This is a genomic window from Robinsoniella peoriensis (genome assembly GCF_000797495.1).
In the GTDB taxonomy this organism is placed as follows: domain Bacteria; phylum Bacillota; class Clostridia; order Lachnospirales; family Lachnospiraceae; genus Robinsoniella; species Robinsoniella peoriensis.
Map to the genome: position 1 here is coordinate 230,686 of NZ_JTGN01000005.1, position 57,671 is coordinate 288,356.

The 57,671-nt window shown below is 43.0% G+C and carries 43 protein-coding genes and 1 riboswitch (2 of these 44 only partly in view); of the genes, 4 read left to right on the forward strand and 39 right to left on the reverse strand.

The genetic code is table 11. The annotated features are described in order from the left end of the window. Together QR40_RS11945 and QR40_RS11950 are read right to left on the reverse strand one after the other, a co-directional pair. Positions 1-680, reverse strand: partial view of a PfkB family carbohydrate kinase gene (locus QR40_RS11945; protein WP_044295157.1) — the 5' portion only. The gene continues 463 nt to the left of window position 1, outside the view; the window shows 680 of its 1,143 coding nt (coding positions 1-680); it begins with the start codon at positions 678-680; its stop codon lies off the left edge, out of view. Positions 681-825: 145 nt separating this feature from the next. Beyond that, a complete protein-coding gene (locus tag QR40_RS11950) occupies positions 826-1,983 on the reverse strand; it encodes an ROK family transcriptional regulator (protein ID WP_027292775.1) in 1,158 nt (385 codons plus the stop codon). A gap of 178 nt (positions 1,984-2,161) precedes the next feature. Between QR40_RS11950 and QR40_RS11955 the strand changes: the two genes are divergently transcribed. Together QR40_RS11955 and QR40_RS11960 are read left to right on the forward strand one after the other, a co-directional pair. Next, entirely contained in the window at positions 2,162-3,559 is a 1,398-nt protein-coding gene (locus QR40_RS11955) for a trimethylamine methyltransferase family protein (RefSeq protein ID WP_027292774.1), read from the forward strand. Beyond that, the gene (locus QR40_RS11960) at positions 3,556-4,299 is read left to right on the forward strand and encodes a 6-phosphogluconolactonase (protein WP_044295158.1); all 744 of its coding nucleotides are present in this window, start codon (positions 3,556-3,558) and stop codon (positions 4,297-4,299) included. The genes QR40_RS11955 and QR40_RS11960 overlap by 4 nt, the downstream gene beginning before the upstream one ends. Before the next feature lie 191 nt (positions 4,300-4,490). On the opposite strand, the gene QR40_RS32075 is transcribed toward QR40_RS11960, so the two are convergent. From QR40_RS32075 to QR40_RS12040, 15 genes are all read right to left on the reverse strand, one after another. Further along, positions 4,491-11,393 (reverse strand): nucleoside hydrolase-like domain-containing protein, encoded by a 6,903-nt coding sequence (locus tag QR40_RS32075; protein WP_052430812.1) that lies wholly within the window; start codon positions 11,391-11,393, stop codon positions 4,491-4,493. Positions 11,394-11,444: 51 nt separating this feature from the next. Beyond that, a complete protein-coding gene (locus QR40_RS11980; protein ID WP_044295160.1) occupies positions 11,445-12,563 on the reverse strand; it encodes a D-ribose ABC transporter substrate-binding protein in 1,119 nt (372 codons plus the stop codon). Between the two features lie 164 nt (positions 12,564-12,727). Continuing rightward, positions 12,728-14,212: an ABC transporter substrate-binding protein gene (locus QR40_RS11985; RefSeq protein ID WP_044295162.1), complete on the reverse strand. Its 1,485-nt coding sequence runs from the start codon at positions 14,210-14,212 to the stop codon at positions 12,728-12,730. A 64-nt stretch (positions 14,213-14,276) separates the two neighbouring features. Then, a complete protein-coding gene (locus QR40_RS29795; protein WP_052430813.1) occupies positions 14,277-15,971 on the reverse strand; it encodes a sensor histidine kinase in 1,695 nt (564 codons plus the stop codon). A gap of 7 nt (positions 15,972-15,978) precedes the next feature. Further along, the gene (locus tag QR40_RS11995) at positions 15,979-17,574 is read right to left on the reverse strand and encodes a response regulator transcription factor (RefSeq protein ID WP_027292770.1); all 1,596 of its coding nucleotides are present in this window, start codon (positions 17,572-17,574) and stop codon (positions 15,979-15,981) included. A 271-nt stretch (positions 17,575-17,845) separates the two neighbouring features. Further along, positions 17,846-18,895 (reverse strand): ABC transporter permease, encoded by a 1,050-nt coding sequence (locus QR40_RS12000; RefSeq protein WP_044295164.1) that lies wholly within the window; start codon positions 18,893-18,895, stop codon positions 17,846-17,848. Between the two features lie 17 nt (positions 18,896-18,912). After that, positions 18,913-20,445 (reverse strand): sugar ABC transporter ATP-binding protein, encoded by a 1,533-nt coding sequence (locus QR40_RS12005; RefSeq protein ID WP_044295165.1) that lies wholly within the window; start codon positions 20,443-20,445, stop codon positions 18,913-18,915. Positions 20,446-20,469: 24 nt separating this feature from the next. Next, positions 20,470-21,111: a DUF2291 domain-containing protein gene (locus QR40_RS12010; protein WP_027292767.1), complete on the reverse strand. Its 642-nt coding sequence runs from the start codon at positions 21,109-21,111 to the stop codon at positions 20,470-20,472. 374 nt (positions 21,112-21,485) lie between these two features. Continuing rightward, positions 21,486-22,331 (reverse strand): RpnC/YadD family protein, encoded by an 846-nt coding sequence (locus QR40_RS12015; RefSeq protein WP_052430814.1) that lies wholly within the window; start codon positions 22,329-22,331, stop codon positions 21,486-21,488. A gap of 1,149 nt (positions 22,332-23,480) precedes the next feature. Then, a complete protein-coding gene (locus QR40_RS32560) occupies positions 23,481-23,603 on the reverse strand; it encodes a hypothetical protein (RefSeq protein ID WP_276325433.1) in 123 nt (40 codons plus the stop codon). Between the two features lie 89 nt (positions 23,604-23,692). After that, the gene (locus tag QR40_RS12020) at positions 23,693-24,307 is read right to left on the reverse strand and encodes an ABC transporter ATP-binding protein (RefSeq protein ID WP_044295168.1); all 615 of its coding nucleotides are present in this window, start codon (positions 24,305-24,307) and stop codon (positions 23,693-23,695) included. Next, positions 24,297-25,244 carry an ABC transporter ATP-binding protein gene (locus QR40_RS12025; protein WP_027292764.1) on the reverse strand — a complete coding sequence of 316 codons (948 nt, stop codon included), beginning with the start codon at positions 25,242-25,244 and terminating at the stop codon, positions 24,297-24,299. The genes QR40_RS12020 and QR40_RS12025 overlap by 11 nt, the downstream gene beginning before the upstream one ends. 9 nt (positions 25,245-25,253) lie before the next feature. Then, a complete protein-coding gene (locus QR40_RS12030) occupies positions 25,254-26,114 on the reverse strand; it encodes an ABC transporter permease (protein WP_044295169.1) in 861 nt (286 codons plus the stop codon). Continuing rightward, positions 26,104-27,105: an ABC transporter permease gene (locus tag QR40_RS12035; protein ID WP_044295171.1), complete on the reverse strand. Its 1,002-nt coding sequence runs from the start codon at positions 27,103-27,105 to the stop codon at positions 26,104-26,106. Before QR40_RS12035 ends, QR40_RS12030 begins: the two co-directional genes overlap by 11 nt. A 126-nt stretch (positions 27,106-27,231) precedes the next feature. Continuing rightward, positions 27,232-29,016, reverse strand: coding sequence for an ABC transporter substrate-binding protein (locus QR40_RS12040; RefSeq protein ID WP_044295172.1), 1,785 nt, complete (start codon positions 29,014-29,016; stop codon positions 27,232-27,234). A gap of 469 nt (positions 29,017-29,485) precedes the next feature. Between QR40_RS12040 and QR40_RS12045 the strand changes: the two genes are divergently transcribed. Both QR40_RS12045 and QR40_RS29800 read left to right on the forward strand, forming a co-directional pair. Continuing rightward, positions 29,486-29,845, forward strand: coding sequence for a BlaI/MecI/CopY family transcriptional regulator (locus tag QR40_RS12045; protein WP_027292759.1), 360 nt, complete (start codon positions 29,486-29,488; stop codon positions 29,843-29,845). 11 nt (positions 29,846-29,856) lie between these two features. Further along, entirely contained in the window at positions 29,857-31,662 is a 1,806-nt protein-coding gene (locus QR40_RS29800) for a M56 family metallopeptidase (protein WP_052430815.1), read from the forward strand. Between the two features lie 140 nt (positions 31,663-31,802). Here QR40_RS29800 and QR40_RS12055 read toward each other — a convergent pair whose 3' ends face one another. The 22 genes from QR40_RS12055 to QR40_RS12155 form a co-directional block, all read right to left on the reverse strand. Beyond that, positions 31,803-32,141, reverse strand: coding sequence for a CGGC domain-containing protein (locus tag QR40_RS12055; protein WP_044295175.1), 339 nt, complete (start codon positions 32,139-32,141; stop codon positions 31,803-31,805). Between the two features lie 2 nt (positions 32,142-32,143). Beyond that, entirely contained in the window at positions 32,144-32,914 is a 771-nt protein-coding gene (locus tag QR40_RS12060; protein WP_044295176.1) for an ABC transporter ATP-binding protein, read from the reverse strand. Further along, a complete protein-coding gene (locus QR40_RS12065) occupies positions 32,914-33,963 on the reverse strand; it encodes a FecCD family ABC transporter permease (RefSeq protein ID WP_044295177.1) in 1,050 nt (349 codons plus the stop codon). The genes QR40_RS12060 and QR40_RS12065 overlap by 1 nt, the downstream gene beginning before the upstream one ends. A gap of 69 nt (positions 33,964-34,032) precedes the next feature. Further along, a complete protein-coding gene (locus QR40_RS12070) occupies positions 34,033-35,208 on the reverse strand; it encodes an ABC transporter substrate-binding protein (protein ID WP_160295801.1) in 1,176 nt (391 codons plus the stop codon). Between the two features lie 318 nt (positions 35,209-35,526). Beyond that, positions 35,527-35,711, reverse strand: a riboswitch (cobalamin riboswitch). Positions 35,712-35,738: 27 nt separating this feature from the next. Then, positions 35,739-36,803 (reverse strand): uroporphyrinogen decarboxylase family protein, encoded by a 1,065-nt coding sequence (locus tag QR40_RS12075; RefSeq protein ID WP_052430817.1) that lies wholly within the window; start codon positions 36,801-36,803, stop codon positions 35,739-35,741. Between the two features lie 39 nt (positions 36,804-36,842). After that, entirely contained in the window at positions 36,843-38,027 is a 1,185-nt protein-coding gene (locus QR40_RS12080) for an iron-containing alcohol dehydrogenase (RefSeq protein ID WP_242858505.1), read from the reverse strand. Next, positions 38,012-40,105, reverse strand: a complete 2,094-nt coding sequence (locus QR40_RS12085) for a glycoside hydrolase family 52 protein (RefSeq protein ID WP_044295180.1) — start codon at positions 40,103-40,105, stop codon at positions 38,012-38,014. The genes QR40_RS12080 and QR40_RS12085 overlap by 16 nt, the downstream gene beginning before the upstream one ends. Positions 40,106-40,231: 126 nt before the next feature. Next, positions 40,232-42,004, reverse strand: coding sequence for an extracellular solute-binding protein (locus tag QR40_RS12090; protein WP_044295181.1), 1,773 nt, complete (start codon positions 42,002-42,004; stop codon positions 40,232-40,234). 68 nt (positions 42,005-42,072) lie between these two features. Continuing rightward, positions 42,073-42,975, reverse strand: a complete 903-nt coding sequence (locus QR40_RS12095; RefSeq protein WP_081820126.1) for a carbohydrate ABC transporter permease — start codon at positions 42,973-42,975, stop codon at positions 42,073-42,075. Positions 42,976-42,987: 12 nt separating this feature from the next. After that, the gene (locus tag QR40_RS12100; RefSeq protein ID WP_027292751.1) at positions 42,988-43,914 is read right to left on the reverse strand and encodes an ABC transporter permease subunit; all 927 of its coding nucleotides are present in this window, start codon (positions 43,912-43,914) and stop codon (positions 42,988-42,990) included. 260 nt (positions 43,915-44,174) lie between these two features. Next, positions 44,175-45,977 (reverse strand): cache domain-containing sensor histidine kinase, encoded by a 1,803-nt coding sequence (locus QR40_RS12105; RefSeq protein ID WP_160295802.1) that lies wholly within the window; start codon positions 45,975-45,977, stop codon positions 44,175-44,177. A gap of 57 nt (positions 45,978-46,034) precedes the next feature. Then, a complete protein-coding gene (locus QR40_RS12110; RefSeq protein WP_044295184.1) occupies positions 46,035-47,624 on the reverse strand; it encodes a response regulator in 1,590 nt (529 codons plus the stop codon). 197 nt (positions 47,625-47,821) lie between these two features. Beyond that, entirely contained in the window at positions 47,822-49,267 is a 1,446-nt protein-coding gene (locus QR40_RS12115; RefSeq protein WP_052430818.1) for an alpha-L-fucosidase, read from the reverse strand. A 14-nt stretch (positions 49,268-49,281) separates the two neighbouring features. Then, positions 49,282-50,370, reverse strand: a complete 1,089-nt coding sequence (locus tag QR40_RS12120) for a hypothetical protein (RefSeq protein WP_044295187.1) — start codon at positions 50,368-50,370, stop codon at positions 49,282-49,284. A gap of 3 nt (positions 50,371-50,373) precedes the next feature. Beyond that, positions 50,374-52,725 (reverse strand): glycoside hydrolase family 3 N-terminal domain-containing protein, encoded by a 2,352-nt coding sequence (locus QR40_RS12125; protein WP_044295189.1) that lies wholly within the window; start codon positions 52,723-52,725, stop codon positions 50,374-50,376. An 87-nt stretch (positions 52,726-52,812) separates the two neighbouring features. Then, positions 52,813-53,436, reverse strand: a complete 624-nt coding sequence (locus tag QR40_RS12130) for a class I SAM-dependent methyltransferase (protein WP_044295190.1) — start codon at positions 53,434-53,436, stop codon at positions 52,813-52,815. Between the two features lie 245 nt (positions 53,437-53,681). Further along, positions 53,682-54,245 carry a TetR/AcrR family transcriptional regulator gene (locus QR40_RS12135; RefSeq protein ID WP_027292745.1) on the reverse strand — a complete coding sequence of 188 codons (564 nt, stop codon included), beginning with the start codon at positions 54,243-54,245 and terminating at the stop codon, positions 53,682-53,684. Between the two features lie 47 nt (positions 54,246-54,292). Then, entirely contained in the window at positions 54,293-54,442 is a 150-nt protein-coding gene (locus QR40_RS31765) for a hypothetical protein (protein ID WP_160295803.1), read from the reverse strand. Further along, complete coding sequence (locus tag QR40_RS12140) at positions 54,411-55,082, reverse strand: MgtC/SapB family protein (protein WP_044295192.1); 672 nt, start codon at positions 55,080-55,082, stop codon at positions 54,411-54,413. Before QR40_RS12140 ends, QR40_RS31765 begins: the two co-directional genes overlap by 32 nt. An 8-nt stretch (positions 55,083-55,090) precedes the next feature. Next, positions 55,091-55,810 carry a phosphatase gene (locus tag QR40_RS12145; protein ID WP_044295194.1) on the reverse strand — a complete coding sequence of 240 codons (720 nt, stop codon included), beginning with the start codon at positions 55,808-55,810 and terminating at the stop codon, positions 55,091-55,093. A 4-nt stretch (positions 55,811-55,814) separates the two neighbouring features. Further along, the gene (locus tag QR40_RS12150; RefSeq protein WP_044295195.1) at positions 55,815-56,675 is read right to left on the reverse strand and encodes a sugar phosphate isomerase/epimerase family protein; all 861 of its coding nucleotides are present in this window, start codon (positions 56,673-56,675) and stop codon (positions 55,815-55,817) included. Positions 56,676-56,690: 15 nt separating this feature from the next. Beyond that, positions 56,691-57,671 carry the 3' portion of an ABC transporter permease gene (locus tag QR40_RS12155; protein ID WP_044295197.1) on the reverse strand. Its footprint extends 702 nt past the window's final position, so 981 of the gene's 1,683 nt are visible here — the last part of the coding sequence; its start codon lies beyond the right edge, outside the window — the gene reads right to left on this strand; it ends in the stop codon at positions 56,691-56,693.

Here is a 57,671-nt window from a genome sequence, read left to right on the forward strand (position 1 = left end):
ATTTCGCCGATATCTTCTTTACTTCTTCTGGAGCAGTCCGAGATATCAATAAAAACCGACTTTTTTTTCTTTTCAGCCACTTTCGGAAGTATATTTTTCAATATCCCTTTCCAGATTAACGTTCCTCCCGCCATCTCGCTCCAGTTCATAAAAGCCAAAACATCTGCTTCTTCTAAATACATTGAGAATTTTTTCTCACCTATACGGCTTATTAGAACCTCATAATCCAATTCGTTGATATCTGAATTTTCAGCCAGCATAACTTTACCGTCCTGAAATTCTAATGCCGTACAGTGTCCCGGGTTTGTAATACTCACTATTTCTACATTGCTGTTTCCATTAGAAAATACCTCCTGCACTTTAGGATATCCGAAAGCGCCTACACATTTGCTGCTTATGCCAAAAGCCGCCAGGGCTTCGGCAAAAATTATGGTGTTTCCTCCAACCTTTTCTGTAATTTTCTGCAATTCAATCGAACAGCTTTTACTCGCCTTGGTCTTTAAATAGCTTCCAAACTCCGAGATGGTTTCAAAATACTTCTTTTGATCATTGATTCCGGAGCGTACAGGTTTTACAAGTAAATCTACATATCCGTCAAAGCCGGCAAAGACTTTCCACTGAAAATGTCCGTTCGTTTGATTTTCCAGATAGGATTCTACACTGTTTAATACTTTTTCCATTTAAGGATTCCTCCTTTCTTTTTCATTAATTAACTAACTTTGTTAATTAATTCCATTTATAGAAAGTTATACTCCTTTTGGAATACAACTTTTTATTATAATACTTCAACCTGTTTTGGTATGTGTTTCCCAATACCAAAATAGATTAATCAGACTCCAATGTTAATAAGTCAATTATTTTTTTCTTTGTGACCATGGATGCAATGCCAATCAGTCCGCTGTCAGATGAAGTTTGAAGGCGGATAGAATTCCCGATTACTGACATCTGATCTACGTGCCTCTTCACTTCAGTTAATAATTCTTCTCCCAGAACTTCTATTACAATACCCCCCAAGACGATATTTCCACAGTCCAAAAGCATGGTTGTATTGTTTATGCATAGCGCAATGGGAAGTGCCACATATTCTATAAGTTTCTTTTTTGTATCGGAATCCAGCCCGCTGCCATTACTAAAATCCACTCCGAACTTTTCTTCCAGTACCCGATAGCTGATTTGGGATTCCAGCCAGCCGGCATTTTTCTTTCTTTCAATATTATCACCAAGGAAACAGATATAGCCAATCTCTCCGCACATATGATGTTTTCCTCTGCGAAGCTGTCCATTTAGAACAATGCCCGCGCCCAGTCCGGTTCCAATAGAAATAAATATCAAGTCTTCCTTTTCACTGTATCCAGCCCTTTGAAACTCTCCCAGTACCTGAGCATTTGCGTCATTTTCTATCATTACAATCGCATCGTATCTATCTTCTAATTTCTTTATTTCATCTCTGATCACAAGGGGTTCATTTACCTGAATCAGCGGCGCCGTTATAATCGTGCATTTATTTTCATCATATGCTACCGGAAGGGCAATTCCTATTCCAAATAGCTGGGATTCCGAAATTCCGGCTTCTTCTAAAAGCTGCATGACAAGTCTATTCAGAATTTCCGGCATGATAAAGGAGAAGTCCGGAGTTATTTCCATACTTTTTTTATATATGATACGCTCTGCTAAATCTACCACGCCCATACTTAAAAAATCACCTTCCAGGAAAAATGCTGCAACATACATTAATCCGGTATTCAACTTCAGCATACGTGGCTTTCTTCCGACAGAAACTTCACTCTGGCTGAAATCTCCCTGTCCCACTTCTATGACAAGCTTTTTTTCTATTAAGAAATTAACAATTTTAATTACTGTAGGGGAGCTGATTCCCGTCAGCTTTGCTAACTCCGCTTTCGAAGTGGTTTCTTTTTCTTTAATAATCTGATATACAATCTGCCGATTCATATCTTTTAAATGAGACGGTACATAATTTTTCATTTCACATCACCTTCATTAACTAACTTTCTTAATTAATTGTATATTATGACTACTATTTTGTCAATACCAAATTTAAATTATAATATTTTCACAAAAACTGTTGACTTTTAATCAAAGAAATCATATAATCCAATTAATTAAGAAAGTTAGTTAATTATTATTAAGGAGGTATTTATTCATGAGAAAAATCATTTCCAGCATCGAGGTTCTGTCTCCCACTGAGATCCAGATGATCCATGACTCTTCAATTCAAATTTTAGAGACCATTGGAATCCATGTTCCCTGTAAAGAAGTACTGGACCTCTGTTCTGAATTGGGCGGGAACGTGGATTATGAAAAAGAGATATTGCGTATTCCAGAAAATGCGATGGTGACAGTATTGGACACGATCAAAAAACGCAACCAACAGTCTTTTGAAACGGAATCATTAAAAAATGATATCCAGGCACATATTTCCACACAGGTATTTTATACAGATTACAATACAAAAACCAGCCGTTATGGAATCAGAAAAGATAATTTAAAGGGGTTTGCCCTGCTTGAGCACCTGGAAAACTTTCCATACTCCAGTCCTGTAGTTGTTCCTTCCGATGTTCCTGATCAGATATCGGATCTGATTAATTATCAGGATATCTATAAATATTCCAGCAAACCAGGCGGAACTTATGTTTTGACTCCTTTGTCTGCCAAATACATACTGGAGTTGAATAAGCTTATGGGTAAAGAAAGCAATTATCTTCTGGAAACGATTACTCCGCTTTCCTTCAAAAAAGACACCCTGGAAATGGCTCTTTTATTTGCCAAAAATGGCGGATCACTTTCCCTGGGTCCAATGGGCATGAGCGCTGCCACTTCCCCTGCATCGATCGCAGGAACTTTGACTCTGGAAAATGCTGAGATAATTGCAAGTATGTTTATTGCTTTCGCGTTAAACGGGCAGATATCTAACTATAGCGCTCCTGTACATTCGATGGACCTCAAAACCACACTTTGCTCTTTCGGCAGTCCAAACCAGGCATTGTTCGGCATTGCGGTTGGACAGATGTCGCGATTCTATGGGGTCACCGGCATGTCTAATGCAGGCCTTACCGATGCTCTCATGCCTGATTTTCAGGCTGGTATTGAAAAGGGCCTTACTGCAGCATTTAATTTTCTTTCCGGAACCCGTTCCATGGGCGCACAGGGCATTGTGGGAGCCGACCAGGGTATCAGTCTCGAACAGCTGGCATTGGATAACGAATGGATTAATTACTACAATTATATCACGAAAGGATTTGAGGTATCGGAAGATAGCATCGGTCTGGATGTAATCCGTGAAGTAGGTATCCGCGGTAATTTCCTGTCCGAAGAACATACTTTAGACTGGATGCATGAAAGTTACCTCCAGCCTGGGATCTTTTTAAGGGATAACTGGACGAACTGGACTGGCGGATCTCAGAAAGAACTGTTGGAACGCGCCCATGATCTGGTTGAAACAGCTACAGATGGATATCTGAACCGGGAGCCTGTAATATCAGAATCTCTCTGTGAAGAAATAGACCGTATTATCGCTGATGCCAGGGAGGAAATTCTATGAATATAGAAATTTTTGACTCCTACGCGGATATGTGCCGCAGAACTGCGAAGGAGATACTGGCAGATCTAAAAGATAATCCCCGGCAATTACTTTGCATCGCTGCCGGGCATACTTCCCTTGGATTATTCCGGGAATTGGTTCAGGCATATAAAGAAGGCAGGGCTGACTTTTCAAAAGCATCCTTTGTAGCAATGGATGAATGGCTGTATATGTCGCCGGACACCAAAGACAGCTGCGGCTGCTTTCTTATGGAGCATTTTTTAAATCATGTAAATTACCATCCACAAAATGTACGCTTATGGGATGCATCAAAAAAGGATATGGCTACTGAATGCAACGAAATCGAAACTTTTATCAAAGATCATTCCTGTAACCGCTGCATTGACTTTTTGATCCTGGGTGCCGGCATGAATGGACATCTGGCGCTCAATGAACCGGGATCAGATTTATACGGAAGGGCACATGTCTCATCTCTGGATCCCATTACCCAGAAAGTTGGACAGAAATATTTTGAAGGTGATGCAGTTTTGCAAGGAGGTGCCACTTTGGGCATACAAAATTTCCGGGAAGCGAAACGCTGTATCCTTATGATTAATGATTCTCACAAAGCCGGCATCCTGTATCAGATAATGCAGGCAAACCAAAGTGATCCCGCTATTCCCGCTACTGCCATTCTGGAATTTGATAATGCTTCCCTGTACTGCGACCGGACTGCTGCTTCTAAATGGACAGCGCATTAATTATATGATCATGAACGAAAAACAGGGAAGCCAGACTGATTTCTCAGCGTCTTCCCTGTTTTCATTATTTTAGGAGTTATCTTTGTCTGACATGTGCTTCTTCAGCCATACGATTTTATCTTTGTCTGGCATGTACTTCTTCAGCCATACGATTTTATCTTTGTCTGGCATATGCTTCTTCAGCCATACGATTACAACTGTGTCTCTCCGTTTGATGATACTTCGGTTTGTGTTTCTTCGTTTTGTGTCTCTTCATTTTGGTTTTCTACATTCGGAACCTCTTCCCGGATTACATCTTCCTGTACTTCTTCTGCTTCTGTAGAAACCTCAGAAGCGTCTTCTGTTACTGGTGCTGACCTCCGGTTTACATTTTCTTCTTCTACCACAAGGGTAATTTCACCGAATACACTCTGATCTGCATTTGATACCGCTGATATGACTACGGTTCCTGCACCGATTCCTGTTACGACGCCGTCCTGGGATACAACTGCTACATTTTCATTATCTGATGTCCAGGTAACGGATTTGTCTACTGCATCTGTTGGATTTACAGATGCATTCAGAGACAGAGTGGCATTTACGTAAAGCTTCGTAGAGCCGCCGGATGTAACTTCAACTGCACTTGGTTTTAACTCAACAATTGTCAGATCAATGGATGCCTCTTTACCGGAACCATCATTTGCCGCTGCCGTGATTCTGACACTTCCTGCTGTCAGAGGTGTAACCTTTCCTGTACTGTCAACTGTTGCAACACTTACATCACTTGAGGACCATGTAAATGTCTTTCCTGTTGTAAGCGCTGGTGTTACTTCTGCGGTTAACTGTACTGCGTATGGGCTTCCACCCTTTCCTGCCGTCTTGGTTCCTAATGCAATTGCATTTGCATCAACGCCTTGTGGTGTCTTTATTTCTACATTCTGAATCTCTTCTCTGCCGGTAACAGTTATAATAACTCGCTGATAGTAATTTAAATTATGTGCACCATTGTCAGTTACCTGTATTACCATATGGATGGTATCGCCGTTCTGAGCATCTTCCGGAATCACAAAGCTTGCCGTATCGGTATTTTTACCTGTAACAGACATATTGCCGTCTGCAGTACCATCATAAGTATCCGCTTCATAATACTGCCACCATTTGTAAGTCAGTTTGTCACCATCAGGATCAGAACCTTCTGCGTGGAGTTTGAGACGTTCTCCAGGTGCTGCACTCAGATCAATTCCTTCTTTTACGCTTACGGAAGGCATATGGTTAGCATCAGCATAATCAGATGCTATACACCAGTCTGCACGTGCTGCGAAATCGCTCTGAATATCATTGAACCATCTGGTTAAGGTATATGCGGTGTCTTGGCTGTTGGTATAGATGTTGTAATCTTTTACTGTGTTTTTGTATGTTCCGTCTTCCATGACTCCAAATCTTCCGCCCCAGCCTCCATAGGTTGGATCTTCTAAGCTTCGAAGTCCTGTGTCAAGCAGGTAGAAGAAGGATGGTGAATCACCTTCTGATATGAAATCATAGCGGTTATACTGAGGATTCTTTAATAAATAATCTTCTGATCCTCTCTGTTCGTTTGCATCTTCACCTTCTAAGATCGTGCCATCGCCCATTAGTTTATAATTTGCAAGCAATGCTCCATGTCCGGTCTTAATGTTATTGTAATACCAGTCACCCTGGAGTTTTGCTGTCAGCGGTTCTGCTACACGTTTCCACATATAAGCAAACTGCCAGAAGTTTCCGCCGTCATTGATGACTCTGATTCCAGGCCATTGTTTTGCAATGTAATCTGAATAAGTAGCATCCTGATTCAGAATGATATAAATTACGGCTTTGTCATATATTTTCTGCTGGATTTCATCCCACTGGTCGGTTCCTTTATACTCTTCTTCGATTGATTTTAAAGCTCTTGCCGTGGTATTTGTTCCGCCCCAGGTTTGGATATACAGGGTACGATCGTCATCATCCAGAAGAATATCTTTCATAAATTCTGAACCTTCTGTAATTTCTTCCATTTCTCCCACGTTCTTGATATTACCAATCTTCAGAATACTCTTTAAATATTCCGGAGCCGGGAAATCGGGTGAATGTACTTTCAGATTCTCATATACTTCTTCGTAATCATCTAATACTTCGCCTGCCCATGCTGTTCCGGTCCATCTCTTTGGTGCAATTCCCTTGTCAGGATCTCCTGCGTAGTGGTATGTTGAGCTGCTCAAAATCAAGCCTGCTATATCCATTTCGTTGGAGTAAAGCATCAGACGCATGAAGGAATCCATGTCATCTACTTCTCCATCTGTTGTTACAATCGTTCTTACTTTACTGCTGTTTGCATCATCTTTTGCTCTGGTCACTTTTATTTCAAATGTTCCCGCTACAGTTTTATCAATCTGAGAAACAGCTGTTATGTTTGCTGTACCAAATGATACGCCGGTTACCTGTCCTTTATCTGATACAGTTGCTACTGCTTCATTATCAGACTTCCAGGTTACATTTTTATTGGTTAATGTTTCCGGCAATACTACTGCATTCAATGTTACCTTATTTCCAACTTCAACTTCTGAAGCGCCTTCTACAGTAACGCTTTCTACTGCTTGTGCACCCTCTACAGTGATCAGTATTTCCTGATAGTGGGACAGGGAATGTGTTCCATTGTCCGATGCCTGTACTAAGATGATCAGTGTATCGCCTTCTTTTGCGTCTTCCGGTACGGTGATGGTTGCCATATCTGAGTTGGCTCCCTTGATGTAAATGCCTTTATTCGCTTCCGGTTCCACATAAGTATCTGCTTCAAAATACTGTTTCCATTTTACGGATACATAATCGCCATCCGGGTCACTTGCTTCTGCGTGGAGTTTCAGAGTTTCCCCTGGTTTTGCGGTGAAGTCCAGTCCTTCTTTGATGGAAAGGGTCGGTGCGTGGTTTGCATCTTCATAGTTCGGTGTGATACACCAGTCTGCACGGGTTGCAAATTCATGCTGCAGGTCTGCCATCCAGCGCCAGTCAGAATTTACCTTTTTATCCTGTAACGGATCATAATCCTGTACTGTCTTGTACCAGTTGAGCTGCTGTCCCTTGGAGTTCTTCATGCTGGTATCCAGGTAATAGCGTCCGCCGTAGCTTCCGAATGCCGGATCTTCTAAGGATCTTAATCCTGTATCCATCAGATAGAAGAAGCTTGGTGAATCCCCTTCAGAAAGGAAATCATACCGCTGGTATTTCATTCTTCCCCACCAGTTTGTGCTGTCCAGCAGGTTTTCATTGGTACCGAACTGGCTGCCGTCTTCTTCGCCGTCTAAGTATGTGCCGTCGCCCCAGGTTACATAATTGTCTAACAATGCGCCGTGTCCGTAATCCAGATTTTCTCTCATCCATGCTCCGGACAATGTTCTCTTCGCTTCACTGTCTACACTGCCTGCTGTTCTTGACCATGCATAGCCGTATGTGGTTCCGCCTCCTACGTTCAGGAATGCGATTTCCGGCCATTCTTCCCCTATATATTCATCGTAGGTCTGGTCCTGTTTGCCGAATGCACAGATCATTGACTTGTTTACAATCTTTTCACGGATTGCTGCCCATTCATCTGTATCTTTATATTTTTCTTCAATACTCATAAGCGCTCTGGTGATGGTGTTGGTTCCGCCCCATGCCATGAGGTACAGCTTTCTTGGGTCGTTATCCAAAAGGGCTTTTTCTACTAATTTTGAACCTTCTGTTTCATTTTTCACATCGCCTTTATATCCGATATTTCCGATTTTGATAATGCTGCGGATATATGCTGGTGTAGGATAATTCGGGTCATGGGTACGCAGATTTTCATATACTGCTTCATAGTCGTCTGCATATTCATTCATCCAGTCTGTTCCCGGCCAGCGGTACTTGGTCTGGGAAGCTGCATCTGCGGCATCCGGGTCTCCGATCCAGTGGAACTGTGAACTTGTCTGGATGATTCCCTGGAAATCAATTTCATTTGCGTATAGCAGAGCATGTACTAAGGAGTTCTGGTCATCTACTTCCGCATCCTGTGTGATAATGGCTCTTGGATTCTGGTTTGCAGGATCATTAGCCGCCCTTGTCACCGTGATTTCAAATGTTCCTGTAATTGTATTATCTACCTTTGAAACTGCGGTAATCGTAGCGGTTCCAACGGATACGCCGGTTACCTGTCCTTTATCTGTAACGGTTGCTACTGCTTCATTATCAGACTTCCAGGTTACATTTTTATTGGTTAATGTTTCCGGTAATACTACTGCGCTCAATGTTGTTTTACTTCCAGCCTGAATTTCGGAAGCTCCGTTTACCGTAACGCTTTCTACCTGCTGTGCGCCTGCTACTGTCAGGATTACACGCTGGTAGTGGTTCATATTATGAGCGCCGTCGTCAGTAACCTGAACTACCATATGGATTGTATCGCCGTCTTTTGCATCTGCGGGTACCACAAAGCTTGCAACATTTGAATCTCCGCCGATAATTTTGAACTTGCCGTCTTCTGTTCCTTTATAAGTATCTGCTTCATAATACTGCCACCACTTATAAGTTAACAGATCACCATCCGGGTCTGCACCGTCAGCATGTAATTTTACTCTTTCTCCCGGCTGCGCCGTCAGATCAAGCCCTTCTTCAACGGTTACGGTTGGCCTGTGATTAGCATCGCTGAATTCATCTGCCACACACCAGTCGGCACGTGCCGCAAAATCACCCTGGATATCATTGAACCAGCGGGTAAGTGTGTATGTTTTGTCTTCTTTCTGGGTGTAAATATTGTAATCTGATACCGTATTCTTATAGGTGCCATCCGCTTCTACGCCGAATCTTCCGCCCCAGCCGCCATATGTCGGATCTTCCATACTTCTAAGTCCGGTATCCAGCAGATAGAAGAAGGATGGTGAATCTCCTTCGGAAATAAAATCGTAACGATTATACTGCGTATTTTTGATTAAATAATCTTCACTTCCGCGCTGCTCATTGGCATCTTCGCCTTCAAGAATAGTTCCGTCACCCATTAATTTGTAATTTTCAAGTAATGGACCATGTCCTGTTTTGATATTGTTATAATTCCAGTCGCCCTGGAGTTTTAGTGTCAGCGGTTCGGGAACACTCTTCCACATATAAGCGAATCTCCAGAAGTTACCGCCGTCGTTGATTACTTTAATACCGGGCCAGTTTTTTGCAATATAGTTGGAATATGTAGCATCCTGGTTCAAAATAATGTAAATAACTGCTTTGTCATAAATCTTCTGCTGGATTGCTTCCCACTGGTCTGTGCCTTTATACTCTTCTTCAATTGATTTCAGAGCTCTTGCAGTGGTATTGGTTCCGCCCCAGGTCTGAATATAAAGTGTTCTGTCATCGTCGTCTAACAGAATCTCTTTCATGAACTCTGAGCCTTCCGTGATTTCATCCATCTCGCCTACATTCTTAATGTTACCGATTTTTAAAATGCTTTCCAGATATGCCGGGGTTGGATAATCTGCTGAATGAACAGTTAAGTTTGAATATACTTCACTGTAATCTTCCAGAACTTCGCCCGCCCATGCAGTGCCTGTCCATCTCTTAGGGGCAATTCCCTTATCGGGATCTCCGGCATAGTGATAGGTAGAGCTTGTAAGAATCAATCCGGCAAGGTCCATCTCGTTGGAATACAGCATCAGACGCATGAAGGAATCCATATCATCTACTTCACCATCTGTCGTTACGATGGTACGTACTTTGTCTTTGTTTGTTACCTCAACTTTAATTTCTGCCTTTTTATTACTTCCGTCTGTCGTTTCAACGGTTATAACAGCAAAGCCCTGAGCTTTGGCTGTAATCACGCCTGTTTCTGAAACTTCAGCCGCATTGCTGTCAGATGAGGTGTAACGCAATGTCTGATTAGTAGCATTGGCTGGTGTTATATTTGCAGTTATTTGCTTTGCTTCACCGGGTGCCAGAACCAGATCATTTTCCACTACTGCCAAATCTGCAATTTTAACTTCCACGTCAGAGACGCTGACACGTACAGATGCCTGTTTATTGCTTCCATCCTGGGTTGTTACCGTAATTACTGCAGAGCCTTTCCCCTTAGCTGTAACCGTTCCGTCAGAAGATACGGATGCTACATCCGGTGCGGAACTGGTATAGCTTACATTTTTATTTGTGGTATTAGCCGGTGATACGACTGTCTGTAATTTTTGGCTGGCGCCGGTTTTAAGGGCTAATGTATCAGGAGTAACTGCTACATTTGCAGCCATAACCGGATTAACTGTCACGGATACTGTAGAGGATTTTTTACTTCCATCCTGAGCCGTTGCTGTAATTGCTGCGGTACCTGTTGCTTTAGCCGTTACAACTCCGGCACTGGATACGGATGCTACATTCTCATTTGAAGAGGTATAGGTAACGTTCCGATTAGTTGCTTTGCCTGGCTTTACGGAAACTTTTAACTGCTTCGCCATACCGATAGACAAGGATACCTGTGCCGGTTTTAACGTTACTTTTGTAACCGGAACTGCACTTGCCGTAATTTTAACCGTTGCGCTCTCTTTACTTCCGTCAGTCGCTTTAATCGTAATTTTTGCAGTTCCTTTGCCTTTTGCAGTTACAACGCCTTTGGATGTAACCGTAGCTACCTTTTTATTAGAAGTAGAGTATTTCAATTTCTTAACTGACGCATTTTCAGGAGCTATCGTAGTTTTAATTGTAAATTTTTTACCTACTTTTAAAGTTTTGCTGGAGACTTTAGGTGTGATTTTCGTAATATAAGTAGGTTTTTTTACAGTAAAATTGCACTTTGTTGACAGGGTTTTCTTTCCAACCTTCGCCGTTGCCTTAATTGTCGCGGTACCTGGTTTTACACCTTTTACCAATCCGTCTTTGGTAACAGTTGCCACTTTTTTGTCAGAGCTTGACCATTTAATTTCAGCTTTAGCACTTACAGGCGCTTTTACTACCTTCAGCTGCTTTGTCTGTCCTTTATATACGGACGCTTTAGCCGAACTCATAGTAATCTTTTTCAGTTTAGAAGATGCTGCCTGGGCTTCCATGGGATTTGTATACACCACTGAAGAACACACCATTGCAGCTGCCAGTATACTGGCAATTGCTTTTTTAAACTTCATTCCTTTCCCTCTCTTTCTCTTACGTGCTTAAAATCTCTGTTTGTTCCCTTTCTATTCCTGATAATCAAATGCGCTTAATTTGTCTGCATTATCTTTTGTAATTGCAATACAGTCTACCAATTGCTTCTCATCCAGCCCTGTCGTTCCGTTTTTCAGATAAGCATCTGCCTGCTCTGCTGCCATTCTTGCAATTTTCGCTGCCTGCTGTAATGCTGTTGCGGTTGCTTTTCCCTCTTTGATCAGATCTCTTGCATTGTCAGAACCGTCTACGCCGATTACCGGAACATTCAGACCTGCTGCATCTAATGCTGCCACTGCGCCTTCCAGCATAGTATCATTTCCACAGATAACACCGGCAATATCCGGATTAGACTGCAGGATGGTTTCCATTTTTTCAAATGCTTCTGTCTGTTCCCAGTTTGCTGACTGCTGTGCTACCATTTCCATATCCGGATACTGGTCAATTACTTCATGGAATGCATTGGAGCGAACCGCTGCATTGGTATCAGATTCCTTGCCTAATAGCTCTACGTACTTACCTTCTTCGTTCATTGCCTCTACGAATACTTCCGCTACTGCTTTGGCACCCTGATAATTATTTGCAACGATCTGGGAAATTGCCACACCTTCTTCATTGATTTCACGGTCGATCAGGAATGTGGGGATATTTGCATCTTTTGCTTTTTTCACTGCTTCGATTGTTGCATCTGCACCTGCGTTATCACAGATAATAGCCGCTGCTTTATCTGCAATTGCGGATTCAAAATGCTCCATCTGTTTCGTTGCATCATCATCATGTGACAAAGTCTTCACTTCGTATCCAAGTTCTTTTGCCTTTGCTTCTGCAGCAGTAGCTTCCGTACCGAAGAATGGATTGGAATGGGAAGGTGTAATGATATAAACTATGTTGGAACCGCCTCCTGTTAATGCTGTTGCATCGGCACTTTTTTCTGTCTGTGTTTCAGGTGCCTGGGTTTCCGCTGCTTTTGTTTCCGCCTGGGTTTCTGCCTTTGTCTCAGCTTGGGTTTCTGCCTTTGTCTCAGCCTCTGTTGCTTCTGTTGCAGCAGGTGTTTCAGCCTTCTGAGTCTCTTTCGTACCACCTCCGCATCCGGTGACCATAGCCATTACCATTGCTGTACATAAAATTGCGCTTACCACTTTTTTCTTCATATCATCTTCTCCTTTTTTATAAATATTTTTAATAATTTTATATAAATTATTTATATATATATTAACAAATCAGGGAATAGAAAAATATAACGATTCTGAACTAAATGTGTAGTATTCTGACTTTTTACTAAATTACAAAAGGCGGGCAAAAGCCCGCCGCACTATTACTTATACTCCTTTTTCCACTCCTCAAACTGCTTTCTCTTTTCTGCTATCACTTCCTGCAGCCCATTTGCATTCAACTCACCCAGCATTTCCCGTAGCCCTTCTTCCGGATCCACCAGGCCGCTTTCTAAAATTGGTTTATACTTATTATAGATCTTTTCCAGGGTGATATATTCCGTTGAGACTTCCGATACATCAAAATTGAATCCGATTTCGCAGGATCGCAGGGCAGAATTATTATACTCATCCATCCTCTCCCACAAATCCAGTGGATTTCCTTCCCATACATATGTAATAAACTGATTTGGCATCTTCCAGGAGCCTTTTATAAATACGTTGCTTGCGGCACCTGTAGGCAGCTTAATATGGCCGTCTTCCGTTTTAACATAGTGAATATTTTCAACCCCATAGGACAGCAGATTCATAATATCCGCATCGGTATACATCAGATTCAGAAGCTGCATGGATTTCTCTTTTGATATTGAATTTTTGGTAATCACCCATGGCAGGGCAGCCAGGGAATTATAACTGATAGCATTTTCACCAAACTGGACAATCACCAGTTCTTTTCCATAAGACATGGATTCCTGCCGTTCAATTCCCGGCTTCCCCTTCTGGGGATAAGAAAATACCGTCCCCTCCCGAATCTTGTCCCGCAGAGACTGGGTATCTTCCAGAATCCTGTCTCCCATATATCCTTTCAGATACCATTCCCTCACACGTTTTAAATTTTCCATATATTCATCCGTCTCAAATATATTTACAATCTCCTCATCCTGGCCATAGTTCAGGTGGCCGCCTGCCGGGAAGCTGTTTATGCCATCCGCCAGCGCAAAATTACCGAACATGGAACCGGAGGATGCTATAGGGGTAATATCCGGCTCTTTTTCCAGAAGCAGATCAAATACTTTTTCCAAATCTTCAATACTTTTGATGTCTTCTTTTTTGATGTTATATTTATCCAGAATGTCTTTTCTCAGCATATATGCATCCCAGCCAGCAGCAAAATCACGGTTATTCGGAAGGCCGTACAGCTTTCCTTTTATCCGGCAGGCATTGATATTATCCATCCCCAGCGCTTCTTTTATACCGGACCCATATTGATCCAGAAGATCATCCAATTCCCACAGATTCTGATTGATATAAGCTTCCATATACATCTGATTATCAATCGTCATAATGTCCAGCTGTTCCTTGCCTGAGAGCATCAGATTAATTGTATTTTTAAAATTATCAAGTACCTTCAGTTCCACTTCTATACCCAGCTTTTTACGCGTGATCTTATTCAGTTCATCCTGGACAAGCTGCAGATCCTTTGTCCCGCCAATACTTCCGGAATACGCTACTACCAGTTTTTCATATTCCTCATGCTCTGCCTGTTGTTCTTTATTTACCGGGTGGCACCATCTTAAGAAGAGCATTAAACCGGACATTGCACATGCAATAACCAATAAAATAAATAACTTTTTCATATTTGTATTCATTGACCCTCCTGTCTGCCTGGCAGACATCTGTTTTTAATAAACTTCTTAAATTTTTAATCACGCTTTATACCTCACTCTTTGGCAGGCGTATCTCGATCACTGCTCCTCCGGCATCTCCATTCCCAAATTGAATATGTGCTTCTTCTCCATATATAAGTGCCATTCTCTGACATACATTGTAGATTCCGATATGCTCCCCGTTTTGTTTTAATATAACTTCATTATTTTTCAGCTTTTCCAATATATCACTTTCGAATCCATCTCCGTTATCCGATACTGAAATGTAGAGATATTCTTTTTCCTCTTCCCCCATAATATATTTTACCTCCACGGTAATGAGAAGCTGCGACTCCGGGCTTAACTGGTGTTTGACCGAATTATCCACGAAGGTCTGAATCAGCATGTTGGGGATCATCTCTCCATCCACTTCCCCCTTTTTACTTAGCACCAGGCTCAGCTGGTCTTCATAACGCAGTTTTTGCAGGCATATGTAATTCTCTACATGTTCCAGCTCATGCAAAACGGATACTTTTGTATCGCTTCTCAATGTATACCGCATGTATTTGCTTAAGACAACCGTCGCTTCCCGGGCTGAATCTTTTCGGTCCAGCAGAAGCAGATTCTGAATCAGACTCATGCAATTTGTCAGAAAATGAGGGTCAATCTGTACCTGCAGATACTGGAGCTGGGCTTTTTGCTTGTGTATCTGTTCTTCATAGACATGAATTTTCAGGGATTCTATTTCTTCCGTCATGAGATCAAAGGTTTTATTTACAATCTGGAATTCTTCAAACTCCTTGTCATTTGCAAGCTTCACCTTCAGATTCCCGTTTTTAAGCTGCTGCATTGCCTGCACAAGCCGGTTCAGCGGTTTTAAAAAATACCGGTTTAGCAAAAACAGTACCAATGCAGAGAGAATCGCCACAGATACCAGGGTTACCGCCACATTGATTCCAGCCACCCGGAGTTCATCCAGGAATCCGCCTTTCTTCTTCAGTACCGCAATGGACAGTCCATGGTTTTCAATATCCACCTGGATATTCTGATAACGGTTTTTATTCAGGACCACCTCATCCTGTCCGGTCAGTTTGATCTGCCGCTCAGTGTAGTGAAGATCCAGTACCTTACCGTCTTCCCGGCACAGGAAGATAAAGTCTGAGTCCGCACCCAGACCTACTTTCAGTTCTTTTAATATATTTTCTATTTTAACCCAGCCCGCCACATAGATTTGCTGGTTCTCCAGTACTTTAATGAGGCAGGTATCATTTAATATCTGTACGGTAAACCACGAACCCTGCCCCTCTCTTTCAAACTTGGCAAGGGTATCGTATATATTCTTATAAATATCTGTGTTTTGCTGAGACGTTACGCCATTTTGCACACCGCTTAAGTAAATGTCATTTTTCCTGTCATATAGAAATATTCCATCCAGCATTTTGTAATTGCCTATCTGCTTCATAAAATCAGATTTTATGGATAGTTCCGCCATATACCGGTCCAGTTCCCTCTTCGGATTCACCAGTTTCCTCTTTTCCTCTTCCATCAGGCTTTGGGTAAGCAAAAAAGTCTGGATATTGTCCAGATTACTCTCAATCTGGCGGTTATAAATGCCAATTGTAGCTTTCACCGAATCTGTCACGCGTCTTTCCATCAGATGCATGATGTAATAATTATAGCACATTACACATGCACACAATATAATCAGGACAGCGCTCACTATTTCCACAATAAAATAGCGAAGTGAATGATTTTTCTTCATTTTCTACCTATGCCTTCCTGAATTCTTTTGGTGTCATACCGGTTGCGCGCTTAAATAATTTTGTAAAATATGCCGTATTGGGATATCCTACTTTTGCCGAAATATCAGAAATCCGGTCATCTGTTTTCTGAAGCAGTACCTTCGCCTTGTCAATCCTGACCTGAATGATAAAATCTGACAAGGACATTCCCATCTGTTCTTTAAATATCCGGCTTAAATAATCCGGATGCAGAAAAACCTTTGCCGCCAGGTCATTTCTGCTGATTTCCTCCCCAGAGTTTTCTTCTATAAAAACTTTAATCTCTTTTATCATATCCGGTGTTTTTTCTTTTTTATAATCATACTGTACCAGGGAATCTGAAAGGTCAGAAACCCAGTTGACCATATCCGCGATACTCCTGGATGCCCGGTTGAAGGACTCCAGCATTTGCGGGCTGGACAGGACACTGTGGGCATAGATCCCTTTCCGCTCCAGGACGATGTATAATTCCTGTAAAAAATCATGCTGGAACTGCCCTAAAGACTTTGAATCCGCATGGTAGACCACGCCTACTTCTTCCAGATATCTCTGTATTTCCTTCAGCACTTTACTCTGGTTTTTATCAAACAGGCCATTCACCCAGGGCTCCATGTCCGGTTTTTGGTATTTGAACACTTCTTTGTCCTGCTGGGCCATTATGACCCTGTTTTCTTTAAGGATATCTTCTTCTTCGGTTTCTATTAGCATGTCCACAGCCTCCTTCAGCTTTTCAAATGGCGTATCTCCCGTAACATAACAGCTGATATTGCAAAAACTCAGGTATTCCCCGCACCGGTCCAGCATCATCTTACACTTTTCCCTCATCCACAACCGGGTCTCTTTCTGCATAGGGTAGACCGCCAATATGCAGTTGTTTCGGAGCAGTACAAAATTCCCGTTTTGCATCTTCCCGAACAACACCTCAGATACGATGTTCCGGATCGAGAATTCGATGATCTCATCATCCCACACAGTCCCTCTGTTTTTCTTTCTGGACCAGTATAAAAGTATCGGATAATAAATCGTCCCCGGTTCTGCATCAATATCAATCTTCTTTGACATGCTCTGCAGATTCTTATATTCCTTTCCACCAGATAGATAGGACTTCCAAAAATCCTGCTGCATAATTGTCTTACCGGAATTCCAGTAGGAAGCATATTTTTCATTCTGTTCTATCTGCTTATGTAATTGAATTTTTTCCGATGCCAGCTGGATTGCCTGTTCCAATTCCTCCGGAACCACTGGCTTTAGGAGATAGTCGGATACACCATACTTAATCGCCTGGCTTGCATACTGGAATACGGCATGGCTAGTCAGAAAGATGATCTTAATATCCAGCTTCTGCTCCTGTATCCATGCGGCTACTTCAAGCCCGCTTCCCTTTGGCATCTCGATATCACATAATAAAATGGATATCTGATGCCGTTCCATCGCCTCCACAGCCTGCTTCATACTATAAGCCGTATAGACTTCCTCTATTCCATAACTTTCCCACTGAATCATGTTCTTGATAACTTCAACTGCCAGTTTTTCATCATCTACAATTAAAATATTCATTACCGGAGTCCCCTCTTTCCTTTTCATTGTTCTTCTGTTCCCCCTGGCTGACACTGGAGGGATGCTCTTGAAAATCCATTGACTTTTGAATGCGGAACAAGACAGGAAAACACCGTTCCCTGTCCATAAGCTTCCACTATAAACTGTAAAGTCATCTGACTATACTTACAATACTACTATTATACTACATCTGTAAATTTTTTTATTTCCTTATTTTTCCATACAATTCCTCATATTTTTCCATATGTGTAACCCGGTCTGCGGTGGATGATATGTATTCCAGCGCTTTCTTCTCTGATTATTTGGATTCATTGCGAACCTGCAGCGCCATCTTCGCCTGCATATTTCTCTGGAACTGGTCTATGATAACCGCAGCCACAATTACGATACCTTTGATTACCTTCTGCCAGAATTCCGAAACTCCGCACATAACCATACCGTCATTAATAACGCCGATTACAAATGCACCTACGATTGTGCCGCCTATGGTGCCCACACCGCCAGCCATGGAAGTTCCGCCAAGTACTGCCGCCGAAATCGCGTTCATCTCCCAGCCTTCACCGGTTGCCGGATGTGCAGCAACCAACTGTCCTGCAGCGATCATACCAACCATTACGGAACAAAAGCCTGAAAACATATATACGTATGTCTTTACTCTTTTCACCTTGATACCGGACAGCCTGGCTGCCCTTTCATTTCCACCGATTGCCAGAACATGCCAGCCAAATGGTGTATACTTTAGAATAAGCGCAGCTCCCACTGCAATCAGCGCAAGTATGATTACACCTACCGGGATGCCTGCTACTGTACTTCCCAAAAACTCAAATCCATTGTTGCCCAACACTTTGTTACCTACAATGTTGGAAAAAGTCTTACCTCCGGAACGGAGATTTGCAAATCCTCTTGCCACGTTCATAATTCCAAGTGTGGCAATAAATGGTGCCACATTAAATTTCGTTATAATAAAACCATTCAGCCATCCTGCAAAAACACCTACCAGGGCAGTAATTAAGATTACCCAGGGTACGCTGAAATAAATCGTAACTCCAAACATTGGAAGTGTCAGGCCTTCATTAATCAATCCGCCTGCAATCATTCCTCCCAGCCCTGCGATAGCGCCTACTGACAGGTCAATTCCGCCCGTAATGATAACATAAGTCATACCAAGTCCCAGAATTCCATAAAGGGCAACGTGTTTTGCAACCAGAAGTCCTGTATTCAATGTGAAAAATGTAGGTGTTATGATACTGAAAAACAGTACCAGCACAATTAAAACAATAAATGTCCTTCCTTTCAGCAGTGTCATGGCAATGGAATTATATGTACCTGTATTATTTTTCTTACCCATTTTAATTCTCCTCTTTTCTATGCATTAATCTGTGTATGGTGTCCTTTATAAGAGGACAGTACTAACTGGTCTTCCGTAATCTCATCTCCGCTGAATTCACCGGTTTTAATCCCGTTGGACAGGACAATGACTCTGTCTGCAATTGCTACGATTTCTTTCAGCTCTGAGGAAACTACAAGGATTGATAAGCCCCGTTCCGCATATTGGTTGATAATATCAAACACTTCCGTTTTGGCTCCGATGTCGATTCCCCTGCTGGGTTCATCCAATAGCAGTATTTTGGGATTGGTCAGGATTCCTTTTCCGATGACACACTTCTGCTGGTTCCCCCCGGAAAGGGAAAGAATCGGCAGCTTTTTATCAGCCACTTTAATTTGAATGTCCTGAATCTGTTCTTCAACATGCCTGCTTTCTTCTTTTTCATTCAGGAAAAAATGTCTGGCATATTTCTTCAGGCTGGAAAGGGAAATATTTTTCCCGATGTCTAACGTCTGCACCAGCCCTTCTGCCTGGCGGTCTTCCGGCACCAGTGCAAAACCGCGGGCAATCTGTTCGGAGATGTTACGGATCTGTAATTTATCACCATCTATCATTACCTCCCCGGAATGTTCCGGCCTCATTCCCATGATGCATTCAAATATTTCTGTCCGCCCTGCACCCATCAACCCGTATATTCCCAGTATCTCGCCTTTTTTCAGGTTGAATTCTATGTCTTTCAGAAGATATCCACCGCCCTTTTTGGGAAGTGTCAGCCCTTTCACCTCCATTACCGTCTCTACTTTTTTCCAGTTAATACCACGCTCTTTTTTCGGATAGGATTTCCCTTCGCCTACCATTCGCTGAACAATCCACGGTACATCAATATCTTTTACTTCTGCCTTGGCTACGAACTTTCCATCCCGCAGAATCGTTACGTTATCACCGATCCGCATGATCTCTTCCAGTCGGTGGGATATGTATACAATTGACATACCCTGGCTGGTAAATTCCCTCATAAGTTTGAATAAAACCTCTACTTCCTGTTCACTTAAGGAAGAGGTTGGCTCATCCATAATGAGGATCTTTAAATCTTCCTGCACTACATTCCTGGCTATCTCGATCATCTGCTGCTGTCCAACCCTCAGGTCCCCCACGAGAATATTCTCATTAATGGGATGTTCCAGCCTCTCTAATACTGCCCTGGTCAGTTCTGCATGCTTTTTATTATCCAGCTTCAGTCCCTTAGTCTGTTCTCTGCCCATAAATATATTCTGGTATACATTCAGGTTTGGATACAGGCTGAGCTCCTGATGGATAATGCCGATTCCATGTTTTCTCGCCTCTGTTGTATCTTTGAAGACGACCTCTTTATCATCCATATACATTTTACCGGAGGACGGCTGCTCAATTCCCGCAATTAACTTCATCAGCGTAGATTTGCCTGCTCCGTTTTCTCCGATTAAAACATTGACCTTCCCTTTCTCAACGTCATAGGAGACCTGATCTAGCGCCTTTGTTCCGGGATAAATTTTATTCATGCACTCGGCATGTAAAACCACATTTTCTTTCATTTATATACCTCACTGCCATTTCGCTTATTTTTCGGTGATACTGATTGGTGTAATTAGTATGGATGTATTGTCACTGACCGAGAAACATCCCACAAACTCTATGGTCTTTCCTTTCAGCCCTTTTGCAATGTCCGGATTAATAACCGTCTTCTGAATCAAAGCGTGGATACCCTGTGATACCTGGGCATATTCTTCCTGATTGGTATAGTCCCCAAACTTAATAAATGACAACGCATCTCTCACGGCCGAGCCTTTAATAACGGAACCTATCTGCATTTTGATTTCTTCCGGTCCCGAATAGCCCTCCAGGGAAACCGTCATGAAACCCGCTTTTTTTTCTGCCTCCACTTCCTGAACCGTTACCGTTCCCTTTACGGTATAAGTCAATTCTCCCGAATCTCCCATGGAATATTTTCCATACTTCTCTGCAACAGATTTCAGATCCCCGTTTGCTTCTGTCAGTAACGTGCCAAGATCCACCGCTTTTTCACCCAGCTCCGGCAAAGCCTTTGACTCCCAGAAAGAGGCAACATCGTCTCCTGCACTGAATTTTTCTTCACCTGTCAGAGCTGCCTCATCTCCTATTTTTACTACCTTAATACAGCCTGTCAGTGAGGTTGACGCCAATGACAGGGCTAATAGCAATATTACAATTCTTTTTTTCATACATTCTCCTTCTTTCCATACTTTTCATTCTTTTCAAACATTTTAATATAAAAAATTAATAACTTTTATATAAATTATTTATATACATTTTAACAAACTCCCTAATCCAAAAATATAATCATTCTGAAATAAAATATAACGATTCTGACTTTTTACTTTCCGGGCGGTGGTTTTCTATGTTCTTTCTATATGTATATAATTTCGGGCAGACGAAAAAGATTCCGGTACTGCACGTTAAATTGCAGTACCGGAATCTTTTTATATTCGTTCTTTTACAATCTTTTTTCTATCCGCTTTGTATATAGGTAATGTACGAAAAGATGGGGAAAACTGGTATGGAAAATCTGCATGTAGATCGTACTTTTCCTATCCTCTTACATTGATATACTTTTTGGTATCTTCAGGATATCTTCTATTGCCATTTCTGTAAATTCTGCTATCTCCTGTATGGTTTTCCCGGCACGAATCATGTTTTCTGCAATTTTTATCTGCTTTCTGTGTTCACCTTCCTCCAACCCTTCCTCAAATATGATTCTCTCTACTTTCAACATACGAATTTCCCTCCTTATCTCTTCTGCCAGCTGACTGCTTATAATCTTATCAGCGAAAGTCAATAGTCCCGCCATAATAAACGTGCGGTCGTTTTCATTTTGTATTTCTTTTGCTAACATGATGATTTCTTTTAGAAGAACTTGTTTTTCTTGTTTTCCTTTTACTGTTAATGGTAATATAATCAGTTGCATATTTTCATCATCTGTCAGTTTCTCATGGCATTTTATTTTCTTCTTTATATTTTCATAAATACGGGCAGTGTCTAAGCCGCATAGAAATGCCTGCTCAATTTTAAAAGTAAGGCATCCAATATCCAGAACATCGTTTGCCTGTTCCACATCGGAGGTATATAGGATTAAAACCCTAATTTTCACCCCTATCCATCCCTTTCCCAACCTTTTTAATATTCTGCAGACATAGCTCAGATAATCTAAAATATCATCATTTAAAAATTTGCTTTCATAATCTACCAGTACAATGCTGTTATCTTCCAGCAAAAACAAATTGTCTAATCTCAGCTCATTTACTTGAATGCTGGGCAGATTGGTTGGCAGTACCTCTATGATCCTGGGTAAATCGATTCCGTAAACAGAAAATGATTTCTCTTTTAGTGACTCAGCAAAAATTTTAGATAAAATATCTTTGTTTTGATACGCAATTCCTTCCAACGACAGCACTCTCCTTCACGTGCAAACGTACCATCATACATATATTACGTGAAAAGGAAAATAACTTTTAAGTATATATGTAACATCATACTTTGCTTAACAAACAGGGGTTTTTGATTTGAATAAATCAGAAGTTTACAGAAAATAAAAGATTATAAAATACACATAAATTGATCGGTGAATTTCTTATTTTTTTTAATATATCATAACTATAAGAATAATGCAAGGGTTTATTCTACTAATACTACAATTCATAATTTCCGCTTATAAATATACTACAACAATACTGGTCTTTACTTAGCGAGGATATCGGGAGTCCATGCGGTTATAAAATACTAAATTTGGGTTTAGCTGATTAAGACGCTTTGTAGATGTAGGTAGTGTACGGAAAGAGAAGGGGGCGGACCAGGACATTGGTTTGAAAGGCTTACCGCAGAACTGGCATTTTCTAACCTTCCCGGAGCACTTTTTGGCGGCACGCGGGCATTCGCTCCGAAATCCTGATGCATTTCGCAGCTCACTGCCCGCTTAGTATCCGATGGGAGCCAGTCGAATACTATCCGCCAAAAAGCACTTCGGGAAGGTAAGTAAATGCTCAGCTCTGCTATACGCCTTCAAAACCAATGTCCTGGTCCGCCCCCTTCTCTTTCCGGGATGCAGTTTATTGATACAAAGCTGGTTTTCTCAGCAGGGTGGGACCCCGGGCATGTGGCATGCCGGACGTTATTGGCTTAGATCACATATCACATAAAAACCAATAAACCAGCTGGATGTTATCATTCTGAACTGTCTCTAAATTCTACTGCAGTATATTTGTGATTTTAGTACCTACATCCAGTTAAGTTTGTGATCAGGAAAGCAGGTAAAATTTCGTCTTATCATCCCCCTTTCACACTGAACTGCCGTAACACACTCTGCTGCATCCAAAAACGAATAGACCGTCACAGCCCAGGGGTCTCCACCAGGCTGAGAAAACCAGCTTTGTGGCAGTAAACTGGATCTCGGAAAGATGGGTGTGGGAAACTGGTATGGGCGGAGGAAGCGTAGAGCAGAGCTGAGTATTTACTTACCTTTTCGAAGTGTTTTTTGGCGGATAGTATTCGACTGGCTCCCATCGGATACTAAGCGGGTACTGAACCGAGAAATGCATCAGGATTTCGCGGTGAATACCCGCGTGCCGCCAAAAAGCGCTTCGGAAAGGTTAGAAAATACCAGTTCTGCGGCCAGCTGACGGAGCCCATGCCAGTTTCCCACACCCATCTTTCCGTACATTACCTATATCTACAAAGCGTCCTAATCAGCTAAACCCATATATAATACACAATAGTGTCCCTTCCCCGTACAACCTGTTCAATGTAATACTAGAGCGTGTTCTGATCACGCAAATCAATAATAGTTGTACAAACCCGCTCAGCCAGCGCTTTATTATGTGTCACCATCAGCAGTCCCAGATTCCTGCTTTCTACTTCCTTCAGCATGAGCTTCCAGATCTGAGCCTGGGTAATCACATCCAGCATAGTGCTCATTTCATCCGCCAGCAGAAAATGTGTTCCATGAAATAAGGATCTTGCCACACAAAAACGCTGTAGCTCTCCCCCGGATAATTCCCTGGGATATCGACCCAGCCACTCGCTTTCTATTCCCAGCGCCTCCATCACCTCATCCCGGAACATGCCGGATTCCTCCAGTACTTTTTTCATCTTCCATCTGGGATTAATTGCCTTTTCAGGATGCTGGTAGATCAGCTGGACCGGGCAGACGCCTTTGGGAGTCATTGGTTTTTCGTCCAGCAGTATCTCTCCCTGATCCGGCTTTAAATATCCGCCCATCAACCGTAACAGTGTACTTTTACCATAGCCGCTGGGGCCCACCAGCCCTACCCGCTCTCCTTCTTCCACTTTCAGGTTCACATCCTTTAATATCCAGGGAGCATTTTCATGATATCGAAAACTGACATTTCTAGCCTCAAGTTGCATGAATACACCTCACAGTTCCCCCACGCAATTCCTGCATAGGTATTTTTTCTTCACATTCCTTCGTCCGAAATGGACATCTTGGTGAAAACAGACATCCTTTAGGAAGGGTCTTTGCATATGGCTGAAATCCCGGTATTGGTTCAAATCCGTTTTGGGGCAGCGCGTTCCAGAGCGCTTTGGAGTACGGATGTCGCAGAGCCGATGGTCCTGTGATAAAATCGGAGGATGGTGCCATCTCTACCGTTGTTCCTGCATAAAATACAGCTACCCTGTCTGCCACATGAAATGCCAGGTCAATATCATGGGTAATTAAAATTACGGATTTCCCGCTGTCCGCCATTTCACGGAAGCACTGCAGTGCCTCCAATGCCATTTCCAGATCCAGACCGGGTGTTGGCTCATCTGCGATAATCAGCTGTGCGCCGCTGATGATTGCCGTGGAAACCAGGACTCTTCGTGCCATCCCGCCCGACAGCTGGAACGGATAATACTTTTCTATCTTCTCGTCCAGTTTAAACCGTTCAAATACTTCTTTTTGTGCATTTCTCTTTTCTGCCCCCGGATGCTCTCCCAAAACCTGGGAACCAATCCGCATCGACGGGTCCAGATAAGCTACCGACTGGGGCACCAATGCAATTTCCGTTCCACGCAGTGTTTCTTTCTTTTTTTGTGTTAAGATTTCTCCTTTATATAACATTTCACCGGATATTGCAGCATTTTCCGGGAGAAGCCCCATAACTGCATGGGCAAGCAGGCTTTTTCCCGAACCGCTGGATCCGGCTATTGCTACGATTTCCCCAGGCTTTACATCCAGGCTTAAATTCGAAATAACTTTCAGGTCATACTGTTCCAGACCGGTATCATACATGTGGAAAGAAACTGATAAATCCTTTACCTGAAGAACAGGCTCTCTGAGTGAATCACTTTTTACAGACATTTTAACCTCCTATTCATGTGCACTGTATGGGTCCACGATTTTCTTTAAATTTTCACCAAGCCTGTCGAACAGCAGAACAATGATAACCAGCATCAGTCCCGGGAAAAATGCCAGCCACCACATGCCGGTGGAAATATATTTCATGGATTCTGATAAAATAATTCCAATCGCCGGCTGTTCCGGTGACAACCCAAATCCCAGGAATGTCAGGGAAGATTCATGCATGATAGCATGGGGAAACATCAGGATCAATCCGATGATAAACTGGGGAACCATATGCGGCAGTATGTGGTTAATTGTAATCCATCTGCTGGAATGACCAAGCCTTCTGGATACTTCTATGTATTGCTGGGAACGGATCTGAAGTACTTCACTTCGAATCAGACGCGCCAGTCCGGTCCAGTGTGTTACCGCAACTCCAATCAGAACACCTTTTAAACCTTTTCCACATGCAAAGGATATTAAAATTAATAATACTGTGTGGGGAATTCCCATGACTAAATCAATTAGCCAGTTAATAAAATGATCCAGCAGGGTGGAACCGGATGCCGCAGCCACCCCTACAAATAATGCAATTACCGCACTTACTGTAGATGCAACTGTCCCAACCACAATGCTGATAGACAAACCTTTTACCGTTCTCACTAACATATCTCTACCCAATAAATCTGTACCAAATGGATGCTTGAAGGATGGTTTCAGTCCTTTTTGGGAAAAATCTGCCTGTATGAGATCATTGCTCATAAAAGTACCCGCAAGATATACCCCCAGTATAAAAAGAAAGATAATAATAATTGTAATAATTGTGCGTGTTCTGCGGTTTATGCGCAACTTTTTTACTTTAGTTCTCTCAGCTACACTATTGTTCACTCTGATATCCCTCCCTGATCTGCGGATCAACGCCCCCGTAAATAATATTTGCAAGCAGATTACCCGTGAATACAAAAACTGCACTAAACAATGTAATGCCCAACAGCAGCGGAATATCTGACCCCATGCCTGCAGCAGAGGCAGCCGCTCCCAGTCCGGGATACGAGAATACGGTCTCCGCCAGCACCGATCCGCCAAACAGTTCACTAAAGGAGCCAAACTGCATGGTAACTGCCGGAAGCATAATGTTGCGCAGGCCGTGTCTCTTTAGAATGCAGAACCGGGACTCCCCTTTCGCCTTTGCAAAAAGAACGTAATCGCTTTCCAATACATCTGTGAGTTTTTCCCGGGTATGCAGTGCAATATTGGCAAATGACAAAAAACTGAGTGTGAGCGCCGGCAGGATAAGATGGTGCAGGCGCTGCCAGATCGTGACCTGATCCGACGGCACCCCTTTTGGAACACTCATTCCCATAGGGAACCATCCCAGCTTAGCCGAAAAGACCATCAGCAGTATAATTCCAATCCAGAAGGTGGGAATAGCGCACATAGTCAGACAGATCTTTTTTAAGATCCTGTCAGGCCATTTTCCGTTAAACGCACCCATCACGCAGCCGATGGAAAATCCGATAATTCCTGATAGCAGCCATGCAGTAATCATAAGCGCCAGGGATGCCGCAAACTTTTCCCCTATAATATCCAGCACCGGTCTTCTATAGATCAGAGAGGTCCCGAAATCCCCTTGGAGCAGAGATTTCGCCCAGATACCAAACCGTTCTACAGGCGGCTTGTCCAGTCCCCAGTACTGGGCAATCTTCTCTCTCTGTTCCATACTTACATTTGGTACAGCACCCACATACTGCTGTACCGGATCCACCGGCGACATACTTACCAGAATAAAGCTTATGATACTGATTGCAATTAAAAGTGTAACCAGCCTGACCATATAGCGGCCGGTAGTCTTAATAAATCTCTTTTTCCCCACTTTCATTTCTCCTTTTTTCCAAAATTTATATCCATAAATATAATGTATAGCGTCCAGTATGCCACAACCCTGAAGTCCCGCACTAACGCAATTAGGGGACGCGGCTAAATCGCCTGTCCCCGTAAAGTTTCATTATGAATTCCATTTCCATTCTGCCAGATTTGCAATCAATGGCCATGCGGCGCCATGTGCATGGATTCTCTGTTTGCCGATATCCAGTCCGTCTTTTACATAATACAGATGCGACATATTCACATAGAATGCCCAGGGTGCCTCACCCCGCATGGAGGTACCGGTTGTCCCATCCCATTGTGCTTTCTTCCACCATTCCAGTGATTCTTCAAATGTCTTTGAATTCATAGCTGTATCCAGATATTTATCCACTGTTTCATTTGTAAAAAATTCAGGATTATAGAAATCAGTTTTTCCGGCATTGCTGCTGTGGAATAACATATAGGAAGTCATCGGGCTGTCCGATCCCCAGCCCATGATCATGGGTTCGGAGAACATTCTCTTCACGGTGTCATCTGCGCTTACACCTTCAACATTAATCGCAATTCCAAGGTTATCTTTTGCCTGGTTTGCAACAGACATGGCTACTGCCTGCCTCATGGAATCTCCTGCAAAATACATCAGATTGAATTCAGCCTTTAACCCGTCTTTTTCGCGGATTCCATCATTATCTGTATCAATCCAGCCTGCATCTTCCAAACCTTTTACGGCATAATCAATATCGGTATCGATTTTATCCTCTTCGTTCCACCAGGGAAGTCCGTCACATTCAGAATACGCCGGGTTTGCAAAACCGTTCAATGCCTCACTAATGATTTTTACACGGTCAATTCCATAACTCATAGCTTTTCTGACTGCAAGATCGGAAGTTACGTTATTACCGATTTTGTATCCGTCTTCCGTAACTTTTCCTTCATCGGGTACAGTTGGCATTGTAATTCCGCGGTTATCAACGGAGTCTACCGATTTCACCTGCATACCGTCAATCTGCGTAGTTGCCAGCGTTGCTGATGTAAGTGCAATGTCCACATCACCTGACTGGGCAGCTACAAAGCGGGCATCTTCTTCCTGCACAAGAAACACCGCTTTTTTAATTTCCGGCTGTTCCCCGTAATAGTCTTCATTTACTTCAAAAATGAACTGCTGTCCCTTATCCCACTGGGTTAATTTATAAGGTCCTGATCCAATTGGCTCCATCCCAAAATTATCGGTATAGGAATCTTCCGGTACAATACCCGCTCCTGCCAACGTATAGATAAAAGTCACACATGGTTTATTGAGTTTGAATTCTACCGTATGATCATCAACCGCCGTACAGCTATCCAGCATTGTCAAATCCACATAAGTGGCTTTTTCTTTTGTTGTGTTAAAAGTAAATGCAACATCGGATGCATTCAGTTCTTCTCCGTTTGTAAATTTAACGCCATCCCGGATTTTAAATGTCCAGGTTAATCCGTCTTCGCTCATACTGTAATCGGAAGCCAGATCATTCTCCAGTTTATTATCTCCGTTGATTTTAACAAGTGTACTATAGAGAGGTGAACCAGTGTAACCAAATCCGGTACATGGATCCCAGCTATCCGTATCATTAGAAAAACCAACAGTAATTTCTGATTTTGCAGAAGTGTCTGTGTCATCACCCTTCTTGCTTTCCTTCTCTCCCGCTTCCATATTTTTGTTTTCGGTACCCTGGCTTTCGGAACTCTGAATGCTGCTATCCTGACTGTCTTTTCCCTGGCTCCCGGTATTTTTGTCTCCGGTGCTATGACTTTCAGTACTCTGCCCTTGTGCTGCTTTATCATTCTGCTTAGCGATAGTTGTTCCCGAATCGCCTGAACCACTGCAGCCTGATAAGATTGCTGCCATACAAAATAGCGCAATGACCGTTTTCATTCTCTTTTTCATTTGTATTTCCTCCCATTTCTGTTGTGTTTTTCCATTATATCTATAAACAATATGTCACACAAGCTCCCCCTGGGGTTCTTTTTTTTATTTATAAGTAATATGCCAGAGGTAAATAAAAATAGCAGAAAAACTCGAAAAAAAGGCAATTCTCCGTTCTGATAACTGCCTGTAATCCCTTGTAAGGAATGTGTGCTTACCTATACTTTGCATTTTTCTGTCCAACGGCAACCCGGGGGATAGGATACATCGCTGCAGTAGCCACATTCCCGGATCAGCCCCTCATCTCTTTAGCATTGGTAATTGGACCTGTAATTGAATTACCCGTGCTGTCAATCATATCAGCCATTTTAAATAAGTGGCGAAAAAGAAATTAGCTCACTACTAGAATAGTCATTGACTTCATGTGACTATTGTGATAGTATAACAATATAGTTAACTATTGTAGTAGTCACGTGAGAGGAGTATTTAGATGGATATGAAACTTTTCGATTCAGAATTAAAAGTAATGGAGATTTTATGGAAGGAAGGTGATCTTTCCGCCGGACAACTAGCAAAAATGTTAAAAGATGAAACCGGCTGGAACAGAAACACAACTTATACCGTGATTAAAAAATGTATTGCAAAGGGAGCCATTGAACGTTATGAACCGAATTTTATGTGCCGCAGCATGATCAGCAGAGAACAGGCGCAGAATTATGAGACAACGGAATTAATTGATAAAATGTTCGACGGATCTAAGGAACAATTTTTTGCCGCATTTTTAAATGGTAAAAATCTCACAGATGATGAGGTTGAACAATTACGGCTTTTAGTTGAAAAGCTGAAATGAGGTGAATAAATATGAATGTTCTTCAGATGAGCATTTCAGGGGGATTATTGATTATCGGAATTATGGTTGTCCGGGCACTTTACATCAACCGGATTTCAAAAAAGTTTTTTGTCTTACTGTGGGATATTGTTTTATTGCGGCTCCTTTTTCCATTTACTGTCACTTTTCAATTTATCACAACAAATTTATTTACATCAGTACCAAAACAAATAGACCAGGTTATCCAGCAGAGAGTTTCGGATCTTCCACTTATAAAAGGCACCCCCGGTACTTATCTTTCGGCTGGCGTGGGAGTTTCACAACAGGAAAATATTCCTGTTTTTCAAATCATATGGTTATTTGGCTTGATTGCATTATCCCTATTTTTTATGATTGCATACTATAGAGACTATCGGAAGCTGCGGGAAGCACTGCCCATAAAACACAATATATTCTTAAACCACTGGATGAAGGAAAAACAGCTTAAAAGAAAGGTTGTAATCCTGCTTTCAGACCGGGTAAATACACCGGTTACTTATGGTATTTTCTCGCCTAAAATTATACTTCCACGTACAATGGACCTGACTGACCACAATGCACTTAGGTTTGTATTGGAGCATGAATTTGTCCATATAAAATGCCATGATAATCTCTGGAAGATCGTTGCACTGGCTGCCCTGTGTATCCATTGGTTTAATCCTACTGTCTGGATCATGCAGATTCTGTTTAACCGGGATCTGGAACTGTCCTGTGACGAAAAGGTGATAACATCGGTGGGCGCAGAAAAGCGGCAGGAATATGCCCTTACGCTGATTAATCTTGCCGGGAACAAATCCGGAATCTCCTTTCTGCACAGCAGTTTTGGTAAGAATGTAATCAAAGAAAGGATTGTGTCAATTATGAAATACAAAAAAACTTCTATAATAAGTTTTATATGCGTGATTGTATTAATCACCGCTGTATCCGTATTTTGGTTCATCTCACCGGACAATGATCAGATTCCTGCCTCTGCTTCCGAAAATGATAAACATACCGAAGAAGCCCAGGCAACCTCCGACAGCCAGAAAGAAACCGGAGGCAAAAGTGACCTGTCACAGACAGAAAACCAGAAAAAAATAATAACGCCGGCAGCCGATATGAAATCAAAAAAATCTGACCGGCAGAATCAAAAAATTACAGATTCCGAAAAGAAATCGGGGAATGAAAATAAAACGCCAAAAACACAACCCATGGAAACAGAAGCCATAACGGAAGCAAAAACAGAAACTAATCAGACGGTGCCCCCCGAAACCAGTTCGTATACCTCGTCTGGCTTTGTTACAAGAATTGAAGGCAGTACCATGTACTTACAGGAAGAGGGACATGGAGACAGCAAGGTTGCATATGAATTAATCAATGCCGTGATAAACATACCGGATGGTGTCAGAATGAATCAAACCGTTGAAGTCCATTACTATAAAAAAGACGGAAAAAATGTTGCCACAGAGGTAAACGGAGATGGTACGGGTACAAAACCGATAGATACCGGGGATTATTTTAGCGGCAGCTATGAGCTGGCAAAAGACGGCATGACAATTAAATTAAGCATCAGTTCTTATACGGACTGGTACACCTCAGCGCGGGGAAATGTCATGGGCACCATCATAAACAATGATGGGACGGAATCCGGATTTTATGGTGAGCTTATCATGACAGATACGGTTAACCAATATGACGTCACCACCGACAGTGGTCTGTCCTGCAGTTTCACCTTCTCTGGTGACACTTTAAACATTTCGTCTTCACCTGATACAATTTCGGGAGCCTATACGAAAACCAGTGCATACCGCCCTTCATAGCTTATCTGATATATAGCAAAGAGGATACCGCAAACTATCAATCAACATGATATTTTGCACATCCTCCATCATTTTCTATCATTTCTAACTCAATTATTTAAAACTCTATCATTTAAAACCTGCCATTTAAAATCCCAAATCTAATGTGTCCCCCGTACAACTTCAATACCACTTTCTGCTATCATATCCAGTATTCTGGAAATTACGGGACATTCCTTTCCATCCCGGTCTTTTGTACACACCCCTGCATGTACGGTCTGAATTCCTTCCTGCACAAGGCGCTGCAGTTTTTCCTGCATCCCTTTATCTGTTGCCGGATCGTTTTCGCAGCCGTTGCACCGCATAAAAACAGCAACCTCTGCTTCCTCTTTCGCGTAACGGGAAAATGATTTGCTGCGTGCATAAAACGCTTTCATACACGCTGCTCCTGTACATATTTCATTTGCCTTGAGGCAATTTAACATTCCTATTTTTTTCATAATTATTTTTTAAACCCCGGTCTGTATAAAATGTGTAAAAGCCCATCTTGATCTTTTAACAGTTCCACATCTACCTCATAGACTTCTTTTATAAATTCTTTGGTCAGTACTTCTTCTGGTGTACCAAAAGCTACGATTTTTCCATCTTTCACAACAAATATTTTATTGCAGTACATGGCTGCAATATTTAAATCGTGTATGGCAGATACGACAGTCAGATTTAATGATCGGACGATATCCATCAGCTGGAGCTGGTATTTAATATCCAGATGATTAGTAGGTTCATCCAGAACAAGGCAGTTGGTTTTCTGTGCCAAAGCCCTTGCCAGAATAACTCTTTGCTGCTCACCGCCGGAAAGTGTTGAAAAACTTCTGTCCCGGAATTCTTTCATGCCTACCTTTTCAAGTGACTCCGAGACAATGCCAAAATCATTCGCATTGTCTCTTTCCATTGCCTTTTTGTGAGGTGAACGCCCCATAAGGACAACATCCTGAACTGAAAAATCAAAATTATAATAATTGTGCTGTGCCACTACCGCCATTTCTCTAGCAGATTCTTTGACAGAGTAGGCTTGAATTGCTTTACCATTTAATTGCACTTCACCTGATTTCGGATGCAGCACACGGTAAATACATTTTAGAAGTGTACTTTTTCCGCTGCCATTGGGACCCAGGATACCGACAAATTCCTTATCTTTAATTTCTACACTCATCCCTTTTATGATCCGGGTACCTTCCAGAAATACTTCAAGATCTTTTGTACTTATTTCCATCAGTTATTTCCTCCAAACCCATATTTTTTACGAACCATCAAAAAGATGAAGCAAGGCGCACCAATCATGGATGTCAGAATGCCAATCGGCAACTCTGAGCCGTGTATGATAACACGGCATAATACATCTGCCCAGATCAGAAAAACCGCTCCCAACAGCGCACTTAAAGGAATCAGTTTTTTATGGTCGGTACCAACAACCATGCGTACGATATGTGGAATAATCAGACCTACGAAACCGATCATTCCGGAACTGTATACTACAAATCCAATCATGGCTGAAGAAATCAACAGATATAACTGTCTCCATTTATGCAGATCCGTACCCAGGGTTATCGCAGCATCATCCCCTAAAAGCATCAGGTTCAAAGTGCGGTGCTGGGTCCAGAAAAACAGGGTTCCCAATAATATTACAGGTGCGATGAACAGCAGCTTTTCCCATTTTGCACCTGCCAGGCTTCCCATCATCCAGTAAGTGACGGTCTGGATTTTATCTTTGTCATTAACCAGATAGACGATGAAATTAGAAAATGCAGAGCAGACGGCACTTAATGCCATACCTGCTAAAAGCAGTTTTACAGAATTTGCCCGTCCTCCTATATTTGCTATCATCACCACTGCTACCGAGATGCCAAAAGCCCCCAGAAACGCCATAATCCCCACTGTATTTGCTCCGAAAGCAACTCCCACCCCCAGCATAATCGACAGAGTTGCACCAAGGGATGCACCGGATGAAATTCCCAGCACATAGGGATCCGCCAGCGGATTTTTCACAATCGCCTGCATAATTACGCCGCAGACGGAAAGCCCCATTCCCACCAGAAGTGCCAGCACCAGGCGTGGCATGCGGATAAACCATACCACGTCGTGAATTTTGCCGGAGCTCAGACTGGCTGCATCACCGATCCCAAAAAGTTTAAACATGACAATCTGATAAACCTCCCGGACGGTAATGCCAGTAGAGCCTATCGTGACCGCCGTCAGAATAGTAGCTGCCAATGCAGCCAGCAGCAAAATACATAGTGTGGCATAAGATGCCTTATTTTTCATGACTACCCCCTTGCGTACCGCAGCCTCTGCGATACGATTTTATTAAGGTAATTGCGGTTACTACCACTGTTAATCCTGATATAATTCCGGATACAGTGCCTTTCCAATCGCATTTAAGCCGTCAATTGTACGAATGCCGCTTGTATAAACATCGCTGAGATTCAGTGGGAATACCTGGCTGTCTTTTACTGCTTTCAGACTGCTGTAAGCCGGATTTTCCGTGATACTCTTTACCGCATCTGAACCTGCACCTTCTCCATATCCATCCATGTGGATCGTAAAAATAACATCCGGATCTAAATTTACAATATCCTCGGCGCTGATATCCTTTGCGGTATCCACCAGTTCTCCGCCCATTTTGGTTACCATATCCCCCGCCAGAGATGTTTTGTCGTAAATACTAATGGTGTCGCCGAGGAACTCTATAATCAGCACTTTTTTCTTCTCCTGGCCCTGTGTCGCTGTGGTTACCTTGTCTACGGACGCTTTCATTTCATCCACAAGTGCCTGGGCTTTGTCTTCCACATTGAAAATCTTTCCTACAGTCAGGATATCCTGATATTCATTGTCTACGGTTCTGTTTTCACTGATATCATTGGAGTTCAGTGCCATATAGGTATTAACGCCATTCTCCTGCCAGTAATCCACGTCCCCCAGGGACTTGTCTGAAAAAGTGGATTTCCATGCCAGAATAAAGTCCGGTTCCAGCATAATGGCTGCTTCCTTGCTCATCGCTGCATTGGAATCCGTGAAATCATTAAATTCTTTATCTTTAATTTTGGCATAAGCCTCACGCAGAGACGGCGAAATATCATCTTCGCTCACCCCAATGATGGAAATAATGTTGTCTTCCAATCCAAGTGCCAGCATTGTCTCAACGGAATTCTGCCATGCCGTGATTACTTTTTTCGGTGCTTCCGTAAAGGTCTCTTCCACGGGTTCCTTATTAAAATTGAAAGTACTGATTGTCAACGGATAATGGTCTGTCTCTGATTTTGATGCTGACTGCGCTGCTGTTTCAGATTCACCGGATACATCTGTAGAACCTTCTGAAGACTCTCCCGCTTTATTATCGGTCTGTGCCGCAGTCTCTGTCTCCGTTTTTGCCTCTGTTTTCGCCTCTGTAACAGCTTCTGTTTTTGCCTCTGTCTGCGCCTGCGTTGCTGCCGTACTATTTCCTGATCCACAGGCTGTCAATACTCCCATTAAGCCTGCCAGTGCGATAACTGCTAATTTCTTTTTCATCTGAATTTCTCCTTTGTTTTTATTTATACCACCGCATATCCCATATTTTAAAAAGAAAATACTTATCTGTTTTAAACAAAAAAAATGCCCGCGTAATCGCAGACATTTTGTTAAAAGCCACATAAAATATTCAGAAATCCGGGCAAACTTTATCTGATGGCCCTGACCGGAGTGTCTCTGAAAAATAATTGCACCATTCACCCCTCTTAACTGGACAGATCAGTCAGAGTTCTGTAGATACAAGCATTTTTCAGACACACTCAAAGAATATTGATGGACTTATTTCTCTGTATATGGAATGGATACTTTCTGCGGAAGATACCAACCCTATATTAAGCAGGTTTCCTGACTTATGGTTATAACGCAAAGACACGCCTTCTCACAAAAATGCAATGGCTCTCTATGGCTTTGCTCACCAATCACAGTGACCGGATCGTTTAGGATTCTACACCTAATTCCCTTTTACCCCACATGCAGCGGGCACTTAATATTTTATGCTTGTACATTCTACACCCTGTTTTGATATAAAGTCAACCGTTAATTGCAGTATTGATAACTTTTGTTCTTTCGTACATTCCAACATACCCCACAGTTTCTTCATACAACGCCCGAAGGCTTTCTAATTTCCAGTCTTCCGTTGACCCGTTTCCCATGGTAACCATTAAGCGTCCATCTTCCCGCCAATAGGCATCCAGAAGATACCTGACTTCCTCTCTCACCTCTTCCGGTGTTCCAAAAGGTATCGTCTGCTGCACATCGAATCCCGCAAGAATACAAATCTTATCTCCGTATACGGCGGCAATCCTTTTTTCATCCATGGTATATTTTTGTATGGGATGAATGACATCCAGCCCAATTTCAATAAACTCCGGAAGAAACAACTCAATGTTTCCGCAGGTATGAAGCCAGAAATGGGTACCAAGTTCATGGGCCTTCCCGAATATCTGCTGATAATAGGGTTTAAAGAATTCCCGGAAGATATCCAGTGAAAAAAACGGGGAGTTTTGTGTTCCCAGGTCATCTGAAACAAAGAATCCGTCGATTTTCATCTCCGTGCAGGCTCTCTCCATAATCCGTATATAGAAGTCCGTCAGTTTTTGATAGAGGCGGTGGATTTCATCGGGGTATAAATAAAAATCCATCAACGCATTTTCCATGCCCCGCAGCGACCAGTGGCGTTCAAATAATCCATACCACCATCTTGCCAGGGTATATCGTTCTCCGGAGGGCTTCTTCTCCGGGATCAGCCCAGGATACTCTGGATCCGGAAATGTCTCAAAGAATTTTTCTGCTTCCCCGCTCTCCCAGTCTTCAATTAAAATCCTGGCATCCCATCCTTTTTCCTCCATATCTTTCATATCTGTGCCTGCCCAGCGGTAATCCGGATCATCTGCCGGAGCATGAATCAGATCGGGAATGTTCAGAAACACATCCTCAATATCTCTTGGATAACCGGAAAGCCATGCTTCTCTTTCCTTTGTATTCCAGCCAAACACATTCTCTCCGATCCACAAATCATAGAGAATCGGCGGTCTGGATGCTGCTCCTCTGCCTTCAATTACGTCTTTTACTTGCTGCTTGCTTAAACAGTTCATCTGCCTTACACTCCTTTTCTTTCATGCAGGTGCCAGATTCTAATCCCGCTCATAGCAGGAAACCAGCAGCTCATACATTTCCTCAATGTCAGCCACTCTCGGGTTGTTCAGATAATCGCCCAGTACCTGTCCGCAGTCTGCAATCTCACGGATATCTTCCATGGTAACCCCAAGTTCTTTATAGCCAGTCCAGAGACCGATCTTTTTTAAGAAACGGTCTATTTCCTTACAGCATTTTGCCGCAGCTGTGTCTTCTGTTTCCGACTGGAGCCCGGGATTTAAAATTCTTCCTACTGCAGCAAATTTCTCCACTGCTGCGGGGTAAGTGTATCTGGTAAATGCGGGATAAAACGCAGCCAGTGCCTGTCCATGAGTCACCTGGGGACAGTGGCCTCCCACCTGCATGCCCAGTCCATGGGGCAGTGTTACACCGGCATTGGCGTTTGTCAATCCACCCAGGGTATCCGCCCATGCCATCCTGGAACGGGCTTCCATGTCATTCCCGTCTGCCAGCGCTTTGGGCAAATATTCCACAATGGCTGCTATGGCTTCCAATGCCATCCGTTCAACCATTGAACTGGTATTTATCGAGAGATATGCCTCAAAATTATGACAGAATGCATCGAACCCGGTTTGTGCTGTTACCGCTTTTGGCATACTCCTGGTCAGTTCCGGGTCTACAATTGCAATTTTGGGAAAAATATTCCGATGCCAGACTGCAGACTTATACTTGTCTTTCGTCCGGGTAATCACAGCACATTGGGTCACCTGTGAACCCGTTCCTGCGGTTGTCCCGATTGCAATCACCGGCAGTGTCTTATCTGTGGGCCCCTCTGTATGGCAGTTATAATCCCATACGGTACCGGGGTGTGACGCCTCCACTGCGATTGCTTTCGCGGTGTCCATTGCAGATCCGCCCCCCAGTCCAATGATTACCTCTGCCCCAAGTTTTTTTGCCATTTCAGCGCCTTCTGTTACCAGATCAGTAGTAGGATTGGGTGATACACCGTCATAATGTGCCGTTTTAATACCTGCCCCCTGCAAAAGTTCAAGAACCCGGCGGGCTGCATTTACAGAGGATTTTCCTTTTCCAGTCACCAGCAGTGCTTTATTTCCAAACCGCTTTACCAATTTTGCTGTCTCTACCAGCTTCCCGCACCCAAAGATTATTTCGGTGGGGCTATAGTAAGTAAATGCCTTCATTTTTGTCATTCCTCCATCCATAAAATGCTTGTTACACCACGGGGATAATATTTGCTTGCACTGATGATGCCGCTTACAATCTGATCCGACCAGCACCAGTATGAATGCTCCGGATGGGTCAGCCAGTCCACGTGCGCCCGGTCTGCTTCTTCCATATAAGTCTTCCGGTCAAATCCAAGAATTTTTCCTGCAATAAACTCAGAGAGATAAATTTTGCTGAGCCAGGAATTATTACTTGTGGAAGAGAGCTTCCATCCGCCGTCTGAAAAGATACAGACTCCCTTTTGCATCACTGTTTCAAAATGTTTTTTCAATGCCCGGATATATGCTCCGTAAATGCCGTCTTCTCTGCAGGCTTCTTTTAAATCCAGCACATATGGGAAAATCAGCCCTTCAATTGCAGGAATGATCTTAGAATCATTATCCTCATCCATAACAGCCGGTATGTATCCGCCTTCCGTCATATGAGACCGTATCGTTTCTGCACACCTCTGCGCCTGCAGTGCCGACTGTTTGGCAAGACCTGCCTCCCGGTTCGTTTCAAAATAATCTTTCAGGCCCACATAAGCTGCCCAGCATTTTCCCGCCAGATAGATATTGTTCCTGGCTTGTCCCAGAGATACATCCAGGCTGTCATAAGTGGTGATCTCCGCGCCCCCTTTCGTCTGGGTGCTGTCCAGTCCCATAACCCCGTTTCGTTTGTGCTGATCGGGATGATCCCGGTTAACCATGCTGGCAAAACAGCTCTTCAATGTCTCTTTGCGGCTGTCACTCCATGACTGATCCCCGGTCTGTTTTATGTACACCAGGGCACAGCAGGTCCAGTTTACCAGCTGTTCATGGCTCATATAAGAAAAGCAATCCGTTAACCGGCATTTTTCATAGGCAGACCTCCCCTCTGGTGCAAATACATTCGCCACGCCACAGTCATGGCAAAAGCTGATGCCGCCCTCATACTCAGTGTCACTGCCCGGAAACCGTACCTTATCCTCATAGGAATAATTCCGGAGATAAAAATCAAGTTCGTTACGGACCGTCCATGGATTCATTTTCATTTCAAAGAACAACTGATCAACCGTCAGATCCATGGTATTCATCATCCGGAATTCGCCCTCATTGATGATCCAGAGCGGCTCTCCGTCTTTGATCAGAAATTGTGATGAATTGTAATAACTTTTTATGGAATGCCACAACATAAAACGCTGTTCCGGGGTAAGGCTTTCCTTGTCAAATCTCAGGTTTGCTTCCCGGCATTTTTCCACAATCCGGTCAAATACGGAAAGTGCATAGCTGCCTACTTCCTCAATGTTACGAAAATATCTGGTATAGTAATATTTTGTATCAATCCCGTAAGTTGCCTGTGTGCCATGATAAAAGCAGACTGCAAAGCGAAAGGTTTTCTTTGTATCCTCTGGTACATCCAGCACCAGTAATGCTGTCTTTCCCAGCCGGAAGTTCCAGTTATCACGATCCTCTTCTCCCAAGATACACTCGGGGCAAAATCCGCCCGCCGGATGGGCATCCTGATCCAGGGTAAAAACCGCCAGATTTCCCCCCTGTCCCACACCATGCATTTTTCCCGAAGAAAGAGGACGCATGCCATACCGTTCTTCTACTTCATTAAATCCGAAAAATGCCTTTCTTCCATTGGGGCATCCGCGGTTATCAATGGTTAACTCAGCCAGTACAGCGGGTACAATTACTTCTTTCAGACATTCCTCATCGCAGAATTTTGGATCCGGTATGGATTCCACCTGATTATAGAGGGTGAACGTTATGTCTCTGGCTTTCCAGCTATCGCTGCTTACCCGGAAGTCTCTCTCTATTTCAGAAGCCGGAAACTGGTCAAAATATCCTTCCTGTTCCTGGGTGTCTTCTTTTTCCACATCGTACTGTTTACTCTCATCATCTTCATTTTTAAAAAAGGGAAAGCTCTCATAGCTTCCTCCTTCACGCCGTTCCACTCCGATATAAACATTTGTATCTGCAGGTCCTCTGCGCTCCATCCCGGGACCCCCGGCTGCGCCGGGGAATCCAAGTGTGAAACTGGCATATGCGCCAATTGGTGAGTGATTTGCATTAAACATTATATTTTTCATTATTTCTGCTCCTTATATCCTGCTGCAATTTCAATACGGTTATATATCATTTCATACTCAAATTCTGCTGCACAAGCATACTATTGCATTGGTTTTCCATGCTGCCCGGCATCTGCAAAACTGCATTTATTTCATCCCGAAGGCTTCTGCTTCTTTTTCCGCAGCCGCATACAGCTCTTCTATTTTCGCAGTTGCTTTTGAGTATTCTTTACTCTCCAGACCTTTCAATGTCTCTTCTTTGCAGGCAGCAAAATCCTCTGCCGTTGCCGTCATAATTGCATTTACACCCTGTACATTCATATATTGTTCGCACTGTGCTATGATGTTGAGTGTTTCCTCATCGGGACTCTGCACCAAGGTGGGATAGAGATAGAAATCTGTGATCGTATCGACTTTTTCTTTCTGCCACATATCATAGAGAACCTGGCCCGGATATTGATAATCTCCCCCTTCTTTTTGGGAGTAATATTCACAGTAGCTCTTATCTGTATCGGTAATTGTGGCTGCTTTCTGCTCATCCGATTTCATCAGGTCTGCCGGATATCCGTCGGAAAGTACCTGGATATCTTTGAATCCGCAAAGTTTATTGTAAAGGTTAACCCCAACATTAAGCTTATAATCCGGATCTGTCTTAGACTGGGTAATAAATTCCTCTGATGGCTGCACAACGCCATCCTTACTGGTCCAATGTGTACCTTCTACTCCGCTGTAAATCAGACGGGCGCCTTCTTCTGAATTCATGAAATCAATCAGTTCCATTGCTTTCTCCGGATTCTTACAATTCTTGGTAATCGCTGTGGCATACTCTATACCACTTCCAAGAGGTGCGGTTGTTGAAACAATACCGGAAATATAATCATATCCGTCGTACGGCAGTTTTTGGTAACTCCAGTCCGGATGTCCGTTCGTCTGGAAAAATGTATTAATACCTTCCGTCTGCCAGCTGGCATATGCCATCATCACCTGTCCGTTCTTGCATTTTTCCCAGAACTGATCATTTTTCATTGTAAATGCTTCCGGGTCCAGAATGCCCATGTTATAAGCTTTGTTGTAAAATTCCAGGGACTGCCAGAATGCATCACTTGCAAACACTCCCTCTACGGACTTCGTCTTATAGTTAAAGATGGTTGAGTTGGCAAGATCCGTATATCCCATTTCTCTGGTATTTGCCAGCCACCATGGCCATAGACCCCAGTCACTCCATCCGGAAATTGCATAGATCTGCTTCCCGTCTGCCAGATCCTTTTCCCTTGCATATTCCTGCATTTCTTTCAGTACATTCAGATAGTCATCGGTAGTTTTAATTTCCGGACATCCGATTGCCTCATAGATATCCCATCTTGTCATCAATCCTACATTTTCAATAGAATAGCTGACATTGGGATGCTCTTCATTTGCCTGGTATGCCAGAACCGGCAGATAATAAACCTTATCTTCTCCGTTACTTGCAAACTGCTTAGAATACTTCAGGCGGTCCGGAAAATTTTTCTTAATATTTTCCCCATACTGGTCAATCAGTTCGTCCATGGGCATCAGCTGCCCGCTTGTTATCAGATTGTTGGATGCCACGTTCTGCTGAGCCGGATTGGTATAGATGATATCCGGCAGATCTCCCCCTGCAACCAGAATACTGAATTTCTGAGCATCGCCCTGTACAATTTCCATTTTGATGCCCAGTTTTTTTTCAATTTCCTTTGCTACTTCATTAGTCTGGATACCGGGAGTCAGAACTTCTGTATTCCAGATGGTAAGGGTCACCGGTTCATCAGAACTTGCCTGTGAACCGGCTGTAGTACTTCCTGTATCCGTCTTCTCTTCACTTTTTCCGCACGCTGCAGCAGACATGCATATTGCTCCTGCCAATAATAAAGCCGTTATTTTTCTTAATTTATTTTTCATATGATGATTCCTCCCATTTTTATATCGTTATCATTGTTATATCGTTAATCATTGTTTTCTTATTTTAATCATCCTTTGACTGCTCCCATCATAATACCCTTTACAAAATATCTCTGAAGGAACGGATATACACACATAATCGGTAGTACTACCAGCACCGTGATACACATTTTAATCGAAGAAGGTGTAATGGAACTGGTTACTGCGGATGCATCAATTGCATTACTGGACATGCTCTGAAACCGGTTTGCCTGATTCAGGTAATTATAGAGCACCATCTGCAGGGTCTGTAATTTTGCATCGGAAACCAGGAAGTAGTTGTCCTGCCACTGATTCCACTGTCCCACCATGGAGAATACCCCTACAGTCGCCACTATTGGCTTTGACAGTGGGAAAATAATTCTCCCAAAAATTGTCATCATTCCCGCCCCGTCAATTTTCGCGGACTCTTCCAGCTCTTTTGGCAGGGACTCCATGTAAGTCTTCAACAGGATGACATAATAAGCAGAAAGCGCACCCGGTAAAATATAAAGCAGGAAATTATTCTGCAGCCCGTATGCTTTCATGGTGATATACCATGGAATTAAACCTGCATTGATGTACATTGTAATAATAACAAAACGGTATACAATTTTTCTGTAATACATTTTCTGGTTCGTAACCAGGTATGCAAAGAAAGAAGAACTGATAATGGTAATCCCGGTTCCCAGCAGCGTTCTGAGAATGGAGATCAGATATGCTCCCGGTATGTCGTTCAGTTTGATAATCCCTTTATAAGTATCCAGGTTAAACCCTTTTGGCAAAAGGAAAATCCCTTTGGATGCCTGTGCAGGATCACTGATGGAATAAATTATTACGTAGTAAAATGGATAAATGCAGATAATGACCAGTAAAATGCAGATTAAATAAATAAAAATATCTGCTATCCTTTCCGACAATGTTTTTTTCGATTTCAATCTTTTCGTTATCATTCTATTCCCCTCCTATACAATCGACTCACCGCGAACCCTCTTGGAAAGCTGGTTTGCCGTGAAGAGAAGTATGACAGATATAATCGTTTTTGACATACCAAGGGCAATGGACTGGGGATAATCATTCGTCAATACACCGATCTTAAACACATAGTAGTCAAGAACTTCTATCTTGTCTGCGGTCAACGGGTTATAGAATACAAAATACTGTTCAAAACCATTACTCAGCATATTGCTGATTGCCAGCAGAAGCTGTACAAAAAACGTTGCGTATAATCCCGGTACGGTAATATGCCGTATGGTCTGCAGCCTGTTTGCACCATCCACATGAGCAGCATCATAAAGTTCGCTGTCAATACCCGCTATGGATGCGATATAGATAATTGCACTCCACCCCAGGCTTTTCCAGGTTGCCAGCGCCCACTGGAATGCCCATGCATGTTTGTTGTCACCAAGCAGATTCACCGTTTTCTCTATCCCTAATGATTTAAAGACGCCCGCAACCATACCATCGGTAGAAAACATTGCAAATGCCAGTGTAAATACTACAATCCAGCTGATGAAATTCGGAAGTGTAGTGGTGGTCTGAACCAGTTTGCGGAATTTCGAATTTTTTATCTCATTCAGCATAATTGCAAAAACGACTGCAAGGGGCATTGTTGTAATACAGATTGCACTCATCGCCAGGGTATTTCGCATTACCCGGAATAACTCTGACTTATTTGCCCAGATCTTAGCAAATGTCTTCAGTCCCACAAAATCACAATCAAACAATGACATTCCGGGATGATAATCGAAAAATGCATATGCCCATCCCAAAAGCGGGACATAAGCAAATGCGAAAACCAAAATCAGGAAAGGAACGGACGCAAGGAAAAACTTCTTTCCCTCCGGCATTTTCCTTCTGACAATACCCTTTCCATTTGGTATCTTTCGCATAAAAAAACCTCCTTCTCTTCTGAACTTTATTGGTTAACCTTATAGACAATATTATAGGGAATCCCGCACTACATTTCGATAAAGGATATTCTCATTTTCTGTCTTAAATTCAGTCAGCCATATTTCAGAATACGAAGGAGATTTTCTAAAAATTGTATTTCGTTATGATTTTATGTACTTTCTTGTGCTCTTTTATATAATTGCTGTCATTATATATTGTTTATAGCTTATCTGCCGTTCCCGCTTTGCAGCAATGATTTTTAAACAGGCTTTATAACCGGCATAACCAGATATATACAGGTGGATTTCCCCGGTATACTTTCCAGCCTGATTCCGTATGCGTCCCCAAAATGTACCTTTAACCTCCGATGCACATTCACAATGCCTACATGATTCTTATAAAGCTCCTTCTGTTTCTCCGCCTGCTTCAGTAATTGGCAAAGTCGTTCCTGCTCTTCCTCCTGAATTCCGCTGCCGTTATCTTCAACGTACACCTGCAGCTGATTCTCTTTCTGCTCTGCCCCCATCACAATCATGCCGGCTCCACCGGAATCTGCAAATCCATGTTCAATGGCATTTTCCACCAGGGGCTGCAAAATGAATTTAAGTACCGGAAGCTCCATCTGCATATCCGGTATCTCAAATTCCATGATAAGCTTACCACCGTAACGGCAATTCATGATCGTAATATAGGTAGACATGTAGTCTACTTCCTGTCTGAGGCTCCACAATTCTCCCTGACTGCGGTACATTGGCTGCAGCATTCTTCCCAGTGCGCAGAAACACTCTTCCAGGGGTTCATTCTGTCCCAGCTTTGCCATAAAGCGCATGGTGCTCAGGGTATTAAATAGAAAATGCGGATTTAACTGACCCTGCAGGGCTTCTTTTTCCAAAATTCTTTTCTCTTCTTCCATATCCCGGATCTGGTCGATCATGGTATGAATACTCATGGACATCCGGTTAAACTGCCGTCCCAGCATTCCCAGTTCATTTTTGCTGCTTTCATCCAGCTGTTCTCCCAGAGAACCATTTTCCATCCGCTCCATCGCCGCCCTCAGACGTTTCAGCGGTTCAGTCAGCCGATAAAGGCTGTACGCCGACAATGCAAGTGCTACCAGAAGCCCCCCTGCCGCAAGAACCAGAAACCAGCGTTTCAATGAAACCAGGCTTCCATAGAGCGATTCTTTGGGAATCTCCGTTACAATGGTCCAGGGCAGCCCCTGTATCCGATGGTAATTAATCTGAATATTTTCTTTCATCAGATAGCCGTCACCGGTCTTTTCCAGCTCACGAGGGGTAAACTCTGCCTGTTTTCCTACTTTTTCGCTGTTCTGATGAACCACGATTATGCCCTGGTCATTCATCAGATAACTTTCTCTTTCATCCGGAGTATCTGACTTTGTAAAAAGATCTGCAAGTGCATTTTGCCGGATATTCACTACTACAGTGGCATATCTTCCCGTTCCCAGCCAAATGCTGCCGGCTGCGGTTATATATGGCACCTCTTTCGCTTCCTGCTCCATGGCAAAATCCAGATTCGTATACCCTCCAAACCACAGTACCTTCCCCGGATTTTTCAGAGCTTCCTCCTGAATCCCCAGGGAATACCATGGCAGATCCAGAGCCGGTATCCTGGTTACCATATTCTTCTTCTCCAAGACTCCCAGAGCCGTACCGTCATTTCCATAGTAATAAATAGAATCCAGGTATTCATAATTCCCCATCACGACATTGGTATAATCAAAAATCTGCATCGCTTTCTGGATGCTGTCAAACTGGTTTTTCCATCCCTGCCGCATATAGTCCTGAAGAGAGTCCTGAATCATAAAAAGTCGCAGTATTTTTTCCACCTCCTGGGTATAGCGGATAATGTTATACTGATTTTGTTGGAAATACTGCTGCATCATACTGGCTGACTGTTCCTGAATCACTTTTTCGGAACGTTTGTAGCTGAATATGGACACAACTCCCACCAGGATTGTGATCGTCACCATAAAGACTGCCAGCAGCTGTGACTGGAGCCGTCTGCTGAATGCCTGTCCGTTATTCTTTTTTCTTCTCATGGCTTCTTCCGCCTTTCCTGTCCCGGCGCACATTCTCTAATACCAGCCAGAGCATGTTTATACCCCTTTTTTAAATGAATTGGGAGATTGACCGGTCACTTTCTTAAAGGTACGGCTGAAATAACTTTCATCGAGAAACCCCACCTTCTCAGCTATCTCATATGATCTTAAGTTGGTACTGCGCAGCAGCTCCTTCGCTTTCTCAATCCGGTAGTTCATAATATAATTGGTTAAATTTACACCTAGTTCCTTCTTGAACAAGCCGCACACATAAGTCCTGCTCAACTCTACCATTTGGGAAACCTGATCCAGGGTGATATCTTCCGGATAATGCAGGCTGATATAATACAGGATATCTTTGACCGGCTTACTTAATAATGTCTGCTCACCGGAACTGACCTGAAGATATTCCATACAGGATTCATAAACCTCCAGGACCCCGTCAAAGGTCTGGCTGTTTTTCAGTCTGGTTATAAACTGCTCTGTGATCTGGTATCTTTGCTGGCCTTCCGGCAGAATTCTGCACATCTCTACATTGATGGCATGTTCAAAATAATGCCGGATGGTAACCGGATTTTCATGCTGGCAGAATCCTGCTTCCGCCTCATGAAGCCGCCTGGCAGCAGACTCATCCATTTTCATCTGTAAAATTAACCGCCCCATCTTTCTGCGGATCAGCCGCTTACAGTCATCCGGGTTCTGTGCATTATACAAGGTATTCCGGTTCAATCCATAAAAGAATTTCTTTTCCAGCGCCTGGCAGCACTGATGGTACATTTCATAAAGTTCATCACCGCTATTGCCCCGGCTGCTTATGGCGAAGGAAACCGTGCTTTTCACACACCGCTGCAATACCTCCCGCATTTTTTCCAGCTGCTGCTGCAGCTGTCCGGACAGAATTTCACTGTCCCCGGCCTCTTCCAGGATCATGATAAATCTCCCATCCTTTTCCGGAAGCAGAATATGGTTTTCCTCCACCAGCAGTTCTGACAGGATATTCTCTACTGCCGAATCCAGGATACTGCCATAAGAATCGTTGAATATCCGTTTGCTTTCCGTATAGTTATCAATCTCCAGTGCCACCATCTGCATTTGCTTTTCCGCATCAGAAAATTGTTCTTCCAGCATCATTTTCCAATCCTGGCCCACATCCAGGCGGTAATAGAGGAAATTGCGGAGTGAGTCCTCAAACCGTTTTCTTTCCATCCCGTTTTCCTGTTTCTTCTGGCTTCTGTCCATGACAACCAATTCTCTTTTGACCTTCTCCAGGACTTTTTCCATATCTTTCTGTGTCATGGTCAGCTTTAATACATAATCGGAAACCCCAAGTGAAATGGCTTCCCGCACAATATTGAATTCTTCCATGCAGCTGAGGATGATAAATCTGGTCCGCTCATCCTTTTGCCGTATTTGCCTGATCAGTGAAATTCCATCCATCACGGGCATCTTAATATCCGTTATGACAATATCCGGCTGAAAGGCTTCCCATGCTTCCAGTGCCCGCTGCCCATTCTCCACATCAGCTGCCACCTCCATCCCCAGCTTCTCCCAGTCAACAGACATCTTGATTCCCAGCCTCACAAACATTTCATCTTCCGCAATTACAACCTTATACATGTTCTTTCCCCCATGATCCCATGTTTTCATACATCAAAACTCTCCGAACCCCAAATCTGACCGATTTGCGCCTCCGAGAGTATTTGATGATTCATTGTATTTATTATATCATAAAATTCGTTCATGAATATATGCAACGTTCGTAAAATTTATAGTATGTTTCGTATATCTCCAGCCATCCATTCTGCAAAAAGCAGTGCTGATACCGCCACAAAAGGATTCCCGGTCTAAAAAGGAGACTTCCGGGCAATTTCCAGTACCCAGGCATAATCACAGGGCTTTTGGTCCGGAAGATTTACAACCAGCCCCTCATCCGTACAGCTCCACTGCAGCGGTTTTCCATTACCTAGCATAGTAATCTCTTCTATTTCTCCCGGATAGAACCGGGCGGCACTTCTGATGACTGCCTTTCCATCCTGCGGCCACCCAAGAAGTGCCGCATAAAGCATGTTTCCATTAACGGTAAACCGGATATCCTCCGGCCCATACTGAAGCTTTTCTCCTTCACTGAACATACCGGCCTTTTCCATTTTAGCCGGGCCTTCTCCGAATGTCATCCAGGGTGTGGTATCATAGATTGCATCACCGTTAACTTCCAGCCATTTTCCCATTTCCAGAAGGATATGTCTGGCTTCTTCCGGAATCTCTCCATTGGGTTTTGGACCTACATTGAGCAGGAGATATCCGTTCTTGCTCACATTGTCAATGAGATAGTGTACCAGTTCCTCCGGCTGCTTATATTCCGCATCAAACAGATAGCACCATCCCTCCCCGTCATCTACGGTGGTATCGGTGATCCATTCGTGATACATCATCCGGTCAAATCTTCCCAGTTCCAGATCAATGACACCATTTCCCACCGGAAGATCCTGATATTTATAGGTAATGACTACTTCTCTTCCCTGCTCTTCACTTTTATTATAGTAATAAGCCAGCATCTCTTCCCGGTAGGTTTCCGGCATAAATCCCAGACCAAAGTCAAACCATAGCATATCCGGTGAAAACCGGTCGATAATTTCCTTGCATTTTGCAAGCCATTTGTCACAAAATGCTTTATCCGGCAGAGTCTGTGCATTCCAGATCGGCCATTCGCCCTTATCCGGTATCCCGTCCTTCCAGTCCAGGTCATGCGGGGTACCGTACAGATCAAAATACTCCGGATCCGATAAATCTGTTCCCTCTGCCCAGTGTGGAAAGAACCTCCAGTTTTCCGCATGATGAAGCGCCACCATATACTTCATTCCCTGCGCCCGGATCTCCCGTTCCATCTCCGCCACAACATCTGCTTTGGGACCCATTTTCGCAGAATTCCACCGGTTTAAACCGGTGTCCCACATACTAAATCCGTCATGATGCTCGCCTACTGGTCCTGCAAATTTTGCTCCTGCCTTTGCAAATAATTCGGCCCATTCCCTGGCATTGAACTTTTCTCCGGTAAATGCCGGGATAAAATCCTTATATCCATATACGGATGGATCTCCGTATGTTTTTGTATGGTAATCATATTGGGGACTGCCTTTCTGATACATATAAAAGCCATACCAGCTTCCATTGGGTCTGCAGGCAGGTACGGAATAAATCCCCCAGTGTGTGTAGATTCCGAATTTTGCCTTCTGAAACCATGACGGTGTTTGATGGGTTTTCAGTGAATTCCAGGATGCTTCATATTTCATAATGTACTTCCTCCTCATGCATGTGTATTTTTTTCCACATAGCGTATAATCTTATTGGCTTCATCCACGGTATCTGCATAAGTATGCAGATACAGCCCCCTGGATGACAGGTTATCAAGCAATGCGGGAATATCCGATGCCGGAGTCAGCACCAGGATCTTTTTCCCTGCCTCCTGCATCCGCTTCAGTGCAGGAATAAAATGTGCGGGACTTTCCTGCCCATCCACATTGGTCCATTGAATCATTTGAAGCTCTTTCAGGTCCAGTAAATGATCCAGATGGCTGATCTGTTCTTTTCCGTCAAAATGGTAAACAGGATATTCTTCCCATTCCATCTGCTTTTTGAGTTCCGGTACCACAAACTTCTGATAACAGTCCGGCGAGAACATGACAGACATATCACACTGCATCTGGGCATGGCGCCCCGGTGCCCAGGTGTCCATCCACCCAACACAGCTGCCCCCTTCGTTGCAGTTCTTCCCCAATTGATAGAAAGTCTCCGCCGCATCTGTCCAGCCTTCATTGATTGTTGATATGGCCGCCTGAACTGCCCCGGGACAGCTATACATGTCCATCATGGTTTCCATAGAACCATGCAGATGTCCGATGGCATCCAGTGTGCCGCAGTTATCCGGCATAGACAGCAGATAATTTCCCATGCCCTTTTCTGCAAGATATTGGACAATCTCCCGCTGGCGGCGGTAGAATCTATTTTCACGGTCATATTTCCATTGGTGCTCCTCCAGGTCTTCCACCACTGAATCAAACCAGATCGTATCCGCTTTTAACGTGTATTTACCGCCGTAGTAAACACAGTGCCCGGAGGCTCCAAAATTTGGCATCACCAGGGGCAGTGACTCCCCTCCGAAATAGGTATGTTCCAGCCGCAGGATATTACGTTTCCAGATCCGCTCCGGGTTCATCCAGTAATCTTCCAGATCTTCCGGGTCATTTGGATTACATTCACCGGGAGCAAATATGTGTACATTTGTTTTACCGTCCCGGGGAGCTGCAACGGATATACAGCAGCGATCCAGTATCTCATTGTCCCATAACGCTGTCAGTCTGGCTTTTGCTTTTTCCCAGTCTTCTTTATAGTACATAAACTACACCTGCTTTCTTACAATTACCTGATTTTCAAATACCCGGTCTGCTTTACACTTATTCCCTGTCAGGATGATATTGTCTCTGAACCGGATATCATTGGAGGCTGCCCCCACCATAACCTCGATTGTTCCCGGCTCCAGCACATAATCCATATTGATATCATAAAATCCCATCTGCGCCGATTTAATGGTAAATTCCAGCACCTTACTTTCACCGGGCTTCAATGTGATTCTCTTATATGCTTTCAGTTCCTGTACCGGTCTGGTGACACTGGCAGCCACATCCCGTATATAAAGCTGTACTACTTCATCACCTTCCCGGTCTCCGATGTTGGTGATCTTAACGGAGGCTTCCAGACTGCCTCCTACCGCTATTTCCTTTTTTTCTATTTTGAAATCTTCAAAACGGAAATCTGTATAACTCAGTCCATAGCCAAATGCATACAGAGGGGAAGCACTGACGTCATCGTAATTTCCTCTCCAGTGGGAACGCCCGCCGGATTTTTTATGCATATAGTACACCGGAATCTGCCCGGAGGTCCGTGGTACGGATACCGGAAGTTTGCCGCCCGGGTTCCTGTCTCCGAATAGAATTTCTGCTACGGCTTTTCCTCCCTCTTCTCCAGGGAACCACGCTTCCAGAATTGCCGGGATATGCTCTTCTTCCCAGGTAATCGAATAGGGGCGCCCGTTGCTCAGCACCAGAACTACCGGTACCCCGGTGGCTGCAATGGCGCGTACCAGTTCTCCCTGTACTCCCGGAAGACTTAATTCTGCCCGGTCCACCGATTCTCCCACCGTACATTCCAGAGTAATTCCAGTCAGATCGCCCAAAAACAACAGTACGGTGTCAGCCTGTCTGGCAGCATTTACCGCTTCTGTAAATCCATCTCTGGAAGTCCCTTTTATCTCACATCCTTTTGCATAGATAATCTCCGTATCCGAAGACACCGCCTTTTTGATTGCCTCAAGGTAACTCTCCATCTGCACGATATTCCCGGACATTTCAATATTCTCCGGTATGGGCTGATTCATGGCATTTCCCTGGCTCTCATGCAGCTCCAGCAGACCTTCGATCTGTCCCTGATAGGTGTAGTCCCCGATCATATGCCGGATATTGTCTGCAGAAGGACCGATGACAGCCAGTTTTTTGATATCCTTTGATAAAGGCAGAAGCCGGTTCTCGTTTTTCAGTAAAACAACGGACTTTCTTGCCGCTTCCAGGGCAAGCTGACGATCCTCAGGCGTATCAAACTGCTCCAATGTCTTCTCCGCTTCCACATATGGATGTTCAAATAATCCCAGACGGAATTTAAATGTCAGGACTTTTCTTACACTGGTCCGGATCAGTTCCATGGAAATATCTCCCTTTTCTACCGCGCGCTTTAAAGGTCCCCCAAAGCAGTCCACATTGGGAAGTTCTACATCCATGCCTGCTTCCAGCGCCATTTTTGCTGCTTCTTCTTTATCCGCTGCCATATTGTGATAATCAAAGATCTGGTTAATGGCAAAATAATCAGAAACTACAATGCCCTCAAATCCCCACTCTTCTTTCAGGATATCGTTCAGCAGCTTCTTCGAAGCACCGCAGGGTACGCCGTCAATCTCATGATATCCATTCATAATGGATGCCAGATTTCCTTCCTTTACCGCCATCTCAAATGGTGTCAGGTATACTTCCCGCAGCTCCCGCTCCGGCAGATGAACCGGCGCCCAGTTCATACCGCCTTCCGATGCGCCGTAGCCTACAAAATGCTTCCCGGTTGCCAGAACTCCCTGCTCTTTCAAATCACCCTGGATTCCCTTTACATAGGCTGTGCCCATAGTCCCCACCACATAGGGATCTTCCCCATAGGTCTCTTCCATACGTCCCCAGCGCGGATCCCTTGCAACGTCTAACAGCGGCGCAAGGGCCTGATGTGCTCCTGCAGCCCTCATCTGTCTGCCAATCACCTTGCCTATCTGTTCACTCAGCTCCGGATCAAAAGAAGATGCCACTCCTATGGTCTGTGGAAATGTAGTAGCGCCGATTGCCGTAAAGCCGCTGCAAGCCTCCTCATGAATCATCGCTGGTATCCCCAGCCTGGTTTCTTCCACCAGATATTTCTGAATCTGATTTGCCATCCTGGCTGCCTCATCCGGTTTCAGGCTGCTGCCGCCGCAGACTCTTGTAATCTGTCCAATCCCATCATGCAGATATCTTTGTGCTTTCTCCTGAGACAGGTTCTTCCCGTCATCTAACTGGTAGATCCAGTATGATCCAAGCTGCGCAGCCATCTCATCCAGTGTCATCCGCCCCATCAGATCCTCTACCCTTTCCTCTATGGAAAGAGAATCATTTTTATATTTCATTCCTAATCCTCCTCGTATCTTTTGGGGAAATTATAGCATGGAGGAATTTGTAATTTAATTCACTGTATTTCGATTTCTTGCAATTTGTTATGTTTCAGGTGTCGCCGAAAACATAAATGTCTTATAATTTATCTTCTTCCAATCTTTAATCTGAAAACCATACCTTTGGAATAATGGAATAATTTCCTTCTTATGCCAGATCTTTGCCTCCCCGGAATGACTGTATTTCATAAGCCAGTTCAGCATATTGGTAAAGATTTTCCCCGGCAGAGTCGGATCCCCCAATATGACCGTTCCGTCAGGCTTTAAAACTCTTTTCATCTCTGCAACTGCTTTCTCTGCTCTGGGATAGTGATGGAAGGAAGCATTACAGATAATCAGATCAAAGGTATGATCCTCATATGGAAGATTTTCTGCATCCCCTACACACAGTTCCACTTCATTTCCAAAACGTTTCTTTGTCTCCTCTATCATTTTTTCTGAGATATCCAGTCCGTAGTACTTTGCAGATATCCGGCTTTTCAGCAAATGTATGACATTTCCATTTCCACACCCCAAATCCAGTACACTGTCAGGCTTCAAAGCTGCCGCCCTCTCCACAATCTCCTGATACATGCAATATACAAATTTTCCGTCATGACTTTGATCATAATCCTCCGCGGTACTGTTAAAATATTGTTTTGTTAATTCCTTACTGCTTTCTTTACGCATAAATTTCTCCTTTCCTGAAACTGATTTTTTTTGCATTTGTTCAGATTCTAAGCATATTGATTAATATTCATTGACTCGTATTCATTGAAATATATTCATTGACTTTCGTTCAATCACAAGGTATTTGTTTGCCCTGCCAAACTTGGCAGGGCTGATTATACTTAGTATCAATAGCTGTTTGCTTATTCTGTACGACGTAGCAATAGAAACATGAATGTCATATTCTAAATGTCTAAAATCTTGTTCTAATCTAATATTTTTTTAAATATCTTCCTGATAAACGCAATTCTCTTTTCAACCGGTACACTTTCCTCATTCATAACCGAAGACTGTCCATTCCACAAAAAATGTGCTAACAGACCGGTATCTTCTGCCTGGATTTCCTTACGCTTAGCCAGACACGCTATGTAATTCTGCATAAACGGAAAGATCTCTTTTGACATGTACAATTCCAGCTGCTTATGAAATAGTTCATTTCCTTCTTTGTTAAAAAATTCTTTGTATTTATAACCGTGTTCCTGGCTGATAGAGATTTTCTCCATGGCATCCAGACATTCATCTAAAGGTAATTCAGTCTGTTGAAAAATGGAAATGAATGCACTGCTGCATTCCTTTGCATATTGTGTCACGGCTGTTTTATAAAGTTCCTGCTTATTTTGAAAATAGTGGTAGCACAAACCTGCCACAACATTTGCTTCTCTTGCTATATCCTTCATTGTTGCGGCTTCATATCCCTTTTCAGCAAATACTTTCATAGCCACATCTATGATCTCCTGTTTTCTTACTTCCGGTTCTTTTGATATGCGCATATTATCACCTCGAAAATCATTCTACCATATGATTGAATATGAGTCAATCAGGAATTCAGGAACTTATTGTAGTCTGCGGAAGAAAATGCACACTTTACGCCGCTGCACCAGATTGTCATGCAATTATTGGTTACTTTAGTCAGTACCCGGCATGACTTTTCTGCTTTAATATCTTCCTTCTCTTTCAAACTCTGCATTTCTTACTCCGCTGATCGTAGCAAGATCTTCAATGATATCCGCAAGTGATATATCCTCATTATAAGATAAAGTCAGCTCAATCTTAAAGATATGTGAATCCATATTTTTTACTAACATATATACTATGTTCATATTATAATCTGACACTATCTGCAAAACCTGTGAAATAGTCTCTTTTCCATTTAGGATTTCCAATTCCAGGGCAACTGCTCTTTTATGCTTCAACTGCCACCTTTCCAACATCCGAAGAAACTTGAGTGAACCGAATACTGCCAATGTAGAAAAAACAGCTTCTTTATACAGGCCTGTTCCTACCGTAATTCCAATACATGCGACTGCCCAGAGGCTTGCTGCTGTGGTAAGGCCTTTAATACTATTTCCCTCTTTAATAATGGTACCTGCTCCCAAAAATCCAATGCCACTAATGACCTGCGCACCCAAACGAAAGGGATCTGATGCATAACTTCCCATAACCTGTCCATAGAATTCAAGGGATGTGACTTGTACAATGGCGGCTCCCACGCATACCAGGACATGTGTCCGCAGACCTGCCGGCCGGTTTTTATGCTCTCGCTCATATCCGATAATTCCGCTCAGCAGAATTGCAAGAAATAGCTTCAGCAGTGTTTCATACCACATGGATTTCTTTATTCAGAATCTAAGCCAATAGATTCCAGATATTTTTTCAGCCGCCCGCAATCTGTATTTATAATTAAATTTTCCGGAAAGTCAATACTTTCTAACATTTCAAAAGCCTTTTTACATTCTCCGACTTCGAATTCCGAATGTGCATCTGAATTCACTGCTACCGGTACTTCATACTGTTTGCAAAGTTTAGCAATGTGTATACAGTTTGGGATCGACTTTTCTCTGCAGATAAACGTATGTGCATTTATTTCCACCACTTTATCATATTTCTTAAAAACCGGTATTACCTTTTCATAATCATACAGAAACTCTGCGGAACCGGAATGTCCGATAATATGTACCAATGGATTCTCTGCCACTTTTAAATAAGCATTTGTATGTTCCTCCATTGTTCCCGGCACCAGGCATGCGGTATGAAATGATGCAATCACAACTTCCATTTTTTTCAGAGCTTCTTCAGGCATATCCAGATTTCCATTAAAATCCATAATATTAGCTTCAACACCCTTTATCAAACGAATGCCTGCAATCTGCTCCGGCAAAGATAGTAAATTTTCAAAATAATTAACCGATGGTGCATCCTCACATCCAATACCATGGTCGGTAATGGCAAGCACCTTTAAACCTTTTCCATTTGCAGCCGTAATATTTTCTCTCAGGGTGCTGTAAGCATGGACAGATGCAATCGTATGGCAATGTAAATCACCAACTAACTTCATATCATCACCTGCTGCTTTCTAATATAGACAATAGGGCTTTTCTGCTGTTTTGTAAATTTTTTGGTGTACATAGATAAAACTCCATCATGTAAAGACCCTGATATTGTATTTCCAGGAGTGCCTTAATAAATAGATAATAGTCTATCGTACCCTCACCCACCGGAAGGTGTTCATCTTGCCATGTCTCTTTACGGGGACCATGATTATCATGAATATGCAAATGGTGAAGCAGATTCCCTGCGGCAATTACTTCCGAATAGATTTCTTCTCCCATATGATAGCAATGTCCCACATCAAAAACCTGCTTAATATTCTCTCTGTTTACCGCATTTAAATAACGCTTTAAATCTTCTGTGGTAATAGTAAGCTGAGCTCCGTTGAGATTTTCGGTATAAAGTATCATACCTTCTTCTTTTGCCATATCACATGCACACTGCATCATTTCTACAGAAAGACGAAATGCCTTTTCATAAACATCTTTTGCATTAGCGGTTTTTTTATCAGACCGCAGAACAGGTACATGAATACCTGCACCTCTATCACCGGAGTGGATGATTATCTCTTTTCCCCCAAGCCATTTTGTATAGGCGATACAGTTTTTTATTTCTTCTAGAATTCCTTTTCGAAGGGTGCTGTTTTCTTCTGCTAAATTGAAACCTGAAATATGCACCAGTACCTGTGGATGATATTTGTCTGCAATCTCTTTCACTGCATCATTATAATCCTTGGTATCTACATGCTCCATATTCTCATAATACGTAACCTCAATAGCCTGATAAGTCCCATCTCTTAACACGGCCTCTCCTACTGTCCGAATATCATCCGGCGTCATTTTCAAATTGATATTAAATCCAAATCTTTCCATCTTATCCCTCTTTCTTTAATAATTTCTGTATTTTTGTGTTGCAGCCAAGGTAATACCCGAGAAAATCATCAATACAACAATATAGACCAGTGTACTTGCTGCCGAATACGGATCGGGGTTTGTTGCCGGTGTACGGAGAACGATACCCAGGGGAACCGTATCAGCACTATATAAAAGTGCAGATACCGTATATTCAGAAAGTAATCCGTTAAATGTAATTGCCCCCACAGATACTGCCGTAGGTAACATGGCTGGAAGAATAACCCGCAGCATTGTATAAATTGGTCCGGCTCCCAACGCCCTGGCCGCCTCCTCATGAGATGTATTGATATTATACAGGGAGGCCTTGATCAAACGCATGGCCTGAGGAATGCTGGTTACCGCATAAGCAATGGGCAATAGCCAAAATCCCCCCAAAAGAGCGACTCCCAGTACCATGATATTGGGCTGAGAATAGGTAGAGATCATTCCGACTGCCAGCATGGTTGCCGGAAGCATCCATGGTATTAACAAGGTCAATTCTAAAATCAAAGTCATTTTGTTCTTATTTTTGTGAATCGCCAGTGCCGAAATAATGCAAATAATCATTACAATTACCACAGCTATCAGACTGAGCTTAACGCTATTCATCAGAGGCTTAAGGGTTACACTGCGTGAAAAGACACGGATATAGTTTTCCAGTGTAAAACTCTTCGGAAAAGTCTGGTCTACAATAGTCTGAATATCTGCAAAAGAAAAAATCAGGATTCCGGCAATGGGCAACGCGTAAATGATCCCCAGCAGATAAGATATTCCATGAACCAATACATTCAAAAATGGATTTCTTATTTTCATTTTGCGTATTTTAGTAGGGACCTTAGATACTGAAACATAATTATTTCTTCGCTCAAACCATTTCATTACCAGCAGTAGGATAATACAGGTAAATGCCAGAACCAATGCCAGCAATGCTGCTAAATCTCTGCTTCCTATACTATTCAGGTTAAGAATCATACT

Coding starts and splice junctions, on each gene's coding strand:
- QR40_RS12035 (WP_044295171.1), bottom strand. CDS start 27,105: ATGAAAGTGGGGAAAAAGAGATTTATTAAGACTACCGGCCGCTATATG.
- QR40_RS12070 (WP_160295801.1), bottom strand. CDS start 35,208: ATGAAAAAGAAATTAGCAGTTATCGCACTGGCAGGCTTAATGGGAGTA.
- QR40_RS11950 (WP_027292775.1), bottom strand. CDS start 1,983: ATGAAAAATTATGTACCGTCTCATTTAAAAGATATGAATCGGCAGATT.
- QR40_RS12135 (WP_027292745.1), bottom strand. CDS start 54,245: ATGCGCATATCAAAAGAACCGGAAGTAAGAAAACAGGAGATCATAGAT.
- QR40_RS12000 (WP_044295164.1), bottom strand. CDS start 18,895: ATGGGTAAGAAAAATAATACAGGTACATATAATTCCATTGCCATGACA.
- QR40_RS12090 (WP_044295181.1), bottom strand. CDS start 42,004: ATGAAAAATAAATTAAGAAAAATAACGGCTTTATTATTGGCAGGAGCA.
- QR40_RS12085 (WP_044295180.1), bottom strand. CDS start 40,105: ATGAAAAATATAATGTTTAATGCAAATCACTCACCAATTGGCGCATAT.
- QR40_RS12005 (WP_044295165.1), bottom strand. CDS start 20,445: ATGAAAGAAAATGTGGTTTTACATGCCGAGTGCATGAATAAAATTTAT.
- QR40_RS12055 (WP_044295175.1), bottom strand. CDS start 32,141: ATGAAAAAAATAGGAATGTTAAATTGCCTCAAGGCAAATGAAATATGT.
- QR40_RS31765 (WP_160295803.1), bottom strand. CDS start 54,442: ATGCAGAGTTTGAAAGAGAAGGAAGATATTAAAGCAGAAAAGTCATGC.
- QR40_RS12020 (WP_044295168.1), bottom strand. CDS start 24,307: ATGCAACTTGAGGCTAGAAATGTCAGTTTTCGATATCATGAAAATGCT.
- QR40_RS12010 (WP_027292767.1), bottom strand. CDS start 21,111: ATGAAAAAAAGAATTGTAATATTGCTATTAGCCCTGTCATTGGCGTCA.
- QR40_RS12025 (WP_027292764.1), bottom strand. CDS start 25,244: ATGTCTGTAAAAAGTGATTCACTCAGAGAGCCTGTTCTTCAGGTAAAG.
- QR40_RS32075 (WP_052430812.1), bottom strand. CDS start 11,393: ATGAAGTTTAAAAAAGCAATTGCCAGTATACTGGCAGCTGCAATGGTG.
- QR40_RS12075 (WP_052430817.1), bottom strand. CDS start 36,803: ATGAACTGTTTAAGCAAGCAGCAAGTAAAAGACGTAATTGAAGGCAGA.
- QR40_RS12150 (WP_044295195.1), bottom strand. CDS start 56,675: ATGGAAAGATTTGGATTTAATATCAATTTGAAAATGACGCCGGATGAT.
- QR40_RS12080 (WP_242858505.1), bottom strand. CDS start 38,027: ATGGATGGAGGAATGACAAAAATGAAGGCATTTACTTACTATAGCCCC.
- QR40_RS12060 (WP_044295176.1), bottom strand. CDS start 32,914: ATGGAAATAAGTACAAAAGATCTTGAAGTATTTCTGGAAGGTACCCGG.
- QR40_RS12100 (WP_027292751.1), bottom strand. CDS start 43,914: ATGCGAAAGATACCAAATGGAAAGGGTATTGTCAGAAGGAAAATGCCG.
- QR40_RS11995 (WP_027292770.1), bottom strand. CDS start 17,574: ATGAAAAGGAAAGAGGGGACTCCGGTAATGAATATTTTAATTGTAGAT.
- QR40_RS12140 (WP_044295192.1), bottom strand. CDS start 55,082: ATGTGGTATGAAACACTGCTGAAGCTATTTCTTGCAATTCTGCTGAGC.
- QR40_RS11955 (WP_027292774.1), top strand. CDS start 2,162: ATGAGAAAAATCATTTCCAGCATCGAGGTTCTGTCTCCCACTGAGATC.
- QR40_RS11985 (WP_044295162.1), bottom strand. CDS start 14,212: ATGAATACAAATATGAAAAAGTTATTTATTTTATTGGTTATTGCATGT.
- QR40_RS12045 (WP_027292759.1), top strand. CDS start 29,486: ATGGATATGAAACTTTTCGATTCAGAATTAAAAGTAATGGAGATTTTA.
- QR40_RS29795 (WP_052430813.1), bottom strand. CDS start 15,971: ATGAAGAAAAATCATTCACTTCGCTATTTTATTGTGGAAATAGTGAGC.
- QR40_RS32560 (WP_276325433.1), bottom strand. CDS start 23,603: ATGTACGGAAAGATGGGTGTGGGAAACTGGCATGGGCTCCGTCAGCTG.
- QR40_RS12095 (WP_081820126.1), bottom strand. CDS start 42,975: ATGATAACGAAAAGATTGAAATCGAAAAAAACATTGTCGGAAAGGATA.
- QR40_RS12125 (WP_044295189.1), bottom strand. CDS start 52,725: ATGAAATATAAAAATGATTCTCTTTCCATAGAGGAAAGGGTAGAGGAT.
- QR40_RS12040 (WP_044295172.1), bottom strand. CDS start 29,016: ATGAAAAAGAGAATGAAAACGGTCATTGCGCTATTTTGTATGGCAGCA.
- QR40_RS12145 (WP_044295194.1), bottom strand. CDS start 55,810: ATGAAGTTAGTTGGTGATTTACATTGCCATACGATTGCATCTGTCCAT.
- QR40_RS12110 (WP_044295184.1), bottom strand. CDS start 47,624: ATGAAAACATGGGATCATGGGGGAAAGAACATGTATAAGGTTGTAATT.
- QR40_RS11960 (WP_044295158.1), top strand. CDS start 3,556: ATGAATATAGAAATTTTTGACTCCTACGCGGATATGTGCCGCAGAACT.
- QR40_RS12065 (WP_044295177.1), bottom strand. CDS start 33,963: ATGAAAAATAAGGCATCTTATGCCACACTATGTATTTTGCTGCTGGCT.
- QR40_RS11980 (WP_044295160.1), bottom strand. CDS start 12,563: ATGAAGAAAAAAGTGGTAAGCGCAATTTTATGTACAGCAATGGTAATG.
- QR40_RS12120 (WP_044295187.1), bottom strand. CDS start 50,370: ATGTACTATAAAGAAGACTGGGAAAAAGCAAAAGCCAGACTGACAGCG.
- QR40_RS12130 (WP_044295190.1), bottom strand. CDS start 53,436: ATGCGTAAAGAAAGCAGTAAGGAATTAACAAAACAATATTTTAACAGT.
- QR40_RS12115 (WP_052430818.1), bottom strand. CDS start 49,267: ATGAAATATGAAGCATCCTGGAATTCACTGAAAACCCATCAAACACCG.
- QR40_RS29800 (WP_052430815.1), top strand. CDS start 29,857: ATGAATGTTCTTCAGATGAGCATTTCAGGGGGATTATTGATTATCGGA.
- QR40_RS12105 (WP_160295802.1), bottom strand. CDS start 45,977: ATGAGAAGAAAAAAGAATAACGGACAGGCATTCAGCAGACGGCTCCAG.